Below are 52,498 nucleotides of genomic sequence, written 5' to 3'. Positions count from 1 at the left end.
GTTTTCAATCAGGCCGTTTGATATGCGTCTTCCATTTGCCGGCACAAATGAATTCACAATCTCATATTTCCATTTGACCAGTGTATTCCCAAAATCCATCATTTCCTTGATCTGGGAATCAACATGTCATCAATAGCTTGCTGATGATGCATATAGGACATTTGACTTTATTGACAGAAAGTATCAATAAGAAATTATTAGTCATAAAGATAGTGGAAAGAAGCAGGAGCTTAAAAAGTAAAAACTACTTTTGGCTATATCAGATCAAAGATGGAATCGGCGAATATTGAAATTTGGTCATAGAGGAATTGAAGACTATCTGCAAATACGAAGACATCAGCCTTATAAGCAATTAAAATTGAATGTATAAAAATAGAGTCATAATATATACAAGGCAACTGATAGGTTGCCAGGTCGGTTATACCTTTTTTTTCTTTATTGAAAAAATCATTCAATATCAAGACAATTTGAAACAGAAATTACCAAATCGGATACTTCTGCTTTGCAAAATCCCGAAACTCAAAATTAATATAGTATTGACATAAATGTTATGTTCTGATATTATTATTTCATAAGTTAGCTAAAGCTAACTATGTATGGAGGTTTATATGAAAAAAATTTTTTTTGCTGTAGTAGTTACAGGTTTCTTATTGATGACAACAGCTTGTTCATCATCGTCAACTAATGAATATGAAAATAAAAATACAAATACATCTACACAATTTCCAATTACAATAAAACATGCTTTTGGAGAAACAACGATTACAGAAAAGCCAGAGCGCATAGCAACCATAGCTTGGGGAAATCAGGATGTCCCATTGGCATTGGGAGTTGCTCCAGTTGGTGTTTCAAAAGGAAATTTCGGTGAATTAACGAAAGATGGGTTATCACCATGGACACAGGAGGCATTTAAAAAATTAGGAGTAACAGAGCCAGTAGTCTATGATGATACAGATGGGTTAGATTATGAAGCTATTGCGGATAGTAATCCGGATATCATTCTAGCTGCTTATTCAGGATTAACACAAGAAGAGTATGATACCTTAAGTAAAATTGCTCCTGTAGTTGCATATCCACGTGTAGCATGGCAGACATATTGGAGAGAGCAAGTTACGATTAATGCAGAAGCTATGGGGATGAAAGATGAAGGAGAAGCATTGGTTAAAGAAACTGAACAATTAATTGCGAATAAATTGAAAGAATATCCTCAGATAGAAGGCAAAAGCGGAGCTTTCCTTTGGGTTAATCCAGCAGATACTAGCTCATTCTATGTATATTTAACTAGTGATCCTAGAGCTTCCTATCTTACAGACTTAGGTTTATCATTCCCTGAAAATATTAAGGAAATGGGAAAAGATGAAACGACTTTCTCTTTGACGGTTTCCGCAGAAAATGCAGATATTTTAAATAATGTAGATATTTTAGTTACTTATGGTGATGATACAACCCTAAAAGCTTTACAGAAAGATGCTATCTTTGGAAAGATTCCAGCTATTAAACGTGGTTCAGTAGTAGTTATTGATAGTAATAGTGCATTAGCAGGTTCTGCGACTCCTACAGTTTTAGGTATTTCTGCAACAATTGATGAGTATTTATCATTAATAGGACAGGCTGCAGATAAGGTAAACGAATGAGAAAAAAGAATGTTTATTTCTTGTTTGTGATTCTTTCTCTATGTCTAATTGTTGTTTCTGCATTGTCTATTTTATATGGTTCTAAATCAGTAGATATGGAGACATTATTTGATGCATTATTTACCAACAAAGAAAGCTTTTCTATTAGTGTTGTTCAGGCAAGAATACCACGAACTTTGTTTGGTATTTTAGCTGGAGCTTCTTTAGGAGTATCTGGTTGTCTGATGCAATCAATTACCCGAAATCCAATTGCAGATCCTAGTATTTTAGGAATAAATACAGGAGCCTCTCTCTTTGTGGTTGTGGGAATTGCGTTCTTTTCAATCTCTTCACCAAGTCAGTATATCTGGCTTGGTTTCACAGGGGCTATATTAACTGCAATACTTGTTTATGGTATTGCTTCTGTAGGACAAAGTGGAGCTACTCCAATTAAGTTAGCACTAGCAGGAGCTGCAACATCGATGGCACTTATGTCATTAGTGAATACAATCATGTTACCAAATTCACAGGTAATGGATAGTTTTCGTTTTTGGCAAACAGGAAGTATTGGCGGAGCTAAGTGGAATATGATTTTAGTACTGCTTCCGTATTTCATTTTAGGATTACTTCTATCATTTTATTTATCATCTTCATTAAATACTTTAGCGTTAGGCGATGAATTAGCCACAAGCTTAGGAATAAATAGTAAGAAAGTAAGAGCAATGGCAGCATTTGCAGGAGTACTATTATGTGGTGCTACAACAGCATTAGCTGGTCCAATTGCTTTTGTTGGATTAATGGTTCCCCATATTATGCGATTATTAATAGGATCGAATATGCATTATCTCCTTCCATTATCTGCATTGGGAGGAAGCATACTGTTACTAGGTGCAGATATTATTGGAAGAGTAATCGCAAGTCCAGCAGAATTAGAAGTTGGAATTATAACCGCAATTCTTGGAGCGCCAGTCTTTATTTATATTGTTAGAAAGGTGAAAATACGTAGTTTATGAAAAAACAGACAAGAGAAATTATAGAACGTGTTTATCATCACCAGAGAAAAAGAATTATAACCATTACTATCATATTATGCATTATATTATGTATACTTATGGCACTATCCATGATGCTTGGTAATACTTTTTACTCTCTAAATACTGTTATTCAGTCCTTATTGTATGAAAATATACCAGGAGCATCATTTACTGTTAATACATTACGTTTTCCAAGAATGTTAGCAGGCGTATTTTGTGGAATAGCCTTTGGTATGGCAGGAAATACCTTTCAGAAAATGTTAGGTAATCCATTAGCTAGTCCTGATATTATAGGCGTAACATCTGGAGCTAGTACAGTAGCTGTATTTTGTATTCTTATCCTTCATTGGAGTGGAAATGCTGTTTCTATTGGCGCAATCTTAGGCGGAATGCTTGTAGCATTTCTGATCTATCGTCTATCGCAGGGAATCGGATCAAATAATGGCAGAATGATTTTAATCGGTTTAGGATTTCAGGCATTCTTACAAGCAGTGATTTCTTATATTATACTTCGTGCAGCACAATATGATGTAGCAAATGCCTTACGGTGGTTAAGCGGAAGTTTAAATAATGTCACAATAGAAGAAGCGGTTCGAATTGTAATTGTAGTAATTTTCATGGGAAGTTCTCTAGTATATTTAAGTAGAAGACTGATGCTTTTACAGTTGGGAGAAGATTTTGCGACTACTTTAGGTTTAAATATTCAAAGAACAAAGTTACTGTTGATTGTTAATGCAATTATTCTCTCTGCTGTAGCAACTTCCATCAGTGGTCCAATTGCAGCTGTATCCTTTTTATCTGGTCCTATCATTACTAGAATCTGCAAAGGAAATCAGGCTAATATGTTACAAGCCGGTCTTATGGGAGCTATTCTTGTATTAGCGGGAGATTTAGTTGCCCAAAATTTATTACCAGCTCGTTATCCAGTAGGAATTATTACAGGTATTTTAGGAGCACCATATTTATTACTGATGCTATTTAGAATGAATCATAAAGGAGGCTAATATGACAGATTGTTTATATGCAGAACATTTATCCTCAGGATATGGAAATCATACAATTGTGAAGGATGTCGATCTAGTGTTGCCAGAGCATAAAATTAGTGTAATAATTGGTTCAAATGGATGTGGGAAATCAACTTTATTGAAAACATTATGCAAATTAGTTCTTCCTTCAAATGGTGCTGTATATTTGAATAATAAAGACATACATAAATATCCTTCAAAAGCATTAGCAAAAAACTTAGGATTAATGCCACAGTCACCTATTGTACCTGAGGGAATAACTGTTGCTGATTTGGTCGCAAGAGGTCGATTTCCATATCGTCAGCCACTAAAAGGGATGAGCAAAGAAGATTATCAAATTGTTAGTGAAGCAATGGATATGATGGGTATCTCTGATTTAGCTGATCGATGTGTAGATGAATTAAGCGGTGGACAAAGACAGAGAGTATGGCTAGCTTTAGCATTAGCACAGGATACAGATATTTTGTTGTTAGATGAACCTACAACTTTTTTAGATATATCTTATCAGATCGAAATTTTAGACTTATTAACTGAATTAAATCAGAAAAAAGGTACAACCATCGCCATGGTATTACATGATATTAATCTATCTGCTCGCTACGCAGATTATATATTTGCGATATCTAATGGAAAATTACTAGCTCATGGAACACCAGAAGAAATAATTAATGAAGAAATCATACGAGAAGTTTATGGTTTAAATAGTAAAATTATTAAAGATCCTATAACACAACGGCCAATGATTATTCCTATTGGAAAATGTAAATAATTTATATTGAGGAATGGACAGTGTGTTTCATTCTTTTTATTATTTTCAATGCTTTCGTTATTTGGATATCCAAATGATGAGGGCGTTTTTATTTGAAAATATTATTTTTTATCATTTTGGTTGCTATTTTATAAAAATCATATATAATGTTAGTATACCCCACAGGGGTATGGGAGGTATCTTATGAAACAGAAATATGATGTTGTGGGTATGACATGCAGTGCATGCAGTGCTCATGTAGATAAAGCTGTCAGGCATCTTGATGGTGTTCATGATGTTAATGTTAATCTTTTAAGCAATTGTATGGTTGTTGACTATGATGAAAATAAAGTCAACGATCAAATGATTGAAAAAGCTGTAGAAGATGCAGGATATAAAGCTGTATTAGAAAAAGAAACTGTTCAAGCACAGAAACAGGAAGAAACAGTTGATCATAAGAAAAAATCATTGATTCTTTCTTTTGTCTTTTTAATTCCTTTGTTTTATATTTCAATGGGACATATGCTAGGAGCACCTTTACCATCTATTCTTGTTGGTGAAGAAAATATGATGGTTTTTGCTTTAACGCAGCTCTTTTTAACTTTGCCAGTCATGTATATCAATCGTGGCTATTTTCAAAGAGGTTTTAAGTCTTTATGGCATCGCAGCCCTAATATGGACACACTTATAGCTATTGGTTCAACGGCTGCGGCAGTTTATAGTATTTATGCTATTTTTATGATGGGTTATGATTTAGGTCATGGCAATCTTCATGATGCTCATCAATATATGATGCAGCTTTATTTTGAGTCAGCAGCCATGATTTTGACCCTTATTTCTTTAGGAAAATATTTAGAATCTCGTTCTAAAAAGAAAACAACGGAAGCAATTGAAAAACTGATTCACTTAATGCCGTCTTCTGCAACACTTTTGAAAGATAATCAGGAAGTAGAAGTGGCTATTGATGATGTGCAGATTGGCGATATTATGATTGTCAAACCTGGGCAAAATATACCTTTAGATGGTGTGATTATCAAAGGACAGACATCCATTGATGAGTCTATGATTACTGGTGAAAGTTTACCCGTAGACAAATCTGTCGATGATAAAGTGATTGGTGCAACGATGAATGTAGAAGGGTATATTCAAGTTGAGGTGACTCATACAAGTCAAGAAGCGACCTTATCACAAATCATAGAATTGGTTGAAGAAGCCAGCTCATCTAAAGCCCCAATTGCAAAACTGGCAGATCAGATTAGTGGAATCTTTGTACCAGTTGTAATTGTGATTGCTTTAGTGACATTTGTTTTATGGGTGACTCTTGGTGGACAGACTTTCCATTTTGCTTTAACATGTGCGATTGCAGTATTGGTTATTTCTTGTCCATGTGCATTAGGTTTAGCAACTCCAACTGCCATTATGGTGGGAACAGGAAAAGGCGCACAATTAGGTATTCTGATCAAATCAGCAGAAAATCTAGAATTATTATCTAAGGCAAAAAGTATTGTTTTAGATAAAACGGGAACGATTACAAAAGGAAAACCGCAGGTAACTGAAATTTATCCTATTGGTATAGACACTAAAGAGTTATTAACTTTAGCTGCTTCTATTGAAAGTTTATCACAGCATCCTCTTGCCAAAGCTGTAGTTGATTATGTCAAAGAGCAGGGGATATCTTTAAAAACTGTTGAAAATTTCCAGATGTTATCTGGTAAAGGGCTAAAAGGGACTATTGATGGAGATATGATTTTATCTGGTAATCAACGTTTGATGAAGGAACATGATATTGATTTATCACCTGTACAAGCCAAAGCGCAACTTTTAGCAAGCCAAGGAAAAACGCCATTATTCTATGCTTATAATGGGCAAATGATTGGTTTAATCGTTGTCAGTGATGTGTTAAAGGAAACAAGTCAAAACGCTATTAATCAATTAAAAGATATGGGATTAACTATTTATATGTTGACAGGAGATAATCAATTAACTGCTCAAGCGATTGGTGATGAACTGGGAATCCAGGTCATTGCTGAAGTTTTACCACAGGATAAAGAAAAACATATCAGAGATTTACAAGCAAAAGGTGAACGTGTTATCATGGTAGGAGACGGAATTAATGATGCTCCAGCGCTTATGCGTGCCGATATTGGTATAGCGATGACGTCGGGAACTGATATAGCCATGGATTCAGCAGACATTGTTTTGATGAAAAATGATTTACAGGATGTTGTGAATGCGATTGAACTGAGTCATGCAGTGTTAAAAAATATTAAAGAAAATCTGTTTTGGGCATTTTTCTACAATGTGATTGGAATTCCAATTGCAGCAGGCGTGTTCTATCCAGTCTTTGGATGGCTGTTAGATCCTATGTTTGGTGGTGCGGCAATGAGTTTGAGTTCGATCTTTGTTGTCAGCAATGCCCTAAGACTGAGATTTTTTAAACCTAAACATCAAAATACAATAATCAGACAGGAGGAAAAGAAAATGGAAAAAACAATGAATATTGAAGGTATGATGTGTCCAAATTGTCAAAAGCATGTAGATAAAGCTTTAAATAGTATTGAAGGTGTAGAAGCAACAGTAGATTTAAAAAATAACTGTGCTTATTTAAAATTATCTCATGATGTTGATGAAAGTGTCTTAATCAAAGCAGTTGAAGACGCTGGTTATAGTGTTAAAGGATTTGAATAATGCAAGCAGATCAAAAACATGTTATGCGTTTATTAAAAACAGCTCGAGGACAGATTGATGGCATCATGAAAATGATTGAAGATGATCGTTATTGTATTGATATATCTAATCAAATCATGGCAACTCAAGCTATTTTAAAACGTGCTAATAAAGAAATTATTGGAGCTCACATGCAGCATTGTGTTCATGATGCTATTGGCAGTCAAGATGCTGATCAAAAAATAGAAGAGATGATGGACGTTATCAATCAATTAATGAAGTAATAAAAAGTCAAGATTGTTTATTGCAGTCTTTGACTTTTTTCTTTATACTTTTTTATAAGGAGATGAACTGAATGAAACAAGGCGTTTTAATGCAATATTTTGAGTGGTATTTACCTTCAGATCCTCATTTGTATCAAAAAGTTAAGGCTGATGCACAGCATCTTTTTGATATAGGAGTGACAGCGTTGTGGTTACCACCAGCTTTTAAAGGTATTGGTGGAACTCAGGATGTTGGTTATGGGGTATATGATTTATATGATTTGGGTGAATTTTATCAAAAAGGAACTGTCCCAACAAAATATGGAACCAAAGATGAATATTTACAAGCAATCCAGGCCCTGCAACAAGTCGGCATACAGGTTTATGGGGATATTGTATTGAATCATAAAATGGGTGCTGATGGCTATGAAGATGTGAAAGCGAGTGAAGTCAATCAACATGATACCTATGATATTGAAAAACAAAATGAATGGATTCAAGTTCCGACTCTTTTTACTTTTCCCAATCGTCATCAAAAATATAGTGATTTTACATGGGATTGGAGTTGTTTTGATGGCATAGATTATGATGCCAAAACAAAACGTCATGCTACTTTTTTGTTTCAGGATAAAACATGGGACTCACAGGTTGATAATGAAAATGGGAATTATGATTATTTAATGGGAGCAGATTTAGATTTTTCAAATCATCGTGTTGTAAGTGAACTTAAAAGATGGGGAGAATGGTACTTAGATACAACACATATAGACGGTTTTAGATTAGATGCAGTTAAACATATTAATGCATCATTTTATCAGGATTGGCTTTATCATATGCGACAGTATACACACCAAGAATTATTTACAGTGGGAGAATATTGGCATGGTGATGTACAAAAATTACTTCAATATCTCACTGAAGTGAATTATTCATTATCATTATTTGATGTTCCTTTGCATTATCATTTTTATGAAGCTTCACGTAGCTTTGGACAATATGATATGTCCCAAATTTTTAATAACACATTGGTTCAAAAAGCCTGTATGAATGCTGTCACATTTGTTGATAATCATGATACACAACCACAGCAAGGTCTGCAATCATGGGTTTTGGATTGGTTTAAACCACTGGCCTATGCCTTGATTTTGCTAAGAAAGGATGGTTATCCTTGTATCTTTTATGGTGATTATTATGGAATTGAAAAACCTTCTTTATCAGGACAAAATCAGGTTATAGATCGTCTTTTATATTTACGTCAACATTATGCCTATGGTCAACAAAATGATTATTTTTATGATCGTCATATCATAGGATGGACACGAGAAGCTTATGGATTGGCTTGCATTATGACCAATCAAAATGGTGGACAACTGTACATGTATGTAGGACAGCAATATCAAAATCAGATATTTTATGACTATTTAGAAAATGTCAATGAAGCTGTCACTATTGATGACAAAGGGTATGGACTGTTTACTGTTCAAGATGGGAGTGTCAGTGTTTATATACCCAAAAAATAAAGTGGTCATCTGACGATCACCACTGAAAACTCAAATATAAAACTGTGATTAACAATGTTAACATGATAGCTGTCTGAAAGATTGTGGATAGAATTTTATACGAAGAATGTGGAAGTCCACGGTGACAGGCTTTTTGGATTAACTGATAAGTAATCAATAAAGGAATCAGATTGACTACGCTCAATAATGAACCGATACAGGCAATCACTGACATTGTTAATGCGCCTAGATAATATTCCTTATATGCATACTCCATAAATTTCACTTCCTTATATGTTTATTATATATGATTTCAAAAGGTTCAAGATGAAATTTATGTTAAGTTTCTATAAAGATTATAAAAAAACAATCTCTATAATAAAGATTGTTTTTTATGCTGTTTTTGTTTTTCTCTTGTTAAGAATAAAGACCACAATGATGACAATAATAAGCATAATTGCTGCACAGATACCTGCAGTAGGTAAAAGTTCAGGTTTACTGAACGCTTTTGTCCACATGGCTATTTTTCTAATGAATATTGCAATTGCATATCCGGCAGTCGCACTTCCTAGTAAGGCAAGAACAGCTTTAAACCATTTAGGAAAAACTTCTGCAAATAATACAGCTGTAATGAGGCAGATAAATGCAATAAACATACAAATCACAAAATGCATAGAGAAACCTCCTTTATATACAACAAATAAAATAACATAATTATGTTCAGATTGCAATAATATTATATCATGTCATTTTTTTAATCATGTGAAATTCGCTGAAAATGTAGAATTATAGCGATGAATATGTTAAACTATAAGACGTAGAAAAGAGGTAGATTATGAGATTTAATAGAGGTAAAAGATATACATATTATAGTTCGTATTCTCCATCAAGGCATCCAAGAATACGTTGGGATAGAATTGCTATTATCGGTATTGTTGTTGCAATTGTGATTGGAGTTATTGTATGGTTTAATTTTAGTCGTATTCAATTGGCTTTTAAAGGTTATTCTTTTTCACAACAAAGTGAAATACTTGCGTTAGAAAATAATGAAGTTGATGAAATCTTATCATATGATAAATTGGAACATATTTCACAATGGTTGAGCCAAAGTCAAAAAGTTCAATATTATGATGAATATGAAAAATATCTATCCTTACATAAGGATATGCAAGTGAAAGAAGTTATTTCAACTATAGATAATATTTTTGATAATTATGTTCCTAAATTAACAACGCTTAATTATTCAAATGATCAGATTTGGGAAGTTTTAAAAACCGCAGGTGTGAATGAAGTTAAACATTTGGTAGATAAACAATATACTTATGCTCAAATTGAACCATTTATGCAAGTCAAAGGATTTGTTTTTGAAGATATTGATCAATACATGGAATCATATGAAGAAAATAAAAATTATAATTATGCTGTATTGATTACAACATATCCATTTATTATTTCTGAAAATGAAGTTGATCAACCTTATACAATTCAAAATCCAGATGATGTTTTAACATTAGTGAAAAAAGGATTCTATTTACCAGCTAATTATGAACCATCTGATTTAGTGAATCCAGATCCTGATAAAGTGAAGGTGGCATCTGATTGCGACGATCCAAGATTGAGAAAAGAAGCTGCTAACGCTTTAGTAGAAATGTTTGATGCAGCTAAAAAAGAAGGTTATGATTTGGTTGTGAATAGTGCTTATCGTTCATATGCAGATCAAAAGGCAACATATGATGATTACTTCAATAAATATGATCCTGTGACTGCAGCAAGTTTAGTTGCTGAACCAGGAGGAAGTGAACATCAGACAGGATTAGGTGTTGATTTAACATGTCAGGCTGTTATTGATGATAAATTAAATGGTATTGAAAATAGTCGTTTTGGTTATAAACCTGATTATAAATGGTGTGTAGCAAATTCTTATAAATATGGTTTTATTTTAAGATATGAAGAAGATAAAGCTGGTATTACAGGTATTGCTAATGAACCATGGCATTTTAGATATGTTGGAAAAGAAGCAGCAAAAGAAATCTTTAATAATGGTTGGACATTAGAAGAATATTGCTTAAATAAAGGGGTTATCCCTGATATTAAGAAAGGTCAATAATCTAGGGTTATCCCTAGATTATTTTTTAGGAGAAAATCATGAAAACATTAATAACAACTCTCAATTCAAAATATATTCATACGTCATTATCATTGCGTTTGCTTTATGTAGCTTCTTATCATCACTTTGATGTTGATTTTAAAGAATATACAATTAAGGATTCACTTGAACATATTGTTGATGATTTATTATCAATGCATTTAGATATGATTGCGTTTTCTTGTTATATATGGAATATTGAATATATTGATAAGCTATGCCATATGTTACGTCAAAGACAACCTGATATTATTCTTGCTTTAGGGGGACCTGAGGTCACTTATGAACCACAGTACTTTTTAGAGCACATACCAGTAGATTACATTTTAAGTGGTGAAGGGGAAGAAATATTCCCTCAATTATTAGAAGCTTTAGAAAAGAAACAGGATGTATGTTTACCAGGTGTCAGTTATCGTGGGCATATCTCATCAACAGTAGCTGTTGCAGATTTAAAATATGTAGAGTCCTTAGATTCGCCGTATTGTTTACCACAAGATCAAAAAGATATGAGTAAACGTATCTTATATTTTGAAACAAGTCGAGGGTGTCCATTTCAATGTCAATATTGTTTATCTTCATTAGAACAGGGACTTAGATTTTTTAGTGAAGACTATCTCAAAAGACAACTCAATTTGATTTGTCATAGTTCAGCCAAAACAATTAAATTTTTAGATCGTAGTTTTAATGCTGATGCAAATCATGCTATTATGATTTTAGATTATATTTTTAAACATTATCAAGAAGGACAGCAATTTCAATTTGAAATTAATGCGGATGTCCTCAATCAAAAAATTATTGATTTTATTAGAGAGAAAGCACCAAAGGGATTATTGAGATTTGAAATAGGCATACAATCGACTTACGAACCGACAAATCGCGCAGTCAAAAGAATTCAGAATTTTAAACGTTTGAGTGAAGTGATCACTATGTTAATGCAAGATGGTCAATGTGATTTGCATTTAGATCTCATTGCTGGTTTACCATATGAAACATATGAAAGATTTGCTCAATCATTTGATGATGTTTTTGCCTTTCGTGCAAAAGAATTACAATTGGGTTTTTTAAAACTATTAAGAGGAACATCATTACGTAATGATGCTAAAGATTATGGGTATGTCTATCAAAAAGAGCCTCCTTATGAAATGCTGGAAAACAAATGGTTATCTCATGATGATATGGAAAAGATTCATATGGCTGAAGATATGTTGGAGAAATACTGGAATAGTGGGCGTTTTGTACATACGATGAATGCAGTGATGGATGACGTTTCTTCGCCATTTGCGTTCTTTTATGATCTTTCATGTTTTTATCATGAAAAACAATATAAAAAAATAGGTTATCAGTTAGATGAACTTTATCTTTACTTGGATTCCTATTTACCTGAGAAGTATCATGATTTATTGATTATGGATTATTTATTGCAGTTTAAAGTGAAACCTAAAAAATGGTATCAGTCTACTTTAACTCCACAATCAAAGAAACAGGTTTTAAGAGAACTTTCACAAAAATATCAGCTTGATTCTGAGCTCTTATTTAGATATGCAATTGTAGAAGAAATTCAAGATCATTATCTTGTTGTGATCTATAAAGATTATCAATGTCAGTGGTCGATGTATAAGAAAGGGTGATCATAGTATGTTAACGATGGTTGAATATGTTCATCAAAGAATATCAACGTATTCTTTTCAGGTGGGTGTTGATTTTACTATGGGAAATGGTCATGATACACTTTTTTTAGCTGAACAGTGTCCAAAGGTCTATGCTTTTGATATACAGCCTGAAGCATTGGAAAATACAAAAAAACGTTTAGGAGATAGACAACATGTACAACTGATTTTAGATAGTCATGAAAATATGAAACAGTATTTTTCATCATTTGATATAGGAATATTCAATCTTGGCTATTTACCACAGGCTTCTCATCATATTACAACAACATTGCCGTCTACTCAAGAGGCTGTCTGTCAAGCTATTGAAATGATGAAAAAAGCTCTTTTTATTGTTGTTTATCCTGGTCATGAAGAAGGATATCAGGAAAGTTTATGGATTCATGAATATGTATCACAGTTAGATTCTCATCAGTTTCATGTTTCGTGCTTTCAAATGTTGAATAAAAAGAAAGCACCTTATGTTATTGAAATAGAAAAGAAGCAGTAAATTCTGCTTCTTTTTAGCATAAGATATATTTAAAATCGTTATTATCAGTTGAATAAATAAGATCTTCTGAAGTGTCATTACGAAAATGGAAGAGCTGTCCATCTTCAATTTTTCCATTCCATGTTGCAACAACAATAATATCTTTTGATAATTCTTTAAGGAAAGCTAATAAATCAATTTGACTGTTTTTTGCATAAAGAATTTTTTTATTATCTAACAATAAAACTTTTTGGTGATAAGTTGTTAAAAAGTTTTTCATCTCAGGTAGAAGTTTTTCACTTGGTGTATGATAGAAAATCTTATCAAGATCAAGAATAGGAATACCTGTTTCTTCACTATATTGACGAATGACTTTTGATTTTCCACTTCCAGGCTGTCCAATGATTAGTAAAAGTTTGTACTCTGCATGACTGATGTCTTCTATTTTTTTATTCAAATCCATTGCTATAATCTCCTTTTCTGTTTTTATTTGTTAAGAATATTATAGCATTTTCTGTAAGCGTTTTCTATGTATATCGTAAAAAAAGCTTTTTTATCTTTTATTTATATTCTTGTAAACATAATATTAATTGACCAATTAAAATATATTCTTGAATATTTTCTATTTTGATGATACGTGGTAGATACTTTTCAGGTATATATTGAGCAATCATCTTTTTTAACTCATCAACATCAGGAATAAGAGTGCAAGAAAGAATAATAGCTTCTGGTCCAATCACAGAAGATAAAGCTACAATTGTTTTAGATACAAGTTCTAAAGCGCCTTCAGGTGTCTTGGCAAGTGTTTGTGGTGGGGCAGAATAATTGAGTGGTAAGTATTGCACTTCTCCAGCAATATGCGCATGACCTTTAACAAGTTGTCCATTAACAATAATTCCTGCTCCTCCAAAATGATTATTTGGCTGAAATAAGAAAATCAGTGATGAAAATTGTTGTTGAGAAGCATAATAACCGACTGCAGCAGTATTGACATCATTATCAATGACAATATGTTGATGGTAGCGCTCCTTGAGTAGCTGATACATGTTAAAATTATTTAATCCTATGATACTTGTAGAAGCGACAAAACCATTATTGATAATACCTGGTGTTGAAATGCCAATGATTTGAATACGTGGATATTGTAATAAGATTGTATCAATGACGTCATAAATGTCTTCCATGCTGATTTTAAATTTAATAATTTCATTGCTGCTGATAATATGATTTTGTTCATCATAGAGATGATAGGCAATGTGAACACGTAAACTGTTTCTAAATAGAGACAAAACAAGAATCTTTGTATTTTGATGTGGAATGACTTGTAATGGTTTGATAGTTGATTCAGTTTTAGAATTATGAGGTAACTTTTGATGTTCTAAGGCATGTCTGACAAGTTGTAAAGTTTTGGCGACATCATATTTGGCAAAAACTTGTGGAGGTACTTTTAAGACAATTTTATCTTTTAAGATTTCCTGTACTTTTGCATGCATGAATGAGATTTGTGGAGCTAATAAAATCACATCATATTCATTGCCTACATTAAATAAATCAGTATATCCAATCGCTCTGACCTCATAATGATAATCTAAAATTTGAGCTGCTTCATTGAGCTTAGAAGCAAAATAAGACGTTGTTAAACCACCACTACAACTTAATAATATTTTGATTTTTGGTTTATCAACCAATTGTAGAATATTATTCATCATTTCATTAAAAAGTTCAGTAGCATGTTTCATAGTTTTCATTTGAAAATGAAGATAAAACTCAATATTTTGAGTCATTGTATTGGTAACACTTAATTCAATAATATTTAAGGGATTAAAAATAACTTGACTGAAACTATAATTGGTTTTAATATCTATGATATTTTCATTTTTATCATCAAGATAGATTTGACATTGACTTTGATTCTGAATTAAAATCCATTGCTTAAAAAGCATTGTGTGAATATCTCTTAAAAATTCATCCATAAAAAATCCCCCTTTATCTTTATTATAGAGGGAGAAATGGATAAAATCATATATTTTGCTAAAGTAGAAAATAATTTTTTAAAAAAAGTTCTATTTATCAATATTTTTGATAAAAAACTATCATAAATTGAAGAATGAATTGTTTTGTAAATAATAATCAATGACTTCTAAAACACCTTCATCATTAAATCCTGGTGCCATCCATTGAAAATCTTTTTTCATTTCTTCTTTTGCATTTGCCATCACATAGCCATATTTGACTGTTGATAACATCTCTCGATCATTGTCAGCATCACCAAAAGCCATAACTTCATCAGGCGAAATATGAAACTCTTTCATTAACAATTGAATTGCCATGCCTTTGCTGACAAAACGAGGAATAATATCAATACAGGCATGTCCGCTATCAACAATTCTAATATCTTGACTGGCAATTTGAGTCAAATCATGAATACGTTGAGTTGTATTTTGTTGAGGTAAGTAAAGCGCAAATTTCACAATAGGTTCTTTAATGAGTGAAAAGTTTTGAACTTTTTTCACATGAGGAAAATAGGGAAGAAACATTTGATAATAATGTTCAGGTAATGATTCTAATGTGTAAGATTGATTTTTTGTACATACCCAGCATAAAACATCAGGCATTGTTTGAAGTGTATCAATAATCAGTTGACTGTCCTGAGAGGATATATGTGCAAAATATAGCTCTTTACCTTCACTGATAATGTAACCTCCATTTTCAGCAATATAAGTTAATTCATTTTGAATATGAGGAAAACAGTTTTGAAGTTTCTTGTATGGATTACCACTTGCTACCACAAAGCGAATGCCTCTATCTTTTAATATTTGATAAATGTGATCAAAACGTTTTTGATTATAAGATGAATTTTCATCTAAAAACGTTCCATCCATATCTACCGCAATCATTTTTATAGCCATGAATTTATTCCCCTTTATTTGATATATAAGCATTATAACATAAAAAATTAAGAAAATATTAATAAATAGACATGAAAAATATGGATAATAAAAAGAGGAAGGATTGATATGAAAACAGTTATCATAAAACCCCATCATTTTATGGATATTTTTAAATTATATTGTACAGGAATTGAAGAATTTGTTCCTGACTAAAAGATGGAACATGATTTTTATGCTATTGCTAATGCTATTATAAAAAATCCTTATTTGCTTTGCCAACTGACAATAGAAGGGGATGATATATGTAAACCATGTCATTATTATCAAAAACATCAATGTCAGGATACTCTTTTTCATATTCAAGGTATTTCAAAAAAGGACAATATAATCAATTGTTAGATCAAAGAATTATAGAACTGTATCAGCTTTATAATACCCAATATCAAGTGTTGGAATTATGCCAGATATTTTATCGTCATCATGAACTTATAGCGAAGGTATGGAAAGAGGAAGATGATCAGCAAGTGGAGAAACGTCGTGACTTTTTCGTAAAAGGTGTAGAAAAATACTTTTTTAAATACAAAGATGATGTCATGACAAAATATTTTGAAGATATATAAGAGTCAAAAAGATGCAATCATGTGCATCTTTTTTCTAAATATTCATAAATAGATAGATTTTTTTGTAAAAAGAACTGTTTTAAATTCTGTTCATCAATAATTTTAACATGATGATAATCTAATATCTCATAAACAGATTTTCTATCCTGCGATGTTTCCTGATATAAGGAACTATTTATTTGAAAATGATTCCCATCTCGCATATGAAATTGATAGATAATATTATAATATGTCACAGGTCCAAAACCAATGCCACCAATCTTTTTTTCAACATGGATTTTAACATTGCAAATATCTTTGTATAAATAATGTCTGGCTATTTCATGGGTTGTGTTTTCTAATACTGCTTTTATACTCTTTGCCTTCATTTTATAGCTGTCAAATATATAGAAATCGACAATTCCAAATTCATAGTATTTTTCATGAAATAATATGAATATGAAAATAATTGTCAGGAGGATAACACTCAATAAATATAAACCCCAATGTATATGAGTCATTGTATGAGTATTGATAAAATATAAAAGAAAGCTCATAGTGATCAAAGTTGTAGAAATAAATATGAGTATTATTTCTTTTAGAAATTGAAAAGGGGTTGTTTTTCTTCCTAATGTGACAACAGGGTAGGGCTTTATAAATTCAGATGCTTTATGAATAATTGATTTAATTTCATCATGTGAATGAGCAGGCTGATTTTGAAATTCTCCATCAATAATTGCATCTAACAAGGGAATGTTTTTTTGATTTAAATGAAAACATTTCTGTTGAACTTCTTCTAGATTTTCAATCTTTGCTTGTAAAAATTTTAAATGTTTATTTAGTATATTTTGAAATTGATCTGGATTTAGAAGAATTGTTTGAATCATTTCTAGAGGAATATCTAAATCTCTTAAAAAATGTATTTTTCTTAATATCTGGACATCTTCCTGTGTATAATTTCTATAACCATTTTCATCCCTTTTTGGCTTTAAAAAACCTAATTTTTCATAATAGCGTATTGTTTGAGAATTGATTTGTAATAATTTTTCGACTTCTTTGATTTTCATATGCATATTGTCCTTTCGTCTTTAAGCGTCTATGATTATATTTGAAAAGAGTTATATATGATCTCTTTTATTATAACATACACCTTTCAATAACTATAAGGTCAATATGATTTTATAAAAAAAGAGCTTATAAGCTCATTTTATTTAATAATTTAATTTTTTTATTTTCTTCTCTATTTCTTTGATGATTTTGATGAATTCATCATCACTTTTTCCAGTAGGGTCATCTAAATTCCAATTATCATCAAAACTTTTACCTACATATGGACAAGTAACGTTACATCCCATAGAAATAGCGATATCTACTTGAGGAATATCTTGGACTAATTTACTATATTGGTTCTGTTCCATATCAATTTGATACATGTCTTTTATAAGTCTGACAGCATCCTGATTAATTTGAGGTTTCAATTCTGTTCCACAAGAGTAAAAATCATATCTGTCACTCATAAACTTTTTTCCTAATGCTTCAGCAATTTGACTGCGACATGAATTATGAACACACACAAATGCAATTTTAAGTTTTCTTTCCATATATTTATTGACCTTTCATTTTTATTGATAAAATATGTTTGACTTCATCTACTGATAAAACTTTCCCAAAAGAAACAACTTCTCCATTCAATACTAATGCTGGTGTGGACATAACACCATAGGATGCAATTTGAGAAAAATCAGTGATATGTTCAATTGGTAAATTAAAATTGAATTCTGATAATGCTATTCTTACTGATTCCTCTAGTTTATCACATTTTTGACATCCTGAGCCTAAGATTTTTATTCCATCATCTTTTATTAATTCCTCAGCTTTTTTAACACTTTCCTCATCAATCTGACTACAACAACATTCCTTTTTTTCTTTCTTTTTAAATAGATTCATACACATTCTCCTTTTCATTTTTCATAATCAAACTTTGATTCCACATTAAGAATATGTTCATTGTCTTTGCTTTTTCTAACTCTCATCCATTTTTTATCCAGACACTCATTCATATATTCAATAATTTCATCAATAGGATATTCCTTACCATCTTGTCGAAGTTCTAAGCCATTGCATGTACATGCTCCAATAGCATGAATGGAATATTCTATTCCTTTTTCTTTTAATAACTGATTGATATCGACGATCATATTAAAATGAACAACATTTGCCATATGCCTTCCTCCTAATACAGTAAAAATGAAAATATGTTAAACAAATAACCAACAATCATAATTCCTAGAGTACAGATTGCAATAAACAATGCTAGAAGTTTGGGTTTTACAGCCTTTTTTAGCATAATCAGTGAAGGTAAACTTAATGTTGTCACTGCCATCATAAAGGCTAATACTGTTCCAAGTAAAGCACCTTTAGCCAGTAAAGCTTCGGCGACTGGAATAGTTCCAAAAATGTCAGCATACATTGGAATTCCTACAATTGTTGCTAAAATAACTCCAAAAGGATTATTTCCACCGAGTATGCCTTCTATCCATGCTTCTGGAATCCAGTTATGAATAATAGCTCCAATTCCTACACCTATCAAAATATATGGAAAAACTTTTTTAAAGGTTTCTATAACCTGCTCCTTGGCATACTGAAGACGTTCTGTTTTACTTAGATCTGGTGAGCTAATATCTACATGACTAGATTTCATAATGAATGCTTCAACATATTTTTCCATATGCATTTTTTCAATAACTATTCCGCCAATAACAGCAATAATAAGCCCAACTATAACATAGGCGACTGCAATTTTGATTCCAAAGATACTCATCAATAAAACAAGACTTCCTAAATCAACCATAGGTGAAGAAATCAAAAATGAGAAAGTGACTCCTAATGGCAAGCCAGCACTTGTAAATCCAATAAATAGCGGTATAGATGAACATGAACAAAAAGGCGTTACTGTACCTAATAAAGCAGAAATGATATTTGCTTTTATACCATGAAATCGACCTAGAATTTTCTTGCTTCTTTCTGGTGGAAAATAACTTTGAATATACGAAATCATAAAGATCAATACACATAACAATACTGTGATCTTTATAACATCATAAATAAAAAACTGAATACTGGCTCCAATATTGGAATTGATATCTATACCAACAGAAGTTAGCAATAAAGCAATCAATTCATTGAGCCAGTTCATTCCTAAAATTTGATTTTGAAAGAATAACCAAATTTCTTTCATAGTTCCTCCTTATATCGATATATTTCGATTTATATATTTGAATTTTTGCCACCCTAATGGTGGCTTTATAAAATGAAAAATCATTTACATGCGATAATTTTTTAAATACTGGATAACTTTTTCAATCCCATCACCTGATAAAGAATAATGTGACCACTTGCCATCCTTTCTTACATTCACAACCCTTGCATCTGTTAATATTTTCATATGGTGTGATAAAGTAGATTGACTTACATCAAGAATTTCTAAAAGTTTACATGCACAATGTTCTCCATCTTTTAAAATATTAAGAATTTTTAAACGATTAGGATCACAAAATGCTTTGAAAACTTTTGCTTCCTGTTCATAATCTTTATCCATATCATCACCTCATATCTATATTCTTCGATATGATATTAACATACATATCGATGATTGTCAATGTGATAAAAATAGAGAAGAAATGGCAAAATGTTGATTTTATATTTGATAAATGATTTATCAAATATTTTTATATAAAAACAAATGGAAATAGTATACAATATTTAAAGGAGATGATTTCTATGAAAATAATTGCATTTACAGGAGCAGGAATATCAAAACAATCCAATATTCCAACATTTATGGAAAGACCTGATATTAGAGAAAAATTATTTAGAGATTATGCAAATACGCATCATGAAGAATATAACGAAGTCATTAGACAACTGAAAGCCAGTATGAATGGAGCGAAACCTAATGATGCCCATTATGCCTTAGCTCAGTATCATATTCCAGTCATTACCATGAATATTGATGGTTTACATAAACTTGCTGGCAGTGATGCTTTAGAAATGCATGGTGGTTTACCTGACGATGATGAAATGTCTATTGCCTGGTCATTATATAATAAACCTGTATTATATGGAGATCCTGCACCAAATTACCAAAAAGCTTATGAAATGGTATATGATTTAACACCAGATGATATCTTTTTGGTGATTGGGTGTTCTTATCATACAGCGATTGCGGTTGATTTAAGAGAAGTTGCGAAAAGTCGAGGGGCAAGAATTATTGAAATCCAGGAAGATGCTGCTCATAATGTCAGAAAAGTATTAGAAAAACTTATGAAATAAGTAGGTATTGATGGAGAAAAAGTGATGGAAGATAAAAAAGTATTGCTTAATCATATTGATAAGATTCATACGACAGAATTAGGAATAGAAAGAATAAAAAGAAACTTAAAACTTGATACACAAGATGTTGTGGCGTACTGTCGAAATAAGATTTTAGACAAAAATTGTCATATTTATAAACGTGGCAAAAATTGGTATTGTGAGGTTGATCAAATCAAGGTCACTATCAATTCATTGAGTTATACAATTATAACAGCACATAAAATGACATAAATAGTTATCAAATAAAAAATATGAAAGAATGGAGAATCTTTTAATGAAAAAGGATATTCAAAAATGTTTGGAAATATATAAAGAACAGTTAAATCAAGGATATATACAAACTGCTTATTTGACTTTGATTCAATATGTTGGACAATTAAAATCAAAATTTCCTAAAGATTATAATACAGGAAATATCTCATTTGGATATTTAGATTATACTTATTTTGCTTTTTTTAATCAGTATTTAAGAGATCAAAAACTAAGGTTTGGAATTGTATTAAATCATGAAAAACTTCAATTTTGAATTATGGTTAATGGGACAAAATGCAGATATTCAAAGAAAATACTGGAAAATATTACAGAAAACAAAATGGAATCATAATCAAAAAATAATGCCTAAATATTCCATTGTGGAAATTGTTTTAGAAACAAACATAGATTTTGAAAATCAGGAAAGCATGACGCATCATATTATTGAGCGTTCAGTTTCTTTAGCATCACAAATACAAGAATATTTAAAACAAATCCATAATGAATAATATATAGTCAAATCATTGTTTTATTCACGAATGGTGTGGATTCAAAAATATTTTCATATAAGTTTAGAAGAATGAGCATCAAAATACAGAGGTGTGTTGATATGGAAATTAAAGAAATTAAGAAAAATAAAAAACAATTTCTTTCATTGTTGCTTTTGGCTGATGAACAGGAAGATATGATAGATCAGTATCTTGAACGTGGAACAATGTATGTATTAGATGATGATGGTATTCAATGTGAATGTGTTGTGACTGATGAAGGTCATGGAATTCTTGAAATCAAAAATATAGCAACTAAGCCAGAAGCACAGGGAAAAGGATATGGGCGTATTTTGATAGAATTTATTGTTGAAAAATATAAAGAAAAATATTCTGTTTTACAGGTTGGTACAGGAGATAGTCCTTTGACAATTCCTTTTTATGAAAAATGTGGTTTTATCCGTTCACATAGTATTCAAAATTTTTTTATAGACCATTATGACCATCCTATATATGAGCAGGGTATTCAATTGATAGATATGATCTATTTACAAAGAAAGCTATAGATAGATAAGATACAAAGGGTATGTAGAATATGTCGAAATGACATTAGGTAAATTAATAAAGATTTGTGATAAATGATAAAAGTTGATTATAAGTTCAATTCTAAAAATAGAATAATGATGGTTTATAGTAAACTGTATAATAAAAAAATCAAGTCATTATAACTTGATTTTTTCGTATTGCAATAATTGTTCACGTGCTTTTGTGTAATGCTTTAATTGTATAACAATTTGTTTACGTGTTTGTGTCGTAATATATTCAGCACTCACTATCGCAAATATTAATGCTACAACCATAAAGATAGGTGTAGAATATAAGAAAAATGCACTATGTGTTAATAAATATAAAACAATCAAACATGCAACAATAGATAATGTTTTGATTAAAATACGAATGCTTAAAAAACGAGCATACATATCATTTCTAATATTCTGATATGTGTCTTGTAATAATGTAATAATTTCAGAGCATTTTTCAAGTGTTAATTCATAATCATTAATATTTGTACGAACATCAACTTTAATTGACATCTCTCAAACCTCCTCTTACACATCGACTACATTATAACACCGTTTGAAAAAAAATAAAGAGATTTACTTCAAATATAAAACATTGTATACTAAATACGGGTGATTCGATGAAAGCTTTAGGCCATTTCAAAACAATAACAAAACATAAATGGAAAGTCATGAAACTATGCTTTCGTATAGGTTTATATAAACAGGGTCTACTACATGATATGTCAAAATATTCATGGTGTGAATTTTCTACAGGAATCAAGTATTACCAAGGGGATAAGTCGCCAAATTCTGTAGAACGTCGTGACAAAGGTTATTCTTTAGCCTGGTTACATCACAAGGGAAGAAATAAACATCATTGGGAATTTTGGGTCGATTTTACACGCAATGGTTTGCAGCCTGCCAAAATGCCTGCACGCTATGTTTTAGAAATGTTTTGTGATCGTATAGCAGCCAGTCAGACTTATCAAGGTGATAAATATCAAGATACATTTCCACTCGCTTATTATGAAAGGGGAAAATATTCTTATATTATGCACCCTGATACACGTGCTTTTTTAGAACATCTTTTACATTATCTTCATGATCATGGCTTAGATCAAACCATTGTATATATTCGTACACATCCAGAATGGAAGAAAAAATCATAACATGTATTCTTTTTCATATAGTATTTATAGGTGATACTATGAAAAAAATCATGTTTTTTTTATGCTTTTTATTATGTATAGTCAATGTACATGCCGTTGATTTTCAAGGTCAATCATATATTGTGATGGAAAGTACTCAACACAATGTATTAGAAGGAAAAAATATTCATGAAGTCCAGAGTGTTGCTTCCATATCTAAGATTATGACAGCAATTGTTGCGATTGAAAATGGACAACTGGATGATGAATATGAGATTGGTGAAGAAGTTAATGAAGCATGGGGAAGTGGCATCTATATACATATAGGTGACCGCATTAATTTAAGAGATTTATTGCATGGTTTATTATTGAGAAGTGGAAATGATGCAGCTAATGTGATTGCAAAAAATGTTGGTGGAAGTATTGAACACTTTGTTGAAATGATGAATCAAAAGGCTCAGGAACTTCATATGACAGATACACATTTTTCTAATCCAACTGGTTTGGATGAAGAAGATGATGGAAATCAGTCCAGTGTTTATGATATGGCTTTGCTTATGTCTTATTGTAGTCAAAATCCTATTTTCAATGATATTGTCATGAAAGAAACTTATAAACGCGAAGATGATGGGGGAACATGGCATAACAAAAATAGATTGCTGGAAGAATATGAGTATTGTGTTGGAGGAAAAACAGGATATACCAAAAAAGCAAAACGTACCTTAGTCACACGTGCAATTAAAGATGATGTTTCTTTAGTTATTGTGACGTTTAATTGTGGAAATGATTTTGAATTTCATCAAAAAAAGTATGAAGAATGTTTTCAAAAATATCAAAATGTACTGGTTTTATCTAAAGGAATCTATCAGTATCACGGTCATTCATTTCTCATTGATCAGGATCTTTATTATTGTGGACAGGAAAGTCAAAATGTATCCCTGCAATCACAGGGTGATATATTAAAAGTTTATGTAAATGAAAATCCCATTTATGAAGTCAATCAGCAAAATGCTTTACAAATGATTTTTCAATATGCATGGATGTTGTTTGGAGAATGCATGAATGGCTAGAATCTGGAAATGGAGTGTTGTTGTCTTTTTGTTGATTGGTTTATGTCGTCATCAGGAAGAAGCCATGATGACAGCTTTAATGGATACACCATTTATGGTATGGGATTTACTTTTAAATGTGTTACTGGCAGCTTGTTTGTGGGGTGGTTTTTTAAACATTATTCAAAAAACAGGATTCATGAATTATTTTTCAATTATTTTTAAACCATTGTTTCGTGTCATTTATGGACCAGTCATGAAACATGATGATGTTTATACTTATCTCTCTTCTAATGTGATTGCAAATCTTTTAGGTTTAGGAACACTTGCGACTTTGAGTGGTATTAAAGCTTTTCAAAAACTTCAGGAATACAATCCTCATCCACAACGTCCAAGTCGTGAAATGCTGACTTTAGTGATTATCAATACAGCAGGATTATGTTTATTTCCATCAACATTATTTATGATCAGAAAACAAATGGGCTCACAGGATATTTATGCATTTTATCCATATATGTTAGTTATTGGTATTACAATTATTATCATTGGATTGATTATACAAAGGGTGATTGATCATGAATAAGATTGTTTTTATTTTATTACTCTGTGTCTTTATTGATGGTTTAATCAAACATTATCCTTTATTTGATTTGTTTATTGAAGGTGTCAAAGACGCTTTGACATTATTTCAGACACTTTTTACAACATTAATGGCATTTATGGTTTTTGTACAATTACTTCAAAGTAGTGGAACTATTGAACTTTTGAGTCATCTTTTTCAGCCAGTGTTACAATTCTTACAGATTCCTATTGATATACTTGTACTCGGTTTGTTAAGACCTGTCAGTGCCAATGCTTCATTATCATATCTCTATTCGTTTTATGAAATGTTTGGTGTTGATCATCCTTTAAGTTTACTAGCAACACTTATTCAAAGTGGCAGTGATACAACATTTTATGTTGTGACACTTTATTTTTCTTCTATTCATATGAAGAAAACCCGTTATGCTTTACCTGTAGGTTTAACGATGGATTTTTTGTCTGTCATATTTGCGATTATGATTTATTTAAAAATGTTTGTATAATTTGATAAACTATGTATAATGATAGGGAAAGGACGTGATACTGTGGAAAGACTACAAAAAGCAATTGCAGCGAGTGGATATACTTCAAGAAGAAAAGCTGAAGATCTTATTCGTCAAGGGAGAGTCGAAGTCAATGGTGAAGTCGTAAGTGAGTTGGGCTTTAAAGTCAAAAAAGGAGATTTGATCATGATTGACGGAAAGGCTCTTCAAAGTGAAAATAAAGTTTATTATGTATTTTATAAACCTAAGGGATGTATTTGTTCATTAAGTGATGAACTGGGAAGAAAAACGGTTATTGATTATTTGCCTGATGTGAAGGAACGTATTTATCCAGTGGGAAGATTGGATTATGATACATCTGGTTTATTGTTGATGACGAATGATGGAGAGTTTGCAAATTTAATGATGCATCCCTCATCACATTTAGAAAAGGTTTATGAAGTAAGTGTTAAAGGTTTGGTTAATGGTTTGACTGTTCGTCAATTAGAAAAAGGTATTTATCTTGAAGGAGTTAAGACTTTACCTTGCCGCATTAAGATTGTTGGTAAAGATGAAGAACATGGAACAACCATGTTAATGATTAAATTGATTGAAGGAAAGAATCGACAGGTTAAGAAAATGTTCGAAGCTGTTGATCATCCAGTTAAAAGATTACATCGTTTACGTGTGGGAACAGTTGATTTAAAAGGATTAAGACCAGGACAATATCGTATGTTAAAACCTCAAGAAGTGAAAGAATTAAAGACGATGGCATTATCTAAGAAAAATGCCAGAAATCGTTAAATAAAGGGATATCTTGCAAGAGATATCTTTTTTTGTCGTTATTTGTATGATGAAGTTTATTGAAGACTGATATGAAGTGATTATAATAGAAAGCAAGGAGGATGAAATATGCGTAGTGTTGTTTTAGAACCGGGAAAAACAAATGTTTGTGGTATCTGTGGGGCTAAAGAGCCTTTTATTGAATATAAAGAATTAGAAGGTATTCATTTTATATGGTGTAATAAATGTCATACAATTAGCTTTTTTAAACCACCACAAAATGAAATGAAAAAACATTTAATTGAAAACGAAATGAATTCTTATCCATTAAAAAAAGAGCCTTAAGCTCTTTTTTTTATCTTATTCATTAACAATTGCATCAACTGGGCAAGATGCTGCAGCTTCTTTTGCAGCTTCTTCTAATTCAGCAGGAACTTCACCTAGAATGTTTTCTGCTAATCCGTCAGCGTTTAAATCAAAAACTTCTGGACATACTGCTGTGCAAGAACCACAACCAATACAATTTTCATTAACTTTATACATTTTTATTACCTCCTATTCATACGCCTATTATATACTAAATAGAATTATTTTGAAAGTTTATTTTATAATTTTTTATAGTTATGTTATAATGAGGTCGGTGATGCGAAATGGAGAAACAAACAAGAATTAATAAATATAAAGAATTAAGAGATGAAATGAAAGAAGAGGTAGCAATTGATCGTCAGATGACATATGAACAGGATGATGAAGAAGATGATTTTTTAGCTTTTTTACCTCAAAATCAAAAGAAAGATATTCAGGATACATTGATGGAACCTTTATCATATGAAACATTAAAACCTGATAATGAAGAAATCAAATCTGCTTTAAATGAAGCAAAAGTGAATGTTGGTAAAGAACAATATAATACACGTTTAGATATTTTAAATAAAATTAAACAATCTGAGGAACATCAGCCTCAACATGCACAAACGTCTCAAACACAGGAAATAAAGGCTGAACCACAAAAGAAAATGTCTTTATTAGAAAAATTAGCTGCAATGTCGCCAGAAGAAGATGCCGAGGAGTTAAAGAAATATGAAGAAGGTTTGACTATTGCGGATTTTATGAAGGAAGATAAGAAAAAAACAAAACGTGAAAAAGTTGAAAAAACAAAACCAGAAAAAGTAGAAAAAACTAAACATAAAGAAGAAGTGAAAGTTAAAAAACAAAGAGAACAAATTGTAGAAGAAGATACAGAAGAAGAAAAAGATAGTAAATTAGTGACAATTTTAAATTATGTGATTATTGTTTTTATTGTGATCTTTATTGTTTTAGCATTCTTTATTGCTAAACAGTTGTTTTTTTAAAGAATTCAGTTGGTTTTGAAAAGTGAGGTTATAGAATATGACGAAAAGAATTTCAATTGCTATTGATGGTCCAGCTGCTGCTGGAAAGTCAACAATTGCCAAAATGGTAGCTAAGAATTTAAATTATACATATATTGATACTGGAGCTATGTATCGTTGTGTCGCTTATTATGCCTGGTTAAATCATATTGATTTCCATGATGAACAGGGTGTATCAGCACTTTTAAAGGATATAGATATTCAAATGTTTCCAGATGGAACGATTCAATTGAATCATGAAGATGTCACATCATCTATTCGTGAAAATGAAGTGTCAATGGGAGCAAGTATTGTTTCTCAATATGAAGTAGTCAGAACTTTTCTCGTTGATAAGCAGCGACAAATGGCTCAAGGTGGCGGTGTGATTTTAGATGGTAGAGATATTGGAACGGTTGTTTTAAAAGATGCTGAGTTAAAGATTTATCAGGTTGCCAGCATTGAATGTCGAGCATTACGTCGTCATAAAGAGAACTTGCAAAGAGGTCTTGAATCCAATTTAGAAGACATTCAAAAAGAGATTGCTTTAAGAGATGAACAAGATATGAACCGTCTTATTTCTCCTTTAAAAAAAGCTGATGATGCCATTGAAATTGATACATCAGACATGACATTGGAAGAAGTTGTTGCAAAAGTGATGCAACTTGTAGAACAGAGAGTATAGGGAGTGAATAATCATGAGAAAAGGAATTGTAGCAATTGTAGGACGAGCGAATGTTGGGAAATCAACAATTTTTAATCGTATTGTTGGTCAACGCATTTCCATTGTTGAAGATACTCCAGGTGTTACACGTGATCGTATCTATGCGGATGCATCATGGCTGACACGTGATTTTAAAATCATTGATACAGGTGGAATTGAATTAGAAAATGCTTCTTTTACTGAACAAATCAAAATGCAGGCAGAAATTGCTATAGAAGAAGCAGATATTATTTTATTTGTTGTCAATGGTCGTGAAGGCGTTACAAAAGAAGATCTTTTCGTTGCTCGTTTACTACAAAAATCAAGAAAACCAATTGTATTAGCTGTTAATAAGATAGATGATCAGAAATTTAAAGATAATATTTATGATTTTTATAGTTTAGGTATTGGTGATCCAATTGCAGTATCAGGAAGTCATGGTATTGGTATTGGAGATGTTTTAGATGAAATTATTCATCAATTGCCTGCTGTGGATGAAAAAAAAGAAGATGATATTATTCGTTTTTCAGTGATTGGAAGACCAAATGTTGGAAAATCTTCTTTAACGAATGCCATTTTAGGTGAAGAACGTGTCATTGTATCAGATATTGAAGGAACAACCCGTGATGCTATTGATACACCTTTTGAAAAAGATGGACAGAAGTATTGTGTTGTTGATACAGCAGGAATGCGTAAAAAAGGAAAAATTTATGAAAATGTTGAAAAGTATTCTGTTTTACGTGCTTTATCAGCTGTAGAAAAAAGTGATGTTGTCTTAATGGTTGTTGATGGGAATCAAGGAATTATCGAACAGGATAAACATGTAGCTGGATATGCCCATGAAGCTGGAAAAGCTGTTATTCTGGTAGTTAATAAATGGGATCTGATTGAAAAAGATTCTAAGACAATGAAAAAAATGGAAAGTCAGATTCGTGAACAATTCAAATATTTGGATTATGCACCTATTATTTTTGTATCGGCTAAAGATAAAAAACGTGTTCATTTGTTGTTGCCGATGATTCAGGAGGTTTATGCCAACAGCCAAAAACGTGTTGCGACAAGTGTTTTAAATGATGTTTTGATTGATGCACAAACAATGAATCCAACAACAACATTTAATGGTGGACGTTTAAAAATTTATTATGCCAATCAGGTCAGTGTCTGTCCACCAACATTTGTTTTGTTTACAAATGATCCACAATACTTACATTTTAGCTATAAGCGATATTTAGAAAATCGTTTACGTGATGCTTTTGGTTTTGAAGGAACACCTATTCATATTCTTTGTAGAAAAAGAGATTAAAAAATACACTTTTAAATATCGCAAGCTCATCGAAAATTTGAATCATATAAAAATATGAATGACTGAGGAATGAAAGCTTTGTCAATGGAAAAGCTGAACAATCATTTATATATGTGCATATATTAATCTTGGGTGATTCAAATGGATAAACAAGATAAATTATTGGATAAGGTATCGCAGAAAACGAATGTGTCTAAAGCTGATATTTTATCATTAGCAAATGATTTACAGACCAAAGACTTAAAAGATGAGCAAAATATCAGAGAATTTGTCAATAAGATTTCACGTTTGACAAATAGACAGGTGAAACCTGAACAAATGGATAAGATCATTCATATTATTCAAAACAATCAGGTCCCTTCCGATATAGATAAGCTTGTAAAATGATATTTTGGCTTGAAAAGGAATATAAGACAAGCTATAATGGAAATGATGAAGGGAAGTGGAAGGATGTATAAATTTTCTTGCAGAAAACTAAAGATTTGCATCTAGAAGATGCACGCAAGAAAATAGCTCTCTTTTTATCATAAATATAATTATAACGACAAGGACTATTTTCTTGTCGTTTTTATTTTATAAAGGAGGGATGTTTGATGTCGTTAATTCAGGTACAACACTTAACATTTGGTTATGAAGGAAGTTATGAACTTGTTTTTGATGATATTTCATTTTCATTAGATACTTCTTTTAAAACAGCATTGATTGGTCGCAATGCACGTGGAAAAACAACGCTTTTAAAGCTTTTGATGAAAGAATATGATTATCAAGGTCAAATCATCATGAGCGAAGCATGCAGTTATTTTCCTTATACTATCAAAGATCCACAATTATTAACGATAGATATCTGTTATGAGATATGTCCAACACTAGAACAATGGGAACTTGAAAAAGAATTACATTTATTAGATATAGATGGCTTAGATGTCTTTTATCGACCATTTGATACGCTATCTTATGGTGAACAGACGAAAGTATTATTGGCTATTTTGTTTTTAAGAAAGAATTCATTTTTACTAATTGATGAACCAACCAATCATTTGGATCAGAATTCTCGTGAACGCATTGCTAAGTATCTGCAAAGACAAAAAGGCTTTTTATTGGTTAGTCATGATCGTTATTTTATTGATAGCTGTTGTGATCATATTATGGCGATTAATCCAACAACGATTGATATTGTGAATGGAAATTTTTCTAGCTGGTATAATGATAAGACCAAAAAAGATGAAAGAGAAATGATGCTGAATAAAAAATTAAAGAAAGATATTGTAAAGATGGAAAAATCTAAACAACAAAAAGAAAATTGGGGTCATCAGATTGAAAAATCAAAAAGAGGTGCTGCTGATAAAGGCTATGTAGGCCATATGGCAGCAAAAATGATGAAGCGTTCTAAAAATATTGAAAAACGTCAAATTCAGGCTATTGAAAAGAAAAAGACTCTGTTAAAGGATATTGAAGAATATGATGATTTAAAAATAAAATGTTTAAAGTATTTTCAAAAACAACTGATTCAGTTTTCACATTTTTCATTGTTTTATCAACAAAAGACTGTTTTTCAGGATTTATCATTAACAATCTGTCAAGGTGATCGTGTGTTATTAAAGGGACCAAATGGTTGTGGAAAATCAAGTCTGATTCATTTTTTATTAGGAGAGAAGATTGATCATGAAGGTGATTTTCATTGTGGCAGTCAACTGAAAATTTCCTATGTTCCTCAGGATTGTACATTTTTAAAAGGGAATTTGAATGATTGGATTCAAAAGTATGGAGCAGATCAGACAATGGTAAAGACTTTACTTAGAAAATTGGGATTTTCACGTTCTCATTTTGATATCGCATTAGAAAATTTGAGCCAGGGTCAAAAGAAAAAAATCATGTTAGCTATTTCACTGGCAACCTCGGCCCATTTATATATATGGGATGAACCTTTAAATTATATTGATATTTTCTCACGTATCCAACTTGAAAATGCAATTTTAACTTATCAGCCTACTTTGTTGTTTGTTGAACATGATCAATATTTTCAACAGACCATTGCTACGAAAATAATGGATTTTCAAGAACTGGTTTGACAAATAATGTGTATCCATATACAATAAAAGACAAAGGAGAACACAGATGAAAAATTTAGTTGTTACAGATAGAGATATTTCAACTGACTTTTTTCAAAATTCAGTTATTGTGAATTTGAATAATATTCATTATTCAACATGTACAGGAGGATTATCTTGTTTAAAATGTGAGGGTTCCTGCTATTTTAAAGATGATATGAGTATTATTTCTAAATGGACAAATGATTGTCAGTTGATTATATATATTACAAGGGTGAAATATGGATGCTTTGATATTCCTTTTAAAAAGATGCTGGAAAGACTGGTCGTTAATCATGAACCTTATTATACAATGGTGGATGGGGAAACCTGTCATTTGGGGTTAAGTCAGTTGCGTAAAAAATTATTGGTGATTGGATATGGTCAGGCAACAGATGCAGAAAAGAAGTTGTTTAAAGACATTTTAGATGATTCAACACTTGGTTTTTCTTATTCATCTGTTGATGCTTATTTTTGTGAAGAAGATGAGCTAGATGAAGTTTTGCGTACGTTTGGAGGTGTTGATCTTGGCTAAAATATTATTATTGAATTCAGGATTGAAACATACTCAAACATTTATGAAACCTTTTTTATCAAGATTAGAAGTTTATCTTGATGATCGTTGTGATTGTTTAGATGTTCGCCATGTATCGACTTTTGATGAACGTACTTTTTTTCAATATGATCAGGTTATTTTTCTTTTCTTCATTGCGCTTGATTCTATACCATCTTCAACATTAGAAATTTTTGAACGTCTAGAGTCACAGCCAAAAGGATCGACTGAAATTTATGCATTGATTGCTTGTGATGAATATGAACCTGAAAAATGTGATATTTCAGAGAAAATTTTACAAAATTGGTGTCAAAGAGAGCAATTACATTATAAGGGCAGCTTAAAAATTGGATCAGCACTTTTTATTATGAAGACGATTTCGCGTTTTGTTGTGTCTAATGAAATGAAGCGCCTTTCTGATGCTATTATTCATCATCAGGATTTTTATAGCAAGACAACAATGTTAACAGATCGTATTTTTATGAAAAAAGCCAATCAATATTGGAATAAAGAAGTTAAGAAAATGAATAAGTTAAAACGAAAAAGACAAAAGCGTTAATGTGCTTTTGTCTTTTTTATGAATGAGATTCTAAAATTTGCTTAATATAGTCTAAGGGTAAACGTAAGCGATGAGCAAGTTCTTCATAAGAAAAACCTTGACTCACTAATCTTTTGATAATTTTACGCATACTCTCTCCCACCTCGATAATATGACCATCCGGATCATAGAAACGGACAACTCTTTGTCCCCATGTGCCTTCTTTTGGGGGATGTAGTAAAGTCACATGATACTGGTCTAAAACTAACATAAAAGCATCAATATCTTCTGTTTCAAAGGATAATTCCACTGCATGATTAACCATCATAATATCTTGATCAGTTTTGTGAATGAGATCTTTCCAGATTTCTTTTGATTGAAGCACGATACCAGATGACAATGTGACTGAACCATGAAAATCTAATAAAACTTTTAATCCTAGAACTTGTTTGTAGAATTTTTTAGATTGTTCTAGGTTATTGACAATTAAAACAGTATTTTTGAGTTTCATAATATCCTTCCTTTTCACTATGTTTCATTCTACCATAAAAACATGAACTTTTTTTATCTTTTTGTAATTTGTTCTAAATAAAAAAAGAAATTCATATATTGATGTGTGAGAAGGAGGAAGTCTATGCAGACAATAGATATATTAAAAGATATTGGAAAAAGATGTGATGGTGACATCTATTTAGGGGTTGTTGGACCAGTCAGGGTGGGGAAATCATCATTTATTAAGCGTTTTATGGAAAAAGCTGTGATACCATATATTGATAATCCAGACGCTAAAATACGTGCTACTGATGAATTACCCCAATCTGGTGAAGGAAAAATGATTATGACTGTTGAACCTAAATTTGTTCCTAATCAGGCTGCTCACATTCAAATAGAAGATAATTTGGGAGTCAATATTCGTCTTGTTGATTGTGTGGGTTATGTCATAGATGGAGCGAAAGGTTATCAGGATGAGCAAGGTATTCGTTATGTCAAAACACCATGGTATTTAGAAGCTATTCCTTTTGATGAAGCTGCGAAAATAGGAACCCAAAAAGTGATACAGGATCATTCAACGATTGGGATTGTCATGACTTGTGATGGCTCTATTTGTGAAATACCTGGAGCAGATTATGTACAGGCAACAGATGATGTGATTCGTGAACTTAAAGAAATTGGGAAACCATTTGTGATTGTTGTCAATTCAAAAGATCCTCAAAGTCTACAGTGTAATCAGCTTGTTGAAGATTTGAAAGAGAAACATGATGTTCCTGTTATAGCTTTAAGGGTAACTGAAATGAATGAGGAAGATATAACGCATTTATTAAAAGAAGCATTATATGAATTTCCAATTCATGAAGTTAAAATTGAAGTTCCTCGCTGGATAGCTTTAATGGATTCATTTCATTGGTTAAAACAGACATTGGATGAGTCATTAGAAAAATCATTATTAGAGATTCATCGTTTTAGAGATGTAGAAAAAATAGCAACGCATATGAGTGAATTTGATTTTATTCGCAAAGCTTATCTTTCATCCATTGATACATCTTCTTCATCAGCTTCATTACGTATTCAAGAAAGAAATGGTCTATATCAGGAAATATTAAATGAAATTTTGGGACAGGAAAAATTCGATGCTGCATTATTTTTAAAACAGGTACAGGATTTGAAACAGATGAGTCAGGAATATCAGGCTTATCAAAATGCCATTAGAATGGTTAAACAGACAGGATATGGATATGCTTTACCTTTAATGGATGATATAGAATTAAGTGAACCTGAAGTGATTAAACAGGGACCACGTTATGGAATGAAACTTGTTTCAACAGCATCAACTATTCATATGATTAAGGTTGATATAGAGTCTACATTTGAACCTATTATTGGATCGAAAGAACAGGCAGAAGCATTTATTCAATATTTACAAAGTCATGGTGAAAATAATAAAGAAGCTATCTTTGATTGTGACGTTTTTGGACGTAAATTGGGCGATTTGATTAATGAAGGTATGCGTGTGAAATTAGCCTCTATGAATGAAACCGCTTGTATTAGAGTGCATGATATTTTAAGTAAAATTGTAAACAAAGGGAAGTCAAATGTGATTGCAATAGTTTTATAAATTTGTTATTGCGCTTAGGTTTTTGAAATGTTATACTACTACTTAGATTTAAGTAGGAGGCAGTATAAAAAATGAATAAAAAAGAGCTTATTGATATCGTTTCACTAAAAAAAGATTTAACAAAAAAGGATGCTGAAGCGTTAGTAGATACAGTTTTTGATACAATGATTGAAAGTATTTTGAATGGGGATAAAGTGCTTATTTCTGGATTTGGAACTTTTAAAGTGAATAATCGAAAAGAACGTAAAGGTGTAAGTCCTAAAACAAAAGAAGCAATGATTATCCCAGCTAGTAAAACTGTTTCATTTAAGCCAAGCAATAGATTAAAAGATGCAATGAATTAATTGCATCTTTTTTGACATACTGAGTTAACATAATGGGTATATTATAATTATTGAGGTGATGAAAAAATGTTTTTTCCGTTTTATGGAGTTTACTATAATAGCTATTATATGATTGGAACAATCTTTGTTATTTTGGCTGCTATATTGGCCTTATGGGCACAAATGAAAGTCACATCTACATATAGTCGTTATAAAAAGATAGCTAATATGCGTGGTATAAGTGGAGCACAGGTGGCAAGAGAAATATTGGATAGTGAGGGATTATATGATATTCAGATTTATGAAGTGAAAGGTCAATTAAGTGATCATTATAATCCTGGTCGCAAGACAATTAATCTTTCCAGTGATATTTATCATGGAACTTCTATAGCTTCTTTAGCTGTAGCAGCACATGAATGTGGACATGCGATTCAATATAAAGAAAAATATATTCCTATTTCATTAAGAAATGCTATTTTACCAATTGCGAATGTTGGACAGTATTTAGGATGGATTGCCATATTTATTGGGTTGATTCTTGGTCAAACAGACATTGCCTGGATTGGTTTTATTGCAATGTGTGGAATCTTGGCTTTCCAACTGGTGACTCTCCCAGTAGAGTTCAATGCATCTTCTCGAGCACTTTCTATTTTAAAAACACGTTATTTAACGACTTCAGAGTATGATGGTGCTAAGAAAATGCTATCAGCTGCAGCCATGACTTATGTTGCGGCTTTGATTTCAACATTAATGAGTATGTTAAGAATATTTTTGATTATTTTAGGTAATTCAAGAGATGAGTAAAGACCAGTGATGGTCTTTTCATTTTTGTTTTGCATTTTAGACTTTTTGTTATATAATAGAAACACTGGAGGTGGACAGATTGAAAAAACATACATTTATTATTTCAGTTGTTGTGTTAGTTATTATTTTAGCAGTTGTTTCTTTTTATATGTTATTTGTTCATGTTCCATATTATCAATATCATCATCAACTTGATGAAATTAGAAATGAAATTTGTGAAACAAATCAATATGAATATGATGATTATTTTAGTGAATATCGTGGTAAAGAAACTTATTATATTGTCAAAGTGAAAATAAATGGTGTTGAATCTTATGTAGCATATAATAAGGAGTTAAAACTGGTAGATACTTATCAAGGTGAAGTGGCTGATGAAGCAGTTGTCCAAAAAGCTATTCAAGATAAATATCAGGTCAATATAGAAAGTATGGAAATTGGTTATGAAAATGAACGATTTGTATATTATGGACGTTACCAGGATGAGCAATCTTTGTTATATGTATATTATGATTTGGCAACTGGAGAATTTATAAAAGCAGTAAGGCTAGGAGAATAATATGGATGAATTATTAGATTATCGTTGTGTTGATTTTCAGAAGTTATTGATTTTAAAGTCTAAACAACTGCATATTTCTGATCAGGAGTGTTATGTACTATTGTTGATTATGACTTTAGATGATATAGGAGTTAAACCTATTACACCATCACAAATTTCACGTATTTGTTCTTTATCACTTCGAAAGATTGATGATATTTTGATGTCATTGGTTGATAAACATTGGATTTCAAGACAACATGGTTCATTAAATCTCAAGCCTTTACAAAAAATGTTGTTAAATCAACCGACTCAAACAGAAAGCCAGGATATTGATTTGGTTAGCATTTTTGAAGATGCCTTTGGACGTAGTTTAAGTCAAAGAGAAGTACAGTTAATTAATTCTTTAAAGTGTCAGGGCTTTGATGATGAAATGATTGTTGATGCTTTAAATGAGTCAGTGAAATCAGGTGTTATTACTTTTCGTTATATTGAAAAAGTATTGGATAATTGGGCACGTTATGGCGTTACAAAGCGCTATGCTCCTGCAAAGCCACAACCAAGTCATAATGAGGTTGAACAAAGTATAAAGGATTATAAATGGTGGGAAGAAAATGAATAAGGAAAGAGTCAAACGTATTTTAGATGTTTTTGATGAGATGTATCCAGATGCTAAATGTGAATTGGTTCATCATAATGAATTAGAATTGTTAATTGCAGTCATGTTATCTGCTCAAACAACAGATGCGAGTGTGAATAAATTAACAGAACAGTTATTTCAAAAATATCAAAGTGTTGAAGATTATGCGAAAGCCCCTTTATCGCAATTAGAAAATGATTTACGTACTATTGGTCTTTATCGAAATAAAGCGAAAAATGTCAAAGCAATGGCGCAAAAACTCATTGATGATTTTGATGGTCAGGTTCCTTGTGATCATGAAGCCTTACAGACATTGCCAGGAGTAGGGCGTAAAACAGCGAATGTCGTCATATCAGAAGGATTTAAAGTGCCTGCTATTGCAGTGGATACACATGTAGAACGTATTTCAAAAAGGCTTGGTTTTGCTTTTAAGAAAGATTCAGTTTTGGTGGTTGAACAAAAGCTACAAAAAGCTATACCTCAAGAAAGATGGATTAAAACGCATCATCAAATGATTTTCTTTGGTAGATATCATTGTAAATCTATAAATCCTGATTGTCAGCATTGTTCACTCATTGATATATGTAAAGAGCTTAAAAGAAAAAAATATTTAAATATAGAAAAAGACTGAAAACTCATTGTTGAGAATTCAGTCTTATTTTTTATTGCGTTGGAGTTTGTGTCGGTGTTGTAGGCTGAGTTGGGTCAGGTTGTTGTGTTTGACTTGTGGTCATGAATGAATCAGTACCAAGAGTCACAGTTTGACCATCAGCTTGTGTATGTGTAAATGTGACAGAATAAGTTGTTCCAGCGGATAATTGACTAAATGTGATTGTACCACTTTGTTGAAGTGTTTGATTTGTTCCATTTAATGAAGCTGTAATGGAAGTTCCAGAAGGGACAGTGACCTGATATGTAACTGAACTTTCTGTTAATGCAGTACGTGTATAGCTTGCAGGCGTTGTGTCTTCTACTGTGATTGTTTGTGAAATCTTATTAGAAGTTCCATTGCCACTTTCAAAAGCATAGTATCCTGTTACAGTATATGTACCAGGTGATAATGTGTAATTTATTGTTCCAGTGGCACTATTTAAAGTTTCACTATGAACAACATTACCAGAGGCATCTGCAATATCAACTTTATAAACAACTTTTCCATATAATTGATTAATATTACCTAGATATGGAAGTGTGTAACTATTTCCACCAGCTGTATATGTTTTTGTAGGTGTTGCATCTTCTGTCATGCTCTTTGGATCATATTCAGTGAATGTGACATTGAGCTTATCATCAGCAAGTTCAGCTGTAAAAGATGACAGATTATTTAAACTAGAACCATTTGCACTACCACTAGGTGTATTGTTCTTTTTGAATAAACCAGAAACAACACGATTATCAGGCACACCTTCACCTGGAGTCACATATGGATAAATACCTGATACACAGCTTGCTTTTACTAATCCAGATGGTTGAGAAGGATATGAATTTTTCATACCATCTTCATGTAAGAATTTGGCAATCATCGTTGCGATATTATTGGAATCGCGATTGCTTTTTGTATAATAACCTTCTTTTTGATCTTTAGCATTATAACCTGTCCAGACACTCCATGTATAATCTGGAGAAAAAGCTGATAACCAGGCATCTTTATTTTGACCACGAATTTTTTCATTAACACTTGTATCATCAGCATGGTTAGAAGTTCCTGATTTAGCACCAATCTGATATCCTAAATTTAACATACTATACATTCCTGTTCCAGATTTGACATAGTCAGTCATGATATCACGAATCATATAAGCTGATTCTTCAGAAAGGGCTTGTGTTTTTTCTTCTTGATATTTTTGATCGATTTCAATAACTTCACCAGTTGTTAATAATTCGATTTTTTGAACTGTATGAGGTTCAATATAAGTTCCACCATTCGCAATGACAGCATAGGCACCAGCTTCAGATTCAGGAGTGACACCTTGTCGCCATGCTCCAATTGCATAACCAATGTCAACTGATTCGCCTTCCATATCAAATCCCAAGCTTTCAAGATATTGAGTTGCACCATCAATACCAATACCATCACCAACATCATTACCATTACAATCTTTTCCAGTAATGACTTCACTAAATGTTTGTAAAGCAGCAGCATTCCATGAATTGCTTAAGGCACTCGAAATAGAAATATCACCATTATATTTTCTTCCGTTCCAGTTGCTAGGAACAAAACCATTCGCATATTCATAAGGAACATCATGGACATAATGGGCTGTTGAATAATCTAAGAATTCAAATGCAGCAGCATATGAAATTAAAGGTTTTAATGAAGAACCAGGCTGGTTCTTTTGACCATAGCTTGCACCTGTTTGAGATGCATATGCATATGTTGTCCCTAAAGGTGTATAATCACGTCCACTTAAAACACCGACAATGCGTCCTGTTGTGGATTCTTGAATAACAGCACCCACTTGAATTCTTGAATCCTGAAAATCATATGTTTCACCACTTGCAATATCATCTAATTGTTTTTGAACATCAGTATCAATATATGTATAGATACGCATAGGTGTTTCATATGGATCATAACCAGTTGTTTCCTGAACTTCACGAATGACTTTATCAGCATATGCCTGATATTGTCCGCTTGTTGAAATTGGATTTGATTTCAATGTGTTTTCAACTGGAATAGCTTTTGTAGCTTCGCATTCTTCTTTAGATATATAACCATGCTGTAACATTAAACCTAGAATTGTATCACGACGATCTTGAGCTAAGTCCAGGTTTCTAAACGGATCAAAACGGTTTGGAGAGTTTAAAGTACCTGCTAACAAAGCCGCTTCTGGTAATGTTAAGTTTTGTACTGATTTATCAAAATAATATCTTGAAGCTGCATAAATTCCTACTGTTTGAGGACCATATCCAAAATAAATTTTATTTAAATAGAGTTCAAGAACTTCTTCTTTTGAAATTTGAGAAGTTGCTTCGATTGAAAGAATAATTTCACCAATTTTTCTTTCAATGGTTTGTTCCTCATCAGGATAGTATGACTTTTTAATTAACTGTTGAGTAATTGTTGAACCACCAGCTGTAATACCACCTGCAGCAATATTACCTAGTAAGGCTTTGACAATACGAGGAACATCAAACCCGTTATGTTCAAAAAAACGTGAATCTTCAGCAGCTACAACAGCATCAATCATTACTTGAGGAATGTCATTGTAACTGACATTTTTTTGAACACCACCACGAGCAACGGAAAACCACTCTTCACCGTCTGTTGTACATAAAACAGAAGATTCATCAGAAGTGAGTTTTTCCTTTGAAAAGCCTTCTACCTGTTTGAAAATCCCAAATCCCAAATACATACCAGCAGAAGTAATCATAACCGCAACAATTAAACAAACAACTTTAATAATTCGTCTTTTTTGTTTTTTGTTTTCTGTTTTGGTAGATTTTTTTCGGTTTATTTTTTTCATCATTCATCCTCCTTAAAATACCAATCGTCAACAACTTTTAAATAATCTAATCTTGGTTGATAGCCTTGGGGTATCAGATGTCCAAGATTTTTGATTTTTTCATATGTTATTGATTTTCGCTGGGAATGATAATAATCATTAATGATATGACTTGCGTCAATTAAGTATACCTCATTTAATGAGGTAAATGCAATAATAACAAAAGCAATCCCTCCATGATTGATGATTTTTTGTAGATGATCAATCTGATGTTTTGAAATATTTGCAAAAGGAAAGGTCTTGACTTTTGTTTCTTTAGCTTCAAAATCCACATATTTCCCACGATAAAGTCCATTATAGTCTGTGGTTGAAGGTGTTTTATAATAAGCTTCTACAATTTTAGCGGCTTCACGTCTGGGATAGTCAACTTTGACAATTTGAATAGGCGTTGGCTTTTTATAAATAACCGCAATATCATGTGAAAGATAATATTGATTCGATAATGTAATATCTTCTTCCAATGACATTCCACGATGAGCTGTATAATGTTTTTTATCGTGCGTTGATAATGTTGAAGATTGCCAGCTGCGTTTCATATTAGGGTAATTAACCATAATTATATCCTTTCATTGATTTACCATGTTATTATAACATATATTTTTCCCATCTTGTCTAATTTGTGTGTAAAATCATCTTTTTTTAAAAATATCTTGCATTTATAATTGTTTTTTGTGAAAATATGGAGGAGGAAAGGTGATGGATATGGCAAAGAAAATACAGTTAAGTCCAAAAAAAATTTTAAACAAACATTTTCAAATAGATTTTAAGGGTTATAGTGCAACCGAAGTAGATTATTTTTTAGATACAGTTGTTGAAGATTATGAAACATTTGCGCAAATGTTGAATGAATCTTATGAACAGATTGAAAATCTACAAAAAGAAAACGAAGCTTTAAAAATGAAAATAGCAAATATGGAAAGAGAACATTTGATTCAACAGGATAATTTACGTTCTATGGAAGAAAATCTTTCATCTAATGTAGATTTGTTAAAAAGAATCTCTAATTTAGAAAAAGAAGTCTATAAAAATAAATAATGATTGCTTTTTTTTGCGATTTTGAGTAAAATATGCATGCTCATGAGAACCGATTGCTAGAAATAGAGGAAAGTCCGGGCATCCACAATCTGCGATGATTGTAGTGTTTGTACTGCATCTAATAAATGCAGGTAGCATCTTGCTAACGACAGACCTAAGACCTAAACCGTCAGGCATGGTTGATAAGTCATAAAGTGCCACAGAAACAATGTCTTTTGAAAAAAAGAGTGAAAAGCGGTAAACTCTGCAAGGATGAAACCCAAATTTTGGTAGGGGAGCTTCATAGAGGGAATTGAACTGATATGAAGATGTGTTATACACATAGATAAATAATCGGTTGAAAAACAGAACTCGGCTTATCAGAATGAGCAATTTTGTCGATAGAAATGTCGACTTTTTTTCTACCTAAAATAAAAATATTTATTTTTTTGACAGGAAATTATATAGATATAGGATAAAATTCATAACTTGTTCATAAATTCATAAAATAATAGTGTTGGTATTGTAAAAATAACTATTTTATGGTTTAATATGATTATTATTGAAGGGACATTTTCTGGAAATAAGGAGGTATTTTTTTGGATAATTTAGGTCAAAATATTCGTCAAAAAAGAGAAAAGAAACAAATGACGATAGAAGATTTATCAGCAAAAACAAAAATTTCAGTCGCTGTTTTAAGAGATATAGAAAATGGGAAATTTGATCGCTATAAAGGTGATGAAGCTTATGTAAAGATGTACCTCAAAAAAATCTCACAAGCTTTAGAGATGGATGGAGAACAGTTAACAGAGCAATATATAGAATTAACTCGTGAAATTGAGTTGGAAGAATTAAAGGAAAAAGAAATACAGGAAGATCATAATGAAGAAATTGTGAATAAAGGGAAAAAATTCTCTTTTAAAGCACCTCAATTAACTAGAAAACCTTCTGTATATGAAGATAAATCGCATGTAACGATTATTCGTGCGGCTATTATTTTGGTTTTAGTGTGTCTGGTGATTGTCGTTATTTGGTTTGGATTTTATGCAACACGTACTCAAAGTGATGATCCAGCAAAACCTGATAATCAATTGACAGTAGAAGGAAATGTGGAAACAACACCTCCAGATAATCAGCCGTCAAATTCTGGAAATAATGGTAATCAATCACAAACAACACAAGGAACTGTAGAATTTACTAGAAATGATTTTTTAGATTATAATTTCAAATTGCCTGCAGATGCCCAAACATTTACATTGAAAGTTGAATATAATGCACCTTGTTGGGCACAAATGAGAGTCAATGATGAGATATATGATCAGTTTGTATCAAAAATTTATCATGAAAATGAAGATGGTGAAACTGAAACAGTAGAATTGACATTTAATGTAAGTGATTTTGAAAGTTTAGATTTACGTAATGGTAATAATAGAGGACATCGTTATTATATTAATAATCAGGAAATTCCATTAACTGATGAAGATATCAATACTAATCAAGATAGACCAGTAGATCTCATTTTAACATTAGAGAAGGAATAATATGAATTTACCTAATAAATTAACAACAATTCGTTTATTGAGTGTCCCATTATTTATTATTGTTTATTTGATACCATATCAATCATTAGGTATTGAGATACCTGTTTTTGATGTTTTATCAACATCATTATCTTTATTAGATATTATTTTATTTTTGATTTTTGCTTTATCAGCATTGACGGATTATTTAGATGGTTATATTGCACGAAAACAGCATTTGATTACGACTTTTGGAAAGTTTATTGATCCAATTGCTGATAAATTGATTGTTAATACGACTTTGTTATTGTTAGCTTCAACACATGATATTCATATCATTATTCCTATCATTATGATTTCAAGAGATATTATTGTTGATGCTATTCGTTTGGTTGCCAGCCAAAAGAATGTTGTTTTAGCGGCAAGTTATCTAGGAAAAGCAAAAACAATGACACAAATGCTTGCTATTTGTTTGCTGTTATTGAATAATATTGTTTTTGCTGGTTTGCATATTCCAATGGATCAGATCATGATTTGGCTTGCAACATTGATTTCTTTTGTGAGTGGAGTAGACTATTTTATGAAAAATAGACAATATATCATGGAGAGTATGTAAAATGGAAGAATTAGCTCAATTATTAATACAAAGAAATATTTCGATAAGCAGTGTAGAGAGTTTTACAGTAGGTGGTTTTGCCAAAACAATTGGTAGTATTAGTGGCATTTCGGCTGTTTATCGAGGAACATTAGTGAGCTATCAGACACGTATTAAAAGAGATGTTTTGCATATTGATGAAAAAATTATTGATCAGTTTGGCGTTGTTTCTAAAGAAGTCGCAGGACTGATGGCCATTCAAGGACAAAAAATGTTTGATAGTGATGTATGCATTTCTTTTACTGGAAATGCAGGTCCATCAGCAATGGAAGGAAAACCAGTTGGTTTGATTTATATTGGTATTGCCTATGGTGAAAATATATATACTTTTTGTTATCGTCTTTCTGGCAGCCGTGATGATATTCAAAAACAGGCTATTTTGATAGGAATTGAAAAAATTTTAGAAATTTTGAAGTAATTTCATAAAAAAGTGTTGTATATAAATAGTAGGAGGAATATTTTATGGCAGAAAAGAAAGTGAAAAAAACAGAATCAGTTGATGATAAAAAAGAAAAAGCATTAACAGATGCCATTCATTTAATTGAAAAGCAGTTTGGTAAAGGGTCAATTATGAAATTAGGCGATCGTGTGGCGGTTGATATTGATGTGATTCCTACCGGTTCGTTAACACTAGATGCTGCACTTGGTATTGGTGGTTATCCCAAAGGACGTATTATTGAAATTTATGGTCCTGAATCAAGTGGGAAAACAACATTAACACTTCATGCGATAGCAGAAGTTCAAAAACAGGGAGGAAGAGCTGCTTTCATTGATGCAGAGCATGCTATTGATCCTATTTATGCGAGAAATTTAGGAGTGAATGTTGATGAACTGATTTTATCACAGCCTGATAGTGGAGAACAGGGGTTAGCTATTGCGGAAACTTTAGTAAAGAGTAATGCGATTGATTTGGTTGTTGTTGACTCAGTAGCGGCTTTGGTTCCACAAGTTGAACTTGATGGTGAAATGGGTGATAATTCAGTTGGTTTACAGGCGCGTATGATGTCTAAGGCTATGCGTCGTTTGTCTGGACTTATGAATAAAACATCATGTACAATTATTTTTATTAATCAGTTAAGAGAAAAAATTGGTGTTATGTATGGTAATCCTGAAACAACAACAGGAGGACGTGCCTTGAAGTTTTATGCTTCTGTGCGTATTGAAATCAGACGTAGTGAAGCTATCAAAAATGGTAGTGAGATTGTTGGAAATAAAGTCAATATTAAAGTTGTCAAAAACAAGGTTTCACCTCCATTTAAAACAACATCTGTGGATATCATTTATGGTAAAGGTATCGCAAGAGATGGTGAAATTATTGATTTGGCAGTTGCTCATGATATTATTGATAAATCAGGCGCATGGTATGCTTATCAAGGTGAAAAAATTGGTCAGGGTAGAGAAAATGTTAAAATTTTCTTAGCTGAACATCCTGATATTATGAATGAAATTGAAGAAAAAGTCAAAGCACAGATTTTTGCTCATGAAGAAGCTTAACCAATATAGTTTTCTATATTGGTTTTTATTGTGGTCAAAAAGCAATCTTTTGATATTTTATTGTCAATTTCACAAAAATACGGTATAATATTTTATGTGTGTAATGCACAACAAGAAATTTGTCATAGGAAATAGGAGGAAGATTATGCAAGAATTTGGTGCCCCTCTTACTATTGTTACCTATGTTCTTTGTGTCGCTTTAGGATTTGGTTTATATTTTATTTTAACAAAATTAGGAGTATCTAAAGCTCATAATGATGCTTCTAGAATTGTGGATGAAGCCAATTCTAAGGCTGATAATATAGTTAAGGAAGCGATTCTTGATGCGAAAACACAGGCTTATGAATATAAGCTTGAGGCTGAAAAAGAAATCAAGGAACAACGCTTAGAAGTTACTAAATTTGAAAATAAACTATTGCAAAGAGAACAAAATATTGATCGTAGAGATATTGCTTTACAAGGTAGAGAAGATGTTTTGGAAGAAAAAGCAGTGCAATTAGAAAAGAAAAGTGAAGAACTAGGGAAATTAGAGGCTCAATTGAAAGATCAGATTGATGCAAAAATTACGGAATTAGAAAAAATTGCAGCAATGAGCGCTAATGAAGCAAAAGAAGAGTTATTTAAACAAGTTGAACAAAAAATGTCAAAAGAAGTGACAGCTTATATCAAAGAGCAGGAAGATGAGGCAAAATCTAAAGCTTCGCTTTATGCAAAAGATATTATTGCAGCAGCTATTAATCGTTATTCACAGGAAGAAACGATTGAACGAACTGTTAATGTTGTTGCTTTACCAAGCGAAGAAATGAAAGGTCGTATTATTGGACGTGAAGGGAGAAATATTAAAGCAATTGAAAATGCAACAGGAGTAGAATTGATTATTGATGATACACCTGAAGCTATTACTATTTCTTGCTTTGATCCAATTCGTAGAGAAATTGCACGTCTTTCATTAGAAACGTTGATTAGAGATGGAAGAATTCAACCTGGTCGTATTGAAGAAGTGGTTCAAAAGACAAAAAATGAACTTCATGAAGTTATTCAAAAAACTGGGGAAGATGCTATTTTTGAATTAGGTTTATCACGTGTTCACAAAGAAATTATCATGTTGATTGGAAAATTGAAATATCGTACAAGTTATGGTCAAAATGCTTTACAGCACTCATTAGAAGTTGCGCATTTTGCTGGAATGATGGCAGCTGAACTTGGTCTCAACCAACAGCTTGCTAGACGTGCAGGATTATTGCATGATATTGGAAAAGCTGTTGACCATGAAATGGAAGGTAGCCATGTTGAGTTAGGTGTGAAGTTTGCAAAGAAATATGGTGAAAATGCAACTGTTATTAATGCCATTGAATCACATCATGGAGATGTGGAACCAACAAGCGTTATTTCTATCTTAGTAGCAGCTGCTGATACTTTATCGGCTGCTAGACCTGGAAGCCGTAGCGAAACAATTGAAAATTATATTCAAAGACTTGAAAAACTAGAAGAAATTTCTAAAGGTTTTGATGGTGTTGATAAAGTATTTGCTATTCAGGCTGGTCGAGAAATTCGTGTTATCGTCAAACCGGATCAAGTTGATGATTTAACAAGCCATCAGCTTGCAAGAGATATTAGAGATAAAATTGAAAATGAACTCACTTATCCTGGACATATCAAAGTGACAGTTATTCGTGAAGTTCGTGCCAATGAAATTGCCAAATAAAAGATAGGATATCCTATCTTTTTTTAGAAAGTAGGAGAGATAATGAACATTCTTTTTATTGGAGATGTTTTTTCAGCAATTGGGAGAGAAATGATTGATCAATATTTACCATTGTTGAAGAAGAAATATCAGATTGATTTTGTCATTGCCAATGTAGAAAATGCAACGCACGGCAAAGGATTAATAAAAAAACATTATGATGAGTTTTTATTTCAAGGTATATCATTTATGACCATGGGTAATCATACATTTGCTAAAAAGGAACTGTTTCAATATATAGACGAAGCAGATCGTTTAATCGTGCCTTATAATCAGCCTAAAGCTTTGCCGGGTGTTGGAAGTCGTGAGATTATGTTTCAAAATCGTAAGATTCGTGTGACGAATCTATTAGGTATTACTTTTATGGATGGAAAGTCACAAAATCCATTTGAAGCTATTGATGAAATTTTGAAAGAAGATCAAAGTGATATACATATTATTGATTTTCATGCTGAAGCTACAAGTGAAAAGGTGGCTTTAGGTTATTATCTTGATGGAAAAGTTGCGGCAGTGCTAGGGACACATACACATGTCACAACAGCAGATGAAAAGATTTTGCCTCATGGAACAGCATTTCAATGTGATGTAGGAATGACAGGTCCTTATCATAGTGCTATTGGATGTGATGTTGAAGGAATTATTAAACGCATGAAAATGGGTATTATGACACCTTTCCAGGTAGCTGAAGGAATGGGACAATTCAGAGCAACTTTACTATCATTTAATCAAAATAATGAGTGTACGCATATTCAAAGAATTTGTATTGATCCAGATCATCCTTTATAGTATATTTTTCCTCTTTGCTCATATATTAAAAGCAAGGAGGAATTTTTATGGAAATGATGAGAGTATCGTCTTCTTCACAACCAAGCAAGGTTGCTGGAGCATTAACGAGTTTATTAAGAGAACACCAAAAGGTTCAAATTCAAGTGATTGGAGCAGCTGCTTTAAATCAGGCTATGAAGGCTATTGCTATTTCACGTGGCTACATTGCACCAAGTGGATATGAATTGTATTGTATCCCATCATTTTATGATTTGACAATTGATAATCAGGTCATTACATCATTAAGATTAAATGTAGAAATGAGATGAAAAGGCTTTATTTTTTTTAGCAAAGTGTTATAATAGAAATGTGATAATAAGGAGGAAATATTATGGCAAAATGTAAATTATTAATGTCTACTGCTCAAGTTCAAAAATTAATTGATTTCTTTGATGGGTATGAAGATGATAAAGTTAAATGTAAATTTATAAAGAAAACAGGAATTAAAGCTGAAATTGAATGTGAAACAGAATTAAGCCCTGATGAAGCTGCTTCATATTGCAAAGGTTTATTTAAGAAAACACCAGAAGGTGGAATCTTATATTTCTCAATTCAGCCAGATGGATTCTTTGGTTAATGAAAAATAAGGACAATGTCCTTATTTTTTTCTTTCTTATTTTGATTTATTTGGTATAATAAAGCAGAAAGTGGTGAGAAAATGAAAGATTATAGTCAATATTTTAAAGGTCCATCTTTAAAAGATGCCAAACATAGAGGAAAAGATGAAATACATCATATTAAAGATGCTTATGAAATACCAGCAGATATGGTTGGTATTGGAAAAGGACAGAAATACTTTATTCAGACATATGGCTGCCAAGCTAATGAACGTGATAGTGAAACACTAGCAGGTATTTTAGAAAGTTTAGGATACAGTGCAACTGATGAAATTAAAGATGCACAGGTTGTTTTACTGAATACCTGTGCAATAAGAGAAAATGCTGAAGAAAAGGTTTTTGGAAAAATTGGATATCTTAAAAAAGTCAAAAGAACAAATCCTAATATTATCTTTGGAATTTGTGGATGTATGGCTCAAGAAGAAGTTGTTGTTAATAAGATTTTAGAAAAACATCCACAAGTAGATTTGATTTTTGGAACACATAATATCCATCGTTTGCCTGTTTTATTAAAACAAGCTATGTTAGATAAAGAAATGGTTTTGGAAGTCTGGTCTAAAGAAGGGGATGTCATTGAAAATCTACCAAGTCATCGCGCACATCCTTATAAAGCTTGGGTTAATATTATGTATGGATGTAATAAGTTTTGTACATATTGTATTGTGCCTTACACACGTGGTAAAGAAAGATCACGTTTAAAAGAAGAAATTCTTCAAGAAGTTTTAGAATTAAAAGAGCAGGGATATCAGGAGATTACATTATTAGGCCAAAATGTGAATTCTTATGGTAAGGATTTTCAAGATGATTATAACTTTGCTTCATTGTTAGAAGATGTAGCTAAAACTGGCATTCCACGTATACGTTTTACAACTAGTCATCCATGGGATTTCAGTGATGAAATGATTGATGTTATTGCTCAATATGATAACATTATGCCAGCGATTCACTTACCTGTTCAATCAGGAAATAGTGAAGTTTTAAAACGTATGGGAAGAAGATATACAAGAGAGGATTATTTAAAATTATTTGATAAGATTAAATCAAAGATTCCTGATTGTACTATCACAACTGATGTTATTGTAGGATTCCCTGGGGAAACAGATGAACAGTTTGAAGATACATTATCATTATATGAATATTGTGAATATGATTTAGCATATACATTTATTTATTCACCTCGTGCGGGAACACCAGCAGCGAAGATGGAGGATGATATTGACATTCAAACAAAAGAACAACGTCTATATCGTCTCAATGATTTGGTGAATGAAAAAGCACTTAAACAAAATCAAAAATTTCTAAATCAGGTTGTAGAAGTTCTCGTAGAAGGAACATCTAAAAAAGATAATGAAATGTTAACAGGATATACAAAACATCAAAAACTTATTAATTTTAAAGGAAATCCTGAACATATTGGTCAAATAGTTCCTGTTAGAGTCACAGAAGTCAAAACATGGGCATTGAAAGGTGAAGAAGTTGAATAAACAAGTTCAAGAAAAGGCTGAAGCTTTGAATCAATGGATTTTAAATCAGGATATTGTCAAAGAATATCAAAGATATGAAAAGAAGATACAAAATGATGAAGTATTGAAAGCTTTGGAGAAGGAGTTAAAACAAATGCAGCAGGCTATTGTAAAAGCTAAACATTTGAATAACGACTGTGAAAGTTTAATTCAAGCTTATCAAAAAAAGAAAAAATCGTTTGATGAAAATCCATTAGTATATAATTATTTAGTGTTAAAAGAAGAAGTGAATGCATTATTAAATCAGATTCAAAATGATATTAATCTGGAATTGAAGAAAAAGAGTTGACGAAATCATGAAAAATCTATATAATTTCTTCAATAAATGACAATATAAGAAAAAGGAGAGAGATTATGGCATATTTTTTTGAAGAACCATCACATACTTTTAATGAATATTTATTGGTACCAGGATACTCAAGTGCTCAGTGTCAACCAAAAAATGTCAGTTTAAAAACACCATTAGTTAAATTTAAAAAAGGTGAAGAACCTGCATTATCGTTAAACATCCCACTTGTATCAGCAATCATGCAATCTGTATCTAATGATACAATGGCTATTGCTTTAGCAAGAGAAGGTGGAGTTTCATTTATATATGGATCACAAACTGTTGAAGCACAGGCTGAAATGGTTAGAAAAGTGAAAAATTATAAAGCTGGATTTGTTCCAAGTGATTCAAATATTGCTCCTGATCAGACTTTAAAGGATGTTATTGCGTTAAAAGAAAAAACTGGACATTCAACTATGGCTGTGACTGAAGATGGAACACAAAATGGAAAATTAGTTGGAATTGTAACAGGAAGAGATTATCGTATTTCACGCATGTCTTTAGATACAAAAGTATCTGAGTTTATGACACCATTTGATAAATTGATTACTGCTAAAAGTGGTGTTTCATTGAAAGAAGCTAATGATATTATCTGGGATAATAAGTTGAATGCTTTACCAATTATTGATGATAATCAGAAATTAGAATATTTTGTATTTAGAAAAGATTATGAATCAAGAAAATCTAATCCTAATGAATTATTAGATGCATCTAAGAGATATGTTGTTGGTGCAGGTATCAATACAAGAGATTATGCAACACGTGTTCCTGCGTTAGTAGAAGCTGGAGCAGATGTATTATGTATTGATTCTAGTGAAGGATTCAGTGAATGGCAAAAATTAACAATTGAATGGATCAGAGAACATTATGGTGATAGTGTAAAAGTTGGGGCTGGAAATGTTGTTGATGCTGAAGGATTTAGATTTTTAGCTGAATGTGGTGCTGATTTCGTTAAAGTTGGAATCGGTGGAGGTTCTATTTGTATTACACGTGAACAAAAAGGAATTGGTAGAGGGCAAGCAACTGCAACTATTGAAGTTGCTAAAGCTAGAGATGAATATTTTAAAGAAACTGGAATTTATGTTCCTATCTGTAGTGATGGTGGAATTGTTCATGACTATCATATGACATTAGCTTTAGCAATGGGATCTGATTTTATCATGTTAGGAAGATATTTCTCTCGTTTTGATGAATCACCTACAAATAAAGTCAATATCAATGGACAGTATATGAAAGAATACTGGGGTGAAGGTAGCGCTCGTGCACGTAACTGGCAACGTTATGATTTAGGTGGAGATGCTAAACTTTCATTTGAAGAAGGTGTTGATTCTTATGTACCATATGCAGGTCCATTAAAAGATAATGTTGGTTTAACACTTGCCAAAATTAAATCAACTATGTGTAACTGTGGTGCTTTAACAATTCCTGAATTACAGGAAAAAGCCAAAATCACTCTTGTTTCTTCAACAAGTATTGTTGAAGGTGGAGCACATGATGTTGTGTTGAAAGATTCAACACCATCACATAATCAATAAGATACTTCATTTGAAGTATCTTTTTTTATATTATAGGAATTTGGTTTCGTTTGGTTGATAAACGCTTAAAGCAAATATTAACAATGAGCAAAATAAAAAGTAATGCACCAGCATTACTCTATTTTTCTGCATGCAAAAACGTAACCAGATATATCATTTCTTGACCTGGTGCATTGTTCCTTTTCCACATTTCATGCAGATGCATGACAGTTCATCATCTCCATCAGCCTCCGCTATTTCACTTAATATGTATCCGTCAAGTTCCATTTCACATCCGCATCTGTCACATTTCATAAGTACCTTATCTGACTCATATGTGTCATCATGGAGAAGCATTTCATCAACTTCTTCTGGCGTTAATGGTTTGACTTCTGAGATATTTTGATGTGTAGATGCATCTTTCTTTGTACGGGATGTCATTCTTCCGTC

General features: G+C 31.8%; 64 protein-coding genes and 1 other RNA gene. 48 read left to right on the top strand and 17 right to left on the bottom strand.

Translation table 11 applies throughout. The features are described from left to right. The first annotated feature begins 653 nt into the window (after positions 1-653). From B5E79_RS07990 to B5E79_RS07960, 7 genes are all read left to right on the top strand, one after another. The gene (locus tag B5E79_RS07990) at positions 654-1,634 is read left to right on the top strand and encodes an iron-siderophore ABC transporter substrate-binding protein (RefSeq protein ID WP_206393161.1); all 981 of its coding nucleotides are present in this window, start codon (positions 654-656) and stop codon (positions 1,632-1,634) included. Continuing rightward, complete coding sequence (locus tag B5E79_RS07985) at positions 1,631-2,626, top strand: FecCD family ABC transporter permease (protein WP_087243228.1); 996 nt, start codon at positions 1,631-1,633, stop codon at positions 2,624-2,626. The genes B5E79_RS07990 and B5E79_RS07985 overlap by 4 nt, the downstream gene beginning before the upstream one ends. Further along, positions 2,623-3,651 (top strand): FecCD family ABC transporter permease, encoded by a 1,029-nt coding sequence (locus B5E79_RS07980; protein ID WP_087243229.1) that lies wholly within the window; start codon positions 2,623-2,625, stop codon positions 3,649-3,651. Before B5E79_RS07985 ends, B5E79_RS07980 begins: the two co-directional genes overlap by 4 nt. 1 nt (position 3,652) lies before the next feature. Further along, positions 3,653-4,441 carry an ABC transporter ATP-binding protein gene (locus tag B5E79_RS07975; protein ID WP_087254783.1) on the top strand — a complete coding sequence of 263 codons (789 nt, stop codon included), beginning with the start codon at positions 3,653-3,655 and terminating at the stop codon, positions 4,439-4,441. Between the two features lie 183 nt (positions 4,442-4,624). Further along, positions 4,625-7,108 carry a heavy metal translocating P-type ATPase gene (locus tag B5E79_RS07970; protein WP_087297606.1) on the top strand — a complete coding sequence of 828 codons (2,484 nt, stop codon included), beginning with the start codon at positions 4,625-4,627 and terminating at the stop codon, positions 7,106-7,108. Beyond that, entirely contained in the window at positions 7,108-7,371 is a 264-nt protein-coding gene (locus tag B5E79_RS07965; protein ID WP_087243232.1) for a metal-sensing transcriptional repressor, read from the top strand. Before B5E79_RS07970 ends, B5E79_RS07965 begins: the two co-directional genes overlap by 1 nt. A gap of 71 nt (positions 7,372-7,442) precedes the next feature. Beyond that, a complete protein-coding gene (locus B5E79_RS07960; RefSeq protein ID WP_087297605.1) occupies positions 7,443-8,870 on the top strand; it encodes an alpha-amylase in 1,428 nt (475 codons plus the stop codon). A 16-nt stretch (positions 8,871-8,886) separates the two neighbouring features. Here B5E79_RS07960 and B5E79_RS07955 read toward each other — a convergent pair whose 3' ends face one another. Then, the gene (locus B5E79_RS07955) at positions 8,887-9,126 is read right to left on the bottom strand and encodes a hypothetical protein (RefSeq protein ID WP_087243234.1); all 240 of its coding nucleotides are present in this window, start codon (positions 9,124-9,126) and stop codon (positions 8,887-8,889) included. Between the two features lie 115 nt (positions 9,127-9,241). Then, entirely contained in the window at positions 9,242-9,523 is a 282-nt protein-coding gene (locus B5E79_RS07950) for a hypothetical protein (protein WP_087297604.1), read from the bottom strand. Positions 9,524-9,684: 161 nt separating this feature from the next. Here B5E79_RS07950 and B5E79_RS07945 point away from each other — a divergent pair, with 161 nt between their 5' ends. Genes B5E79_RS07945 through mnmM form a run of 3 tightly spaced genes read left to right on the top strand, consistent with a single transcriptional unit; the run spans position 9,685 to position 13,152 of the window. After that, positions 9,685-10,956, top strand: a complete 1,272-nt coding sequence (locus B5E79_RS07945; RefSeq protein WP_087297603.1) for a M15 family metallopeptidase — start codon at positions 9,685-9,687, stop codon at positions 10,954-10,956. A 38-nt stretch (positions 10,957-10,994) separates the two neighbouring features. Then, a complete protein-coding gene (locus B5E79_RS07940) occupies positions 10,995-12,623 on the top strand; it encodes a B12-binding domain-containing radical SAM protein (protein WP_087297602.1) in 1,629 nt (542 codons plus the stop codon). Between the two features lie 7 nt (positions 12,624-12,630). Continuing rightward, the gene (gene mnmM / locus B5E79_RS07935; protein ID WP_087297601.1) at positions 12,631-13,152 is read left to right on the top strand and encodes a tRNA 5-(aminomethyl)-2-thiouridylate-methyltransferase MnmM; all 522 of its coding nucleotides are present in this window, start codon (positions 12,631-12,633) and stop codon (positions 13,150-13,152) included. Positions 13,153-13,165: 13 nt separating this feature from the next. On the opposite strand, the gene brxF is transcribed toward mnmM, so the two are convergent. The 3 genes from brxF to B5E79_RS07920 form a co-directional block, all read right to left on the bottom strand. Next, positions 13,166-13,594: a BREX-3 system P-loop-containing protein BrxF gene (gene brxF / locus B5E79_RS07930; RefSeq protein ID WP_087244158.1), complete on the bottom strand. Its 429-nt coding sequence runs from the start codon at positions 13,592-13,594 to the stop codon at positions 13,166-13,168. Between the two features lie 97 nt (positions 13,595-13,691). Beyond that, complete coding sequence (locus B5E79_RS07925; protein ID WP_087297600.1) at positions 13,692-15,104, bottom strand: ROK family protein; 1,413 nt, start codon at positions 15,102-15,104, stop codon at positions 13,692-13,694. A gap of 120 nt (positions 15,105-15,224) precedes the next feature. Then, positions 15,225-16,040: a Cof-type HAD-IIB family hydrolase gene (locus B5E79_RS07920; protein WP_158095487.1), complete on the bottom strand. Its 816-nt coding sequence runs from the start codon at positions 16,038-16,040 to the stop codon at positions 15,225-15,227. Positions 16,041-16,414: 374 nt separating this feature from the next. On the opposite strand from B5E79_RS07920, the gene B5E79_RS07910 reads away from it, so the two are divergent. Then, on the top strand, positions 16,415-16,642 hold the full coding sequence (locus B5E79_RS07910; RefSeq protein ID WP_087297598.1) for a hypothetical protein: 228 nt from the start codon (positions 16,415-16,417) through the stop codon (positions 16,640-16,642). A gap of 17 nt (positions 16,643-16,659) precedes the next feature. Here the strand turns inward: B5E79_RS07910 and B5E79_RS07905 are convergent, their stop codons facing one another. From B5E79_RS07905 to B5E79_RS07880, 6 genes are all read right to left on the bottom strand, one after another. Further along, the gene (locus B5E79_RS07905) at positions 16,660-17,688 is read right to left on the bottom strand and encodes a MerR family transcriptional regulator (RefSeq protein ID WP_158095486.1); all 1,029 of its coding nucleotides are present in this window, start codon (positions 17,686-17,688) and stop codon (positions 16,660-16,662) included. 144 nt (positions 17,689-17,832) lie between these two features. Beyond that, on the bottom strand, positions 17,833-18,222 hold the full coding sequence (locus B5E79_RS07900; RefSeq protein ID WP_087244162.1) for an arsenate reductase/protein-tyrosine-phosphatase family protein: 390 nt from the start codon (positions 18,220-18,222) through the stop codon (positions 17,833-17,835). 4 nt (positions 18,223-18,226) lie between these two features. Continuing rightward, a complete protein-coding gene (locus B5E79_RS07895) occupies positions 18,227-18,568 on the bottom strand; it encodes a thioredoxin family protein (RefSeq protein WP_087244163.1) in 342 nt (113 codons plus the stop codon). Between the two features lie 14 nt (positions 18,569-18,582). Continuing rightward, positions 18,583-18,843 carry an RDAC family protein gene (locus tag B5E79_RS07890; RefSeq protein WP_087297596.1) on the bottom strand — a complete coding sequence of 87 codons (261 nt, stop codon included), beginning with the start codon at positions 18,841-18,843 and terminating at the stop codon, positions 18,583-18,585. Between the two features lie 11 nt (positions 18,844-18,854). Beyond that, positions 18,855-19,859: a permease gene (locus B5E79_RS07885; protein WP_087297595.1), complete on the bottom strand. Its 1,005-nt coding sequence runs from the start codon at positions 19,857-19,859 to the stop codon at positions 18,855-18,857. A gap of 84 nt (positions 19,860-19,943) precedes the next feature. Then, positions 19,944-20,219: an ArsR/SmtB family transcription factor gene (locus tag B5E79_RS07880; RefSeq protein WP_087297594.1), complete on the bottom strand. Its 276-nt coding sequence runs from the start codon at positions 20,217-20,219 to the stop codon at positions 19,944-19,946. Positions 20,220-20,401: 182 nt separating this feature from the next. Between B5E79_RS07880 and B5E79_RS07875 the strand changes: the two genes are divergently transcribed. From B5E79_RS07875 to B5E79_RS07855, 5 genes are all read left to right on the top strand, one after another. After that, positions 20,402-20,953: a Sir2 family NAD-dependent protein deacetylase gene (locus B5E79_RS07875; RefSeq protein ID WP_087297593.1), complete on the top strand. Its 552-nt coding sequence runs from the start codon at positions 20,402-20,404 to the stop codon at positions 20,951-20,953. 24 nt (positions 20,954-20,977) lie between these two features. Beyond that, positions 20,978-21,226, top strand: a complete 249-nt coding sequence (locus B5E79_RS07870) for a DUF3781 domain-containing protein (protein WP_087297592.1) — start codon at positions 20,978-20,980, stop codon at positions 21,224-21,226. Positions 21,227-21,269: 43 nt separating this feature from the next. Further along, positions 21,270-21,521: a DUF7000 family protein gene (locus B5E79_RS07865; protein ID WP_087297591.1), complete on the top strand. Its 252-nt coding sequence runs from the start codon at positions 21,270-21,272 to the stop codon at positions 21,519-21,521. Next, positions 21,502-21,756, top strand: coding sequence for a DUF7000 family protein (locus B5E79_RS07860; RefSeq protein ID WP_087297590.1), 255 nt, complete (start codon positions 21,502-21,504; stop codon positions 21,754-21,756). The genes B5E79_RS07865 and B5E79_RS07860 overlap by 20 nt, the downstream gene beginning before the upstream one ends. A 101-nt stretch (positions 21,757-21,857) precedes the next feature. Further along, complete coding sequence (locus B5E79_RS07855) at positions 21,858-22,301, top strand: GNAT family N-acetyltransferase (protein ID WP_087244170.1); 444 nt, start codon at positions 21,858-21,860, stop codon at positions 22,299-22,301. A 156-nt stretch (positions 22,302-22,457) separates the two neighbouring features. Here the strand turns inward: B5E79_RS07855 and B5E79_RS07850 are convergent, their stop codons facing one another. Then, positions 22,458-22,829, bottom strand: coding sequence for a hypothetical protein (locus tag B5E79_RS07850; RefSeq protein ID WP_087244171.1), 372 nt, complete (start codon positions 22,827-22,829; stop codon positions 22,458-22,460). A gap of 107 nt (positions 22,830-22,936) precedes the next feature. Here B5E79_RS07850 and B5E79_RS07845 point away from each other — a divergent pair, with 107 nt between their 5' ends. The 6 genes from B5E79_RS07845 (at position 22,937) to B5E79_RS07820 (ending at position 26,687) form a co-directional block, all read left to right on the top strand. Next, positions 22,937-23,467, top strand: coding sequence for a DUF5662 family protein (locus B5E79_RS07845; protein WP_087297589.1), 531 nt, complete (start codon positions 22,937-22,939; stop codon positions 23,465-23,467). Positions 23,468-23,505: 38 nt separating this feature from the next. After that, complete coding sequence (locus tag B5E79_RS07840; protein ID WP_087297588.1) at positions 23,506-24,516, top strand: D-alanyl-D-alanine carboxypeptidase family protein; 1,011 nt, start codon at positions 23,506-23,508, stop codon at positions 24,514-24,516. Beyond that, positions 24,509-25,078, top strand: a complete 570-nt coding sequence (locus B5E79_RS07835; RefSeq protein ID WP_087244174.1) for a hypothetical protein — start codon at positions 24,509-24,511, stop codon at positions 25,076-25,078. The genes B5E79_RS07840 and B5E79_RS07835 overlap by 8 nt, the downstream gene beginning before the upstream one ends. After that, positions 25,071-25,580, top strand: coding sequence for a spore maturation protein B (locus B5E79_RS07830; protein WP_087297587.1), 510 nt, complete (start codon positions 25,071-25,073; stop codon positions 25,578-25,580). The genes B5E79_RS07835 and B5E79_RS07830 overlap by 8 nt, the downstream gene beginning before the upstream one ends. Positions 25,581-25,622: 42 nt before the next feature. Beyond that, positions 25,623-26,363: a pseudouridine synthase gene (locus B5E79_RS07825; protein ID WP_087244176.1), complete on the top strand. Its 741-nt coding sequence runs from the start codon at positions 25,623-25,625 to the stop codon at positions 26,361-26,363. Positions 26,364-26,471: 108 nt separating this feature from the next. Continuing rightward, the gene (locus tag B5E79_RS07820) at positions 26,472-26,687 is read left to right on the top strand and encodes a hypothetical protein (protein WP_087244177.1); all 216 of its coding nucleotides are present in this window, start codon (positions 26,472-26,474) and stop codon (positions 26,685-26,687) included. Between the two features lie 15 nt (positions 26,688-26,702). Here B5E79_RS07820 and B5E79_RS07815 read toward each other — a convergent pair whose 3' ends face one another. Continuing rightward, a complete protein-coding gene (locus B5E79_RS07815; protein ID WP_087244178.1) occupies positions 26,703-26,885 on the bottom strand; it encodes a ferredoxin in 183 nt (60 codons plus the stop codon). A 107-nt stretch (positions 26,886-26,992) separates the two neighbouring features. Between B5E79_RS07815 and B5E79_RS07810 the strand changes: the two genes are divergently transcribed. The 7 genes from B5E79_RS07810 (at position 26,993) to B5E79_RS07775 (ending at position 32,914) form a co-directional block, all read left to right on the top strand. Next, entirely contained in the window at positions 26,993-27,694 is a 702-nt protein-coding gene (locus B5E79_RS07810) for a hypothetical protein (protein ID WP_143746774.1), read from the top strand. 37 nt (positions 27,695-27,731) lie between these two features. Continuing rightward, on the top strand, positions 27,732-28,394 hold the full coding sequence (gene cmk / locus B5E79_RS07800; RefSeq protein ID WP_087297586.1) for a (d)CMP kinase: 663 nt from the start codon (positions 27,732-27,734) through the stop codon (positions 28,392-28,394). 13 nt (positions 28,395-28,407) lie between these two features. After that, positions 28,408-29,715, top strand: a complete 1,308-nt coding sequence (gene der / locus B5E79_RS07795; protein WP_087297585.1) for a ribosome biogenesis GTPase Der — start codon at positions 28,408-28,410, stop codon at positions 29,713-29,715. A gap of 141 nt (positions 29,716-29,856) precedes the next feature. Next, entirely contained in the window at positions 29,857-30,102 is a 246-nt protein-coding gene (locus tag B5E79_RS07790) for a stage VI sporulation protein F (RefSeq protein WP_087297584.1), read from the top strand. Between the two features lie 206 nt (positions 30,103-30,308). After that, positions 30,309-31,784, top strand: a complete 1,476-nt coding sequence (gene abc-f / locus B5E79_RS07785; RefSeq protein ID WP_087297583.1) for a ribosomal protection-like ABC-F family protein — start codon at positions 30,309-30,311, stop codon at positions 31,782-31,784. A 46-nt stretch (positions 31,785-31,830) separates the two neighbouring features. Continuing rightward, a complete protein-coding gene (locus B5E79_RS07780; RefSeq protein ID WP_087297582.1) occupies positions 31,831-32,337 on the top strand; it encodes a hypothetical protein in 507 nt (168 codons plus the stop codon). After that, a complete protein-coding gene (locus B5E79_RS07775) occupies positions 32,330-32,914 on the top strand; it encodes a hypothetical protein (RefSeq protein ID WP_087297581.1) in 585 nt (194 codons plus the stop codon). The genes B5E79_RS07780 and B5E79_RS07775 overlap by 8 nt, the downstream gene beginning before the upstream one ends. 16 nt (positions 32,915-32,930) lie before the next feature. On the opposite strand, the gene B5E79_RS07770 is transcribed toward B5E79_RS07775, so the two are convergent. After that, the gene (locus B5E79_RS07770) at positions 32,931-33,404 is read right to left on the bottom strand and encodes a VOC family protein (protein WP_087297580.1); all 474 of its coding nucleotides are present in this window, start codon (positions 33,402-33,404) and stop codon (positions 32,931-32,933) included. Positions 33,405-33,527: 123 nt separating this feature from the next. Here B5E79_RS07770 and spoIVA point away from each other — a divergent pair, with 123 nt between their 5' ends. The 6 genes from spoIVA (at position 33,528) to nth (ending at position 37,939) form a co-directional block, all read left to right on the top strand. Next, complete coding sequence (gene spoIVA / locus B5E79_RS07765; RefSeq protein WP_087297579.1) at positions 33,528-35,006, top strand: stage IV sporulation protein A; 1,479 nt, start codon at positions 33,528-33,530, stop codon at positions 35,004-35,006. Positions 35,007-35,077: 71 nt separating this feature from the next. Then, positions 35,078-35,350 carry an HU family DNA-binding protein gene (locus tag B5E79_RS07760; protein ID WP_087244188.1) on the top strand — a complete coding sequence of 91 codons (273 nt, stop codon included), beginning with the start codon at positions 35,078-35,080 and terminating at the stop codon, positions 35,348-35,350. A gap of 66 nt (positions 35,351-35,416) precedes the next feature. Then, on the top strand, positions 35,417-36,133 hold the full coding sequence (locus tag B5E79_RS07755; protein ID WP_087297578.1) for a zinc metallopeptidase: 717 nt from the start codon (positions 35,417-35,419) through the stop codon (positions 36,131-36,133). Between the two features lie 79 nt (positions 36,134-36,212). Then, on the top strand, positions 36,213-36,689 hold the full coding sequence (locus tag B5E79_RS07750; protein WP_087297577.1) for a hypothetical protein: 477 nt from the start codon (positions 36,213-36,215) through the stop codon (positions 36,687-36,689). Between the two features lies 1 nt (position 36,690). Further along, positions 36,691-37,290, top strand: coding sequence for a DnaD domain protein (locus B5E79_RS07745; protein WP_087244191.1), 600 nt, complete (start codon positions 36,691-36,693; stop codon positions 37,288-37,290). Continuing rightward, positions 37,283-37,939, top strand: a complete 657-nt coding sequence (nth, locus tag B5E79_RS07740; protein WP_087297576.1) for an endonuclease III — start codon at positions 37,283-37,285, stop codon at positions 37,937-37,939. Before B5E79_RS07745 ends, nth begins: the two co-directional genes overlap by 8 nt. 31 nt (positions 37,940-37,970) lie before the next feature. On the opposite strand, the gene B5E79_RS07735 is transcribed toward nth, so the two are convergent. Next, a complete protein-coding gene (locus B5E79_RS07735) occupies positions 37,971-40,775 on the bottom strand; it encodes a transglycosylase domain-containing protein (RefSeq protein WP_241147473.1) in 2,805 nt (934 codons plus the stop codon). After that, entirely contained in the window at positions 40,775-41,368 is a 594-nt protein-coding gene (recU, locus tag B5E79_RS07730) for a Holliday junction resolvase RecU (RefSeq protein ID WP_087297574.1), read from the bottom strand. The genes B5E79_RS07735 and recU overlap by 1 nt, the downstream gene beginning before the upstream one ends. Positions 41,369-41,516: 148 nt before the next feature. Between recU and B5E79_RS07725 the strand changes: the two genes are divergently transcribed. The 13 genes from B5E79_RS07725 (at position 41,517) to B5E79_RS07665 (ending at position 52,069) form a co-directional block, all read left to right on the top strand. Further along, the gene (locus B5E79_RS07725; RefSeq protein WP_087297608.1) at positions 41,517-41,849 is read left to right on the top strand and encodes a DivIVA domain-containing protein; all 333 of its coding nucleotides are present in this window, start codon (positions 41,517-41,519) and stop codon (positions 41,847-41,849) included. 40 nt (positions 41,850-41,889) lie between these two features. After that, an RNA gene (rnpB, locus tag B5E79_RS07720) (RNase P RNA component class B) lies at positions 41,890-42,211 on the top strand. 216 nt (positions 42,212-42,427) lie between these two features. Next, entirely contained in the window at positions 42,428-43,369 is a 942-nt protein-coding gene (locus B5E79_RS07715; RefSeq protein ID WP_087297573.1) for a helix-turn-helix domain-containing protein, read from the top strand. Between the two features lies 1 nt (position 43,370). Then, a complete protein-coding gene (pgsA, locus tag B5E79_RS07710; protein ID WP_087297572.1) occupies positions 43,371-43,964 on the top strand; it encodes a CDP-diacylglycerol--glycerol-3-phosphate 3-phosphatidyltransferase in 594 nt (197 codons plus the stop codon). Between the two features lies 1 nt (position 43,965). Further along, the gene (locus tag B5E79_RS07705) at positions 43,966-44,421 is read left to right on the top strand and encodes a CinA family protein (protein ID WP_087244197.1); all 456 of its coding nucleotides are present in this window, start codon (positions 43,966-43,968) and stop codon (positions 44,419-44,421) included. Positions 44,422-44,465: 44 nt separating this feature from the next. After that, positions 44,466-45,497 (top strand): recombinase RecA, encoded by a 1,032-nt coding sequence (recA, locus tag B5E79_RS07700; RefSeq protein ID WP_087244198.1) that lies wholly within the window; start codon positions 44,466-44,468, stop codon positions 45,495-45,497. Positions 45,498-45,642: 145 nt separating this feature from the next. Beyond that, complete coding sequence (gene rny / locus B5E79_RS07695; protein WP_087244199.1) at positions 45,643-47,202, top strand: ribonuclease Y; 1,560 nt, start codon at positions 45,643-45,645, stop codon at positions 47,200-47,202. Positions 47,203-47,244: 42 nt separating this feature from the next. Next, entirely contained in the window at positions 47,245-48,027 is a 783-nt protein-coding gene (locus B5E79_RS07690) for a TIGR00282 family metallophosphoesterase (protein WP_087244200.1), read from the top strand. 47 nt (positions 48,028-48,074) lie between these two features. Beyond that, positions 48,075-48,335, top strand: a complete 261-nt coding sequence (locus B5E79_RS07685) for a stage V sporulation protein S (RefSeq protein ID WP_087297571.1) — start codon at positions 48,075-48,077, stop codon at positions 48,333-48,335. Between the two features lie 62 nt (positions 48,336-48,397). Beyond that, positions 48,398-48,643: a hypothetical protein gene (locus tag B5E79_RS07680; protein WP_087244202.1), complete on the top strand. Its 246-nt coding sequence runs from the start codon at positions 48,398-48,400 to the stop codon at positions 48,641-48,643. A gap of 81 nt (positions 48,644-48,724) precedes the next feature. Beyond that, on the top strand, positions 48,725-50,167 hold the full coding sequence (gene miaB / locus B5E79_RS07675) for a tRNA (N6-isopentenyl adenosine(37)-C2)-methylthiotransferase MiaB (protein ID WP_087297570.1): 1,443 nt from the start codon (positions 48,725-48,727) through the stop codon (positions 50,165-50,167). Next, a complete protein-coding gene (locus B5E79_RS07670; RefSeq protein ID WP_087244204.1) occupies positions 50,151-50,495 on the top strand; it encodes a YlbF/YmcA family competence regulator in 345 nt (114 codons plus the stop codon). The genes miaB and B5E79_RS07670 overlap by 17 nt, the downstream gene beginning before the upstream one ends. Before the next feature lie 65 nt (positions 50,496-50,560). Further along, positions 50,561-52,069, top strand: coding sequence for an IMP dehydrogenase (locus B5E79_RS07665; RefSeq protein WP_087244205.1), 1,509 nt, complete (start codon positions 50,561-50,563; stop codon positions 52,067-52,069). Positions 52,070-52,222: 153 nt separating this feature from the next. Here the strand turns inward: B5E79_RS07665 and B5E79_RS13480 are convergent. Further along, positions 52,223-52,498, bottom strand: a 276-nt coding sequence (locus B5E79_RS13480) for a hypothetical protein (RefSeq protein ID WP_158095485.1), incomplete at its 5' end; no start/stop codon positions are given.

This window comes from Massilimicrobiota sp. An134 (assembly GCF_002160815.1).
GTDB lineage: Bacteria > Bacillota_I > Bacilli_A > Erysipelotrichales > Coprobacillaceae > Allocoprobacillus > Allocoprobacillus merdigallinarum.
Note: the sequence above shows the minus strand (reverse complement) of the source record. Positions and strands in the feature narration are given on the sequence as shown.

Bases quoted from the DNA above. Each gene is read 5' to 3' on its own strand.
- B5E79_RS07960 (WP_087297605.1), top strand. From the start codon at position 7,443: ATGAAACAAGGCGTTTTAATGCAATATTTTGAGTGGTATTTACCTTCA.
- B5E79_RS07665 (WP_087244205.1), top strand. From the start codon at position 50,561: ATGGCATATTTTTTTGAAGAACCATCACATACTTTTAATGAATATTTA.
- recU (WP_087297574.1), bottom strand. From the start codon at position 41,368: ATGGTTAATTACCCTAATATGAAACGCAGCTGGCAATCTTCAACATTA.
- B5E79_RS07725 (WP_087297608.1), top strand. From the start codon at position 41,517: ATGGCAAAGAAAATACAGTTAAGTCCAAAAAAAATTTTAAACAAACAT.
- mnmM (WP_087297601.1), top strand. From the start codon at position 12,631: ATGTTAACGATGGTTGAATATGTTCATCAAAGAATATCAACGTATTCT.
- B5E79_RS07875 (WP_087297593.1), top strand. From the start codon at position 20,402: ATGAAAATAATTGCATTTACAGGAGCAGGAATATCAAAACAATCCAAT.
- B5E79_RS07925 (WP_087297600.1), bottom strand. From the start codon at position 15,104: ATGGATGAATTTTTAAGAGATATTCACACAATGCTTTTTAAGCAATGG.
- B5E79_RS07755 (WP_087297578.1), top strand. From the start codon at position 35,417: ATGTTTTTTCCGTTTTATGGAGTTTACTATAATAGCTATTATATGATT.
- B5E79_RS07905 (WP_158095486.1), bottom strand. From the start codon at position 17,688: ATGAAAATCAAAGAAGTCGAAAAATTATTACAAATCAATTCTCAAACA.
- B5E79_RS07990 (WP_206393161.1), top strand. From the start codon at position 654: ATGACAACAGCTTGTTCATCATCGTCAACTAATGAATATGAAAATAAA.
- B5E79_RS07820 (WP_087244177.1), top strand. From the start codon at position 26,472: ATGCGTAGTGTTGTTTTAGAACCGGGAAAAACAAATGTTTGTGGTATC.
- B5E79_RS07955 (WP_087243234.1), bottom strand. From the start codon at position 9,126: ATGGAGTATGCATATAAGGAATATTATCTAGGCGCATTAACAATGTCA.
- B5E79_RS07815 (WP_087244178.1), bottom strand. From the start codon at position 26,885: ATGTATAAAGTTAATGAAAATTGTATTGGTTGTGGTTCTTGCACAGCA.
- abc-f (WP_087297583.1), top strand. From the start codon at position 30,309: ATGTCGTTAATTCAGGTACAACACTTAACATTTGGTTATGAAGGAAGT.
- B5E79_RS07950 (WP_087297604.1), bottom strand. From the start codon at position 9,523: ATGCATTTTGTGATTTGTATGTTTATTGCATTTATCTGCCTCATTACA.
- cmk (WP_087297586.1), top strand. From the start codon at position 27,732: ATGACGAAAAGAATTTCAATTGCTATTGATGGTCCAGCTGCTGCTGGA.
- B5E79_RS07885 (WP_087297595.1), bottom strand. From the start codon at position 19,859: ATGAAAGAAATTTGGTTATTCTTTCAAAATCAAATTTTAGGAATGAAC.
- B5E79_RS07845 (WP_087297589.1), top strand. From the start codon at position 22,937: ATGAAAGCTTTAGGCCATTTCAAAACAATAACAAAACATAAATGGAAA.
- B5E79_RS07975 (WP_087254783.1), top strand. From the start codon at position 3,653: ATGACAGATTGTTTATATGCAGAACATTTATCCTCAGGATATGGAAAT.
- B5E79_RS07680 (WP_087244202.1), top strand. From the start codon at position 48,398: ATGGCAAAATGTAAATTATTAATGTCTACTGCTCAAGTTCAAAAATTA.
- nth (WP_087297576.1), top strand. From the start codon at position 37,283: ATGAATAAGGAAAGAGTCAAACGTATTTTAGATGTTTTTGATGAGATG.
- B5E79_RS07690 (WP_087244200.1), top strand. From the start codon at position 47,245: ATGAACATTCTTTTTATTGGAGATGTTTTTTCAGCAATTGGGAGAGAA.
- B5E79_RS07790 (WP_087297584.1), top strand. From the start codon at position 29,857: ATGGATAAACAAGATAAATTATTGGATAAGGTATCGCAGAAAACGAAT.
- B5E79_RS07780 (WP_087297582.1), top strand. From the start codon at position 31,831: ATGAAAAATTTAGTTGTTACAGATAGAGATATTTCAACTGACTTTTTT.
- B5E79_RS07900 (WP_087244162.1), bottom strand. From the start codon at position 18,222: ATGGAAAGAAAACTTAAAATTGCATTTGTGTGTGTTCATAATTCATGT.
- B5E79_RS07870 (WP_087297592.1), top strand. From the start codon at position 20,978: ATGGAAGATAAAAAAGTATTGCTTAATCATATTGATAAGATTCATACG.
- B5E79_RS07830 (WP_087297587.1), top strand. From the start codon at position 25,071: ATGAATAAGATTGTTTTTATTTTATTACTCTGTGTCTTTATTGATGGT.
- B5E79_RS07860 (WP_087297590.1), top strand. From the start codon at position 21,502: ATGAAAAACTTCAATTTTGAATTATGGTTAATGGGACAAAATGCAGAT.
- B5E79_RS07840 (WP_087297588.1), top strand. From the start codon at position 23,506: ATGAAAAAAATCATGTTTTTTTTATGCTTTTTATTATGTATAGTCAAT.
- B5E79_RS07705 (WP_087244197.1), top strand. From the start codon at position 43,966: ATGGAAGAATTAGCTCAATTATTAATACAAAGAAATATTTCGATAAGC.
- rny (WP_087244199.1), top strand. From the start codon at position 45,643: ATGCAAGAATTTGGTGCCCCTCTTACTATTGTTACCTATGTTCTTTGT.
- B5E79_RS07940 (WP_087297602.1), top strand. From the start codon at position 10,995: ATGAAAACATTAATAACAACTCTCAATTCAAAATATATTCATACGTCA.
- B5E79_RS07685 (WP_087297571.1), top strand. From the start codon at position 48,075: ATGGAAATGATGAGAGTATCGTCTTCTTCACAACCAAGCAAGGTTGCT.
- pgsA (WP_087297572.1), top strand. From the start codon at position 43,371: ATGAATTTACCTAATAAATTAACAACAATTCGTTTATTGAGTGTCCCA.
- miaB (WP_087297570.1), top strand. From the start codon at position 48,725: ATGAAAGATTATAGTCAATATTTTAAAGGTCCATCTTTAAAAGATGCC.
- B5E79_RS07865 (WP_087297591.1), top strand. From the start codon at position 21,270: ATGAAAAAGGATATTCAAAAATGTTTGGAAATATATAAAGAACAGTTA.
- B5E79_RS07770 (WP_087297580.1), bottom strand. From the start codon at position 33,404: ATGAAACTCAAAAATACTGTTTTAATTGTCAATAACCTAGAACAATCT.
- B5E79_RS07880 (WP_087297594.1), bottom strand. From the start codon at position 20,219: ATGGATAAAGATTATGAACAGGAAGCAAAAGTTTTCAAAGCATTTTGT.
- B5E79_RS07965 (WP_087243232.1), top strand. From the start codon at position 7,108: ATGCAAGCAGATCAAAAACATGTTATGCGTTTATTAAAAACAGCTCGA.
- der (WP_087297585.1), top strand. From the start codon at position 28,408: ATGAGAAAAGGAATTGTAGCAATTGTAGGACGAGCGAATGTTGGGAAA.
- B5E79_RS07810 (WP_143746774.1), top strand. From the start codon at position 26,993: ATGGAGAAACAAACAAGAATTAATAAATATAAAGAATTAAGAGATGAA.
- brxF (WP_087244158.1), bottom strand. From the start codon at position 13,594: ATGGATTTGAATAAAAAAATAGAAGACATCAGTCATGCAGAGTACAAA.
- B5E79_RS07920 (WP_158095487.1), bottom strand. From the start codon at position 16,040: ATGGCTATAAAAATGATTGCGGTAGATATGGATGGAACGTTTTTAGAT.
- B5E79_RS07945 (WP_087297603.1), top strand. From the start codon at position 9,685: ATGAGATTTAATAGAGGTAAAAGATATACATATTATAGTTCGTATTCT.
- recA (WP_087244198.1), top strand. From the start codon at position 44,466: ATGGCAGAAAAGAAAGTGAAAAAAACAGAATCAGTTGATGATAAAAAA.
- B5E79_RS07735 (WP_241147473.1), bottom strand. From the start codon at position 40,775: ATGAAAAAAATAAACCGAAAAAAATCTACCAAAACAGAAAACAAAAAA.
- B5E79_RS07835 (WP_087244174.1), top strand. From the start codon at position 24,509: ATGGCTAGAATCTGGAAATGGAGTGTTGTTGTCTTTTTGTTGATTGGT.
- B5E79_RS07760 (WP_087244188.1), top strand. From the start codon at position 35,078: ATGAATAAAAAAGAGCTTATTGATATCGTTTCACTAAAAAAAGATTTA.
- B5E79_RS07890 (WP_087297596.1), bottom strand. From the start codon at position 18,843: ATGGCAAATGTTGTTCATTTTAATATGATCGTCGATATCAATCAGTTA.
- B5E79_RS07985 (WP_087243228.1), top strand. From the start codon at position 1,631: ATGAGAAAAAAGAATGTTTATTTCTTGTTTGTGATTCTTTCTCTATGT.
- B5E79_RS07855 (WP_087244170.1), top strand. From the start codon at position 21,858: ATGGAAATTAAAGAAATTAAGAAAAATAAAAAACAATTTCTTTCATTG.
- B5E79_RS07895 (WP_087244163.1), bottom strand. From the start codon at position 18,568: ATGAATCTATTTAAAAAGAAAGAAAAAAAGGAATGTTGTTGTAGTCAG.
- B5E79_RS07745 (WP_087244191.1), top strand. From the start codon at position 36,691: ATGGATGAATTATTAGATTATCGTTGTGTTGATTTTCAGAAGTTATTG.
- B5E79_RS07980 (WP_087243229.1), top strand. From the start codon at position 2,623: ATGAAAAAACAGACAAGAGAAATTATAGAACGTGTTTATCATCACCAG.
- spoIVA (WP_087297579.1), top strand. From the start codon at position 33,528: ATGCAGACAATAGATATATTAAAAGATATTGGAAAAAGATGTGATGGT.
- B5E79_RS07970 (WP_087297606.1), top strand. From the start codon at position 4,625: ATGAAACAGAAATATGATGTTGTGGGTATGACATGCAGTGCATGCAGT.
- B5E79_RS07850 (WP_087244171.1), bottom strand. From the start codon at position 22,829: ATGTCAATTAAAGTTGATGTTCGTACAAATATTAATGATTATGAATTA.